At 66.5% G+C, this 56971-nt stretch carries 56 protein-coding genes and 2 tRNA genes (2 of these 58 running past the window's edge); 32 read left to right on the forward strand and 26 right to left on the reverse strand.

The window, feature by feature from the left end; translation table 11 throughout:
* Positions 1-687: the 3' portion of a dihydrolipoamide acetyltransferase family protein gene (locus OG874_RS41535; RefSeq protein ID WP_330252490.1), read on the forward strand. Its footprint begins 678 nt before the window's first position; 687 of the gene's 1365 nt are visible here — the last part of the coding sequence; the start codon falls outside the window, past its left edge; it ends in the stop codon at positions 685-687.
* 37 nt (positions 688-724) lie between these two features.
* Here the strand turns inward: OG874_RS41535 and OG874_RS41540 are convergent, their stop codons facing one another.
* Entirely contained in the window at positions 725-1945 is a 1221-nt protein-coding gene (locus OG874_RS41540) for a benzoate/H(+) symporter BenE family transporter (protein WP_330252491.1), read from the reverse strand.
* Positions 1946-2195: 250 nt separating this feature from the next.
* Here OG874_RS41540 and OG874_RS41545 point away from each other — a divergent pair, with 250 nt between their 5' ends.
* On the forward strand, positions 2196-3002 hold the full coding sequence (locus OG874_RS41545) for a sulfurtransferase (RefSeq protein ID WP_330257639.1): 807 nt from the start codon (positions 2196-2198) through the stop codon (positions 3000-3002).
* Between the two features lie 52 nt (positions 3003-3054).
* Here OG874_RS41545 and OG874_RS41550 read toward each other — a convergent pair whose 3' ends face one another.
* The 5 genes from OG874_RS41550 to OG874_RS41570 all read right to left on the reverse strand — a co-directional run bounded on the left by OG874_RS41550 (position 3055) and on the right by OG874_RS41570 (position 8544).
* Positions 3055-3822, reverse strand: coding sequence for a helical backbone metal receptor (locus tag OG874_RS41550; protein ID WP_330252492.1), 768 nt, complete (start codon positions 3820-3822; stop codon positions 3055-3057).
* Positions 3823-3904: 82 nt separating this feature from the next.
* A complete protein-coding gene (locus OG874_RS41555) occupies positions 3905-4672 on the reverse strand; it encodes an SWIM zinc finger family protein (protein ID WP_330252493.1) in 768 nt (255 codons plus the stop codon).
* Positions 4669-7641 (reverse strand): DEAD/DEAH box helicase, encoded by a 2973-nt coding sequence (locus OG874_RS41560; protein ID WP_330252494.1) that lies wholly within the window; start codon positions 7639-7641, stop codon positions 4669-4671. The genes OG874_RS41555 and OG874_RS41560 overlap by 4 nt, the downstream gene beginning before the upstream one ends.
* 55 nt (positions 7642-7696) lie before the next feature.
* Positions 7697-7867, reverse strand: a complete 171-nt coding sequence (locus tag OG874_RS41565; RefSeq protein WP_330252495.1) for a hypothetical protein — start codon at positions 7865-7867, stop codon at positions 7697-7699.
* Positions 7864-8544 carry a winged helix-turn-helix transcriptional regulator gene (locus OG874_RS41570; protein ID WP_330252496.1) on the reverse strand — a complete coding sequence of 227 codons (681 nt, stop codon included), beginning with the start codon at positions 8542-8544 and terminating at the stop codon, positions 7864-7866. The genes OG874_RS41565 and OG874_RS41570 overlap by 4 nt, the downstream gene beginning before the upstream one ends.
* Between OG874_RS41570 and OG874_RS41575 the strand changes: the two genes are divergently transcribed.
* Together OG874_RS41575 and OG874_RS41580 are read left to right on the forward strand one after the other, a co-directional pair.
* Complete coding sequence (locus OG874_RS41575) at positions 8444-8806, forward strand: hypothetical protein (protein WP_330252497.1); 363 nt, start codon at positions 8444-8446, stop codon at positions 8804-8806. The genes OG874_RS41570 and OG874_RS41575 overlap by 101 nt on opposite strands.
* A 47-nt stretch (positions 8807-8853) precedes the next feature.
* Positions 8854-9588 carry an HNH endonuclease family protein gene (locus OG874_RS41580; protein ID WP_442943218.1) on the forward strand — a complete coding sequence of 245 codons (735 nt, stop codon included), beginning with the start codon at positions 8854-8856 and terminating at the stop codon, positions 9586-9588.
* Positions 9589-9684: 96 nt separating this feature from the next.
* Here the strand turns inward: OG874_RS41580 and OG874_RS41585 are convergent, their stop codons facing one another.
* From OG874_RS41585 to OG874_RS41595, 3 genes are all read right to left on the reverse strand, one after another.
* Positions 9685-10092: a DUF3224 domain-containing protein gene (locus tag OG874_RS41585; protein WP_330252498.1), complete on the reverse strand. Its 408-nt coding sequence runs from the start codon at positions 10090-10092 to the stop codon at positions 9685-9687.
* Positions 10093-10159: 67 nt separating this feature from the next.
* The gene (locus tag OG874_RS41590; protein ID WP_330252499.1) at positions 10160-11224 is read right to left on the reverse strand and encodes an amidohydrolase family protein; all 1065 of its coding nucleotides are present in this window, start codon (positions 11222-11224) and stop codon (positions 10160-10162) included.
* Positions 11225-11297: 73 nt separating this feature from the next.
* The gene (locus tag OG874_RS41595) at positions 11298-11918 is read right to left on the reverse strand and encodes a TetR/AcrR family transcriptional regulator (protein WP_330252500.1); all 621 of its coding nucleotides are present in this window, start codon (positions 11916-11918) and stop codon (positions 11298-11300) included.
* A gap of 111 nt (positions 11919-12029) precedes the next feature.
* Here OG874_RS41595 and OG874_RS41600 point away from each other — a divergent pair, with 111 nt between their 5' ends.
* Positions 12030-12431 (forward strand): Dabb family protein, encoded by a 402-nt coding sequence (locus OG874_RS41600; protein ID WP_330252501.1) that lies wholly within the window; start codon positions 12030-12032, stop codon positions 12429-12431.
* A gap of 28 nt (positions 12432-12459) precedes the next feature.
* Here the strand turns inward: OG874_RS41600 and icmF are convergent, their stop codons facing one another.
* Positions 12460-15678: a fused isobutyryl-CoA mutase/GTPase IcmF gene (gene icmF / locus OG874_RS41605; RefSeq protein WP_330252502.1), complete on the reverse strand. Its 3219-nt coding sequence runs from the start codon at positions 15676-15678 to the stop codon at positions 12460-12462.
* A 256-nt stretch (positions 15679-15934) separates the two neighbouring features.
* Here icmF and OG874_RS41610 point away from each other — a divergent pair, with 256 nt between their 5' ends.
* The 11 genes from OG874_RS41610 (at position 15935) to OG874_RS41660 (ending at position 26963) form a co-directional block, all read left to right on the forward strand.
* Positions 15935-16900, forward strand: coding sequence for a hypothetical protein (locus OG874_RS41610; protein ID WP_330252503.1), 966 nt, complete (start codon positions 15935-15937; stop codon positions 16898-16900).
* Positions 16897-17961: a hypothetical protein gene (locus OG874_RS41615; protein ID WP_330252504.1), complete on the forward strand. Its 1065-nt coding sequence runs from the start codon at positions 16897-16899 to the stop codon at positions 17959-17961. Before OG874_RS41610 ends, OG874_RS41615 begins: the two co-directional genes overlap by 4 nt.
* Positions 17958-18158: a hypothetical protein gene (locus OG874_RS41620; protein WP_330252505.1), complete on the forward strand. Its 201-nt coding sequence runs from the start codon at positions 17958-17960 to the stop codon at positions 18156-18158. The genes OG874_RS41615 and OG874_RS41620 overlap by 4 nt, the downstream gene beginning before the upstream one ends.
* Positions 18158-19006, forward strand: coding sequence for a hypothetical protein (locus tag OG874_RS41625; RefSeq protein ID WP_330252506.1), 849 nt, complete (start codon positions 18158-18160; stop codon positions 19004-19006). Before OG874_RS41620 ends, OG874_RS41625 begins: the two co-directional genes overlap by 1 nt.
* A gap of 247 nt (positions 19007-19253) precedes the next feature.
* Complete coding sequence (locus tag OG874_RS41630) at positions 19254-20234, forward strand: hypothetical protein (protein ID WP_330252507.1); 981 nt, start codon at positions 19254-19256, stop codon at positions 20232-20234.
* Positions 20235-20283: 49 nt separating this feature from the next.
* Positions 20284-21264 carry a DUF2157 domain-containing protein gene (locus OG874_RS41635; protein WP_330252508.1) on the forward strand — a complete coding sequence of 327 codons (981 nt, stop codon included), beginning with the start codon at positions 20284-20286 and terminating at the stop codon, positions 21262-21264.
* Positions 21265-21571: 307 nt separating this feature from the next.
* A complete protein-coding gene (locus OG874_RS41640) occupies positions 21572-23071 on the forward strand; it encodes a CoA-acylating methylmalonate-semialdehyde dehydrogenase (RefSeq protein WP_330252509.1) in 1500 nt (499 codons plus the stop codon).
* 28 nt (positions 23072-23099) lie between these two features.
* Positions 23100-24239 carry an acyl-CoA dehydrogenase family protein gene (locus OG874_RS41645; RefSeq protein WP_330252510.1) on the forward strand — a complete coding sequence of 380 codons (1140 nt, stop codon included), beginning with the start codon at positions 23100-23102 and terminating at the stop codon, positions 24237-24239.
* Positions 24236-25294, forward strand: coding sequence for an enoyl-CoA hydratase/isomerase family protein (locus tag OG874_RS41650; RefSeq protein WP_330252511.1), 1059 nt, complete (start codon positions 24236-24238; stop codon positions 25292-25294). Before OG874_RS41645 ends, OG874_RS41650 begins: the two co-directional genes overlap by 4 nt.
* Entirely contained in the window at positions 25291-26190 is a 900-nt protein-coding gene (gene mmsB / locus OG874_RS41655) for a 3-hydroxyisobutyrate dehydrogenase (RefSeq protein ID WP_330252512.1), read from the forward strand. The genes OG874_RS41650 and mmsB overlap by 4 nt, the downstream gene beginning before the upstream one ends.
* Complete coding sequence (locus OG874_RS41660) at positions 26187-26963, forward strand: enoyl-CoA hydratase (RefSeq protein WP_330252513.1); 777 nt, start codon at positions 26187-26189, stop codon at positions 26961-26963. Before mmsB ends, OG874_RS41660 begins: the two co-directional genes overlap by 4 nt.
* A 265-nt stretch (positions 26964-27228) precedes the next feature.
* On the opposite strand, the gene OG874_RS41665 is transcribed toward OG874_RS41660, so the two are convergent.
* The 3 genes from OG874_RS41665 to OG874_RS41675 form a co-directional block, all read right to left on the reverse strand.
* Positions 27229-28047, reverse strand: a complete 819-nt coding sequence (locus OG874_RS41665) for a DUF6159 family protein (protein ID WP_330252514.1) — start codon at positions 28045-28047, stop codon at positions 27229-27231.
* Positions 28048-28132: 85 nt separating this feature from the next.
* Complete coding sequence (locus tag OG874_RS41670; protein WP_330252515.1) at positions 28133-29203, reverse strand: Hsp70 family protein; 1071 nt, start codon at positions 29201-29203, stop codon at positions 28133-28135.
* A 120-nt stretch (positions 29204-29323) separates the two neighbouring features.
* On the reverse strand, positions 29324-29872 hold the full coding sequence (locus OG874_RS41675; protein WP_442943477.1) for a MarR family winged helix-turn-helix transcriptional regulator: 549 nt from the start codon (positions 29870-29872) through the stop codon (positions 29324-29326).
* 221 nt (positions 29873-30093) lie between these two features.
* On the opposite strand from OG874_RS41675, the gene OG874_RS41680 reads away from it, so the two are divergent.
* Positions 30094-30168 (forward strand) — tRNA-Cys (locus OG874_RS41680).
* Between the two features lie 72 nt (positions 30169-30240).
* Here the strand turns inward: OG874_RS41680 and OG874_RS41685 are convergent.
* From OG874_RS41685 to OG874_RS41725, 9 genes are all read right to left on the reverse strand, one after another.
* A complete protein-coding gene (locus OG874_RS41685; protein ID WP_330252517.1) occupies positions 30241-31293 on the reverse strand; it encodes an ABC transporter ATP-binding protein in 1053 nt (350 codons plus the stop codon).
* The gene (locus OG874_RS41690; protein WP_330252518.1) at positions 31290-32843 is read right to left on the reverse strand and encodes an ABC transporter permease; all 1554 of its coding nucleotides are present in this window, start codon (positions 32841-32843) and stop codon (positions 31290-31292) included. Before OG874_RS41690 ends, OG874_RS41685 begins: the two co-directional genes overlap by 4 nt.
* Before the next feature lie 2 nt (positions 32844-32845).
* A complete protein-coding gene (locus OG874_RS41695; protein ID WP_330252519.1) occupies positions 32846-33865 on the reverse strand; it encodes an iron ABC transporter substrate-binding protein in 1020 nt (339 codons plus the stop codon).
* A 126-nt stretch (positions 33866-33991) separates the two neighbouring features.
* A complete protein-coding gene (locus OG874_RS41700; protein WP_330252520.1) occupies positions 33992-35398 on the reverse strand; it encodes a metallophosphoesterase in 1407 nt (468 codons plus the stop codon).
* Between the two features lie 14 nt (positions 35399-35412).
* On the reverse strand, positions 35413-36132 hold the full coding sequence (locus OG874_RS41705; protein ID WP_330252521.1) for an Rv0361 family membrane protein: 720 nt from the start codon (positions 36130-36132) through the stop codon (positions 35413-35415).
* A gap of 149 nt (positions 36133-36281) precedes the next feature.
* Positions 36282-36566 carry a hypothetical protein gene (locus OG874_RS41710; RefSeq protein WP_330252522.1) on the reverse strand — a complete coding sequence of 95 codons (285 nt, stop codon included), beginning with the start codon at positions 36564-36566 and terminating at the stop codon, positions 36282-36284.
* Between the two features lie 238 nt (positions 36567-36804).
* Positions 36805-37047, reverse strand: a complete 243-nt coding sequence (locus OG874_RS41715) for a hypothetical protein (RefSeq protein ID WP_330252523.1) — start codon at positions 37045-37047, stop codon at positions 36805-36807.
* A gap of 259 nt (positions 37048-37306) precedes the next feature.
* On the reverse strand, positions 37307-37645 hold the full coding sequence (locus OG874_RS41720; RefSeq protein WP_330252524.1) for a hypothetical protein: 339 nt from the start codon (positions 37643-37645) through the stop codon (positions 37307-37309).
* Positions 37642-37932: a hypothetical protein gene (locus tag OG874_RS41725; RefSeq protein ID WP_330252525.1), complete on the reverse strand. Its 291-nt coding sequence runs from the start codon at positions 37930-37932 to the stop codon at positions 37642-37644. Before OG874_RS41725 ends, OG874_RS41720 begins: the two co-directional genes overlap by 4 nt.
* Positions 37933-38145: 213 nt before the next feature.
* Between OG874_RS41725 and OG874_RS41730 the strand changes: the two genes are divergently transcribed.
* From OG874_RS41730 to OG874_RS41740, 3 genes are read left to right on the forward strand one after another with little or no spacing between them, the layout of a single operon-like run.
* The gene (locus OG874_RS41730) at positions 38146-38484 is read left to right on the forward strand and encodes a hypothetical protein (RefSeq protein ID WP_330252526.1); all 339 of its coding nucleotides are present in this window, start codon (positions 38146-38148) and stop codon (positions 38482-38484) included.
* A complete protein-coding gene (locus OG874_RS41735; protein WP_330252527.1) occupies positions 38456-38983 on the forward strand; it encodes a DUF6879 family protein in 528 nt (175 codons plus the stop codon). Before OG874_RS41730 ends, OG874_RS41735 begins: the two co-directional genes overlap by 29 nt.
* Positions 38929-39825, forward strand: coding sequence for a helix-turn-helix domain-containing protein (locus OG874_RS41740; RefSeq protein ID WP_330252528.1), 897 nt, complete (start codon positions 38929-38931; stop codon positions 39823-39825). The genes OG874_RS41735 and OG874_RS41740 overlap by 55 nt, the downstream gene beginning before the upstream one ends.
* Before the next feature lie 136 nt (positions 39826-39961).
* Here the strand turns inward: OG874_RS41740 and OG874_RS41745 are convergent, their stop codons facing one another.
* The 4 genes from OG874_RS41745 to OG874_RS41760 form a co-directional block, all read right to left on the reverse strand.
* Positions 39962-40504 carry a DUF4352 domain-containing protein gene (locus OG874_RS41745; protein ID WP_330252529.1) on the reverse strand — a complete coding sequence of 181 codons (543 nt, stop codon included), beginning with the start codon at positions 40502-40504 and terminating at the stop codon, positions 39962-39964.
* A gap of 670 nt (positions 40505-41174) precedes the next feature.
* Positions 41175-41247: transfer RNA gene (locus OG874_RS41750), tRNA-Arg, on the reverse strand.
* Between the two features lie 120 nt (positions 41248-41367).
* Positions 41368-42096, reverse strand: coding sequence for a DUF305 domain-containing protein (locus OG874_RS41755; RefSeq protein WP_330252530.1), 729 nt, complete (start codon positions 42094-42096; stop codon positions 41368-41370).
* Entirely contained in the window at positions 42097-43002 is a 906-nt protein-coding gene (locus OG874_RS41760; RefSeq protein ID WP_330252531.1) for a DUF3105 domain-containing protein, read from the reverse strand.
* Positions 43003-43114: 112 nt separating this feature from the next.
* Here OG874_RS41760 and argS point away from each other — a divergent pair, with 112 nt between their 5' ends.
* The 12 genes from argS to OG874_RS41820 form a co-directional block, all read left to right on the forward strand.
* Positions 43115-44773, forward strand: a complete 1659-nt coding sequence (argS, locus tag OG874_RS41765; RefSeq protein ID WP_330252532.1) for an arginine--tRNA ligase — start codon at positions 43115-43117, stop codon at positions 44771-44773.
* 223 nt (positions 44774-44996) lie between these two features.
* Entirely contained in the window at positions 44997-46415 is a 1419-nt protein-coding gene (lysA, locus tag OG874_RS41770) for a diaminopimelate decarboxylase (protein ID WP_330252533.1), read from the forward strand.
* On the forward strand, positions 46412-47821 hold the full coding sequence (locus OG874_RS41775) for a homoserine dehydrogenase (RefSeq protein ID WP_330252534.1): 1410 nt from the start codon (positions 46412-46414) through the stop codon (positions 47819-47821). Before lysA ends, OG874_RS41775 begins: the two co-directional genes overlap by 4 nt.
* Before the next feature lie 71 nt (positions 47822-47892).
* Entirely contained in the window at positions 47893-48954 is a 1062-nt protein-coding gene (gene thrC, locus OG874_RS41780) for a threonine synthase (RefSeq protein ID WP_330257641.1), read from the forward strand.
* Between the two features lie 103 nt (positions 48955-49057).
* Complete coding sequence (thrB, locus tag OG874_RS41785) at positions 49058-50017, forward strand: homoserine kinase (protein ID WP_330252535.1); 960 nt, start codon at positions 49058-49060, stop codon at positions 50015-50017.
* 337 nt (positions 50018-50354) lie between these two features.
* Positions 50355-52430 (forward strand): transcription termination factor Rho, encoded by a 2076-nt coding sequence (gene rho, locus OG874_RS41790; RefSeq protein ID WP_330252536.1) that lies wholly within the window; start codon positions 50355-50357, stop codon positions 52428-52430.
* 82 nt (positions 52431-52512) lie between these two features.
* The gene (locus OG874_RS41795; RefSeq protein WP_330252537.1) at positions 52513-52635 is read left to right on the forward strand and encodes a hypothetical protein; all 123 of its coding nucleotides are present in this window, start codon (positions 52513-52515) and stop codon (positions 52633-52635) included.
* 429 nt (positions 52636-53064) lie between these two features.
* On the forward strand, positions 53065-53301 hold the full coding sequence (rpmE, locus tag OG874_RS41800; RefSeq protein ID WP_330252538.1) for a 50S ribosomal protein L31: 237 nt from the start codon (positions 53065-53067) through the stop codon (positions 53299-53301).
* Positions 53302-53384: 83 nt separating this feature from the next.
* The gene (gene prfA / locus OG874_RS41805) at positions 53385-54455 is read left to right on the forward strand and encodes a peptide chain release factor 1 (RefSeq protein ID WP_330252539.1); all 1071 of its coding nucleotides are present in this window, start codon (positions 53385-53387) and stop codon (positions 54453-54455) included.
* Between the two features lie 25 nt (positions 54456-54480).
* Positions 54481-55359 (forward strand): peptide chain release factor N(5)-glutamine methyltransferase, encoded by an 879-nt coding sequence (gene prmC, locus OG874_RS41810; RefSeq protein WP_330252540.1) that lies wholly within the window; start codon positions 54481-54483, stop codon positions 55357-55359.
* Between the two features lie 104 nt (positions 55360-55463).
* A complete protein-coding gene (locus OG874_RS41815) occupies positions 55464-56129 on the forward strand; it encodes an L-threonylcarbamoyladenylate synthase (protein ID WP_330252541.1) in 666 nt (221 codons plus the stop codon).
* A gap of 40 nt (positions 56130-56169) precedes the next feature.
* On the forward strand, positions 56170-56971 hold the 5' portion of the coding sequence (locus tag OG874_RS41820) for a glycosyltransferase family 4 protein (protein ID WP_330252542.1). Its footprint extends 341 nt past the window's final position; only the first 802 of its 1143 coding nucleotides appear in the window; its start codon is at positions 56170-56172; its stop codon lies beyond the right edge, outside the window.

Raw genomic sequence — 56971 nt, forward strand, 5'->3', positions numbered from 1 at the left:
ACCCCGATCAGCGGGATCCGCAAACGCACCGCGGCGGCCATGGTGGTGAGCGCCCGCACCATCCCGCAGGCCAGCACCTTCGTCACCATCGACTACACCGCGTCGATGGAACTGCTCGATCACCTGCGCACCACCAAATCCTTCGAGGGACTGACGCTCACGCCGCTTGCGCTGGTCGCCAAGTCCGTGCTCGCCGCCCTCACGGAGTATCCGGGCATGAACGCGTTCTGGGACGACGCGCACCAGGAGATCGTCACCAAGCACTATGTGAACCTCGGCATCGCCGTGGCCACCGAGCGCGGGCTGATGGTGCCCAATCTGAAGGAAGCACAGGCATTGAGCCTGCGCGACCTGTGCCGGGAGATCGGCTGGGTGGCCGAGACCGCACGTTCGGGTCGCGCCACGCCGACGGATCTGCGCGGCGGAACCTTCACCATCACCAATGTCGGCGTCTTCGGTGTCGATACCGGGGTTCCGCTGGTCAATCCGGGTGAGGCGGCGATCCTGTGCCTCGGCTCGATTCGCAAGCGGCCGTGGGTGTTCCGCGATGAGCTGGCGGTTCGGTGGGTGACCACGCTCGGCATCAGCTTCGACCACCGCATGATCGATGGTGAACGCGCCGCGCGCTTCCTCGCGACCGTCGCGGGGCTACTCGAGGATCCGCTGACTCTGCTGAGCCGGATGTAACAAGGCGAGCGCCGACGTGAGCTGGTCGCGCCGCGCGTCAGTCTTGCCGGTGGGCAAGAACTTTGCGCACGACCAAGCCGGCGACCAAGGCCCAGAAGGCGGCTCCGATACCGAGGAAACCGACACCGGAGGCCGCGATCAGGAAGGTGACCACGCCCGCCTCGCGGTGCTGTTCGGATTTCAGCGCACTGGCCAGTGCGGCGGCGAGGGTGGCCAGGAGGGCAAGGCCCGCAACGGTTTCCAGGGTGCCCCTGGGTGCGGTGGCGATCAACGTGACGAGCGCGGCCGAACCGAGCGCGAGGATCAGGTAGGTCCCGCCCGCGGTAAACGCCGCGATCCAGCGGCGCTTCGGATCCGGATGTGCGGCGGGGGCGGCCGAGAGCGCCGCGGAGATCGCGGCCAGGTTGATGGCGTGCCCGCCCGCGGGTGCGCCGAGGATGGTGCCGATGCCGGTCACGGTCATCGAAGCGCGCCACGGCACGTGGTAGTCGAAGGACTTCATGACGGCGGTGCCCGGGATGTTCTGCGATGCCATGGTGACGATGTAGAGCGGGACGGCGACCCCGATCATCGCCTGCCAACTCCAGTGCGGCACTGTCAGTTCGAGTGCGGGCGTCATCGCGGCGAAGTCGAGATGCTTGTGCTGCACCGCGATACTGATGCCCGCTCCGATCGCGGCGGTGGCGAAGGCCGCGATAACCGCCCAGCGTTTGGCGAATCGCTGCAGCACCAGCCACACCACGATCACCGGCACCACCACCGCCGGACTGGCCGGTACGGCCTGCACCGGCGCGAGACACAGCGGCAGCAGCACGCCGGCGAGCATGGCCTGCGCGATCTCCACCGGAATCGCGGCGACCAGATTGCCGAGCCGCTGCCACAGTCCGGTGATCACGATCAGCACGCCGGTGATCGCGAACGCGCCGACCGCGGCGGGCCAGCCACCGGCGATCGCGCCGGTGCTGGCGAGCAGCGCCGCGCCCGGCGTCGACCAGGCCAGTGTGATCGGCAACCGGTAGCGATAACTCAGCAGCATCATGCCGATGGCTTGCGTCACGCACAGCGCCAACAATCCGGACGCCGCTTGCGCCGAGGTGGCTCCGACCGCCGTCAAACCGCTCAGTACCACGGCGAACGCACTGGTGAACCCGACCAGTGCGGTGACAGCGCCGGCGCCGAGCGGCTGTGCGAGCCCCACCTCCGGTGTGACCGGTGGCGCGGACGGAGTTTCGGCGGGTGCCGGAGAAAGCCTGGACATTTCTGGAATCCTCCCCGGTGATCAGTCCAGTTGTCACAGCCAGTGGCCGGAAACTGGACTGAATTCCGCCGCATCCGGCTAGTGTGATCGCCTAACCGCGTCGGAGGTGCCACCGTCGTGAGTACAACTCACCGAGTGCGTCCGAAACCGATGCGGCACATGACGCAGGACCTGTACGCGGGCATAGTGGCTCTTACTAGTATGGCGTGAGTACTCGGAGAGGCGGAACAGAGCGTTGTTGAGCGCGGTACTGATCTCGGCGGATGAACTTCGGGAAGCATTGGCGGACAAGCGGGTTCGTCTACTCGATGTGCGTTGGGCACTCGGTGATCCGGACGGCCCGCAGCACTATCTGGACGGGCACATCCCCGGCGCGGTCTTCGTCGACTTGGAGACCGAACTGGCCGCACCACCGTCCCCCGCACGCGGGCGGCATCCGCTGCCCGACCCCACGCAGCTGGAGAAGTGCGCGCGCAGCTGGGGCGTGTGCAACGGCGACCCGGTGGTCGTCTACGACGCGACCGGCGGCATGGCGGCGGCCCGGGCCTGGTGGCTGCTGCGCTGGGCCGGGATCGCGGATGTGCGGATCCTGGACGGCGGCCTGCCCGCGTGGACCGGTGCGGGCCTCGAGATCGCCGCCGGTGCGGAACCCGATCCCGAATTCGGTGATGTCGAGTTGAATCCGGGCCAGCTGCCCGTCATCGATGCCGACGCGGCCGCCAAATGGTCCGGCGTACTGCTCGATGCGCGGGCGGGCGAACGCTACCGCGGCGAGGTGGAGCCGGTCGACCCGCGTGCGGGTCACATTCCGGGCGCGGTGAGCGCGCCGACGGCGGAGAACCTCGATGCCGACGGACGGTTCCGCGGCGCGGACGCCCTCCGAGAGCGTTTCGCGGCACTCGGTCCCGGCCCCGTCGCGGTCTACTGCGGCTCCGGCGTAACCGCCGCCCACCAGGTCGCCGCACTCGCCGCCGTGGGCATCGAAGCAGCCCTCTACCCCGGCTCCTGGTCCCAATGGTCCAACGACCCGAAGCGCCCGGTCGCCACCGGCGTGTGACCGCTCGGCGAGTGACGCATGGCTGCGGCAAACGCGTGTGCCACTCGCTTGATCAGGCGACGAACGCCTGGGAGATCTGGTGGGTCAAGGTGTCCCGGGCGGTGGTCAGGGATGGGCCGTACCAGGTGAGGCTGCGGCCTTCGACCAAGGCGACCGGAAGGCCGGGGAAGGCGTCGGGACCGTCGGATCTGGTGAATACGTAGGGTTCGTCGGGTAACAGCACCAGTTCGATATCGCGGGTCAGTTCGTCCTCGGAGACGTGTGGGTAGCGCTCGGCGCGGTCGGCGTGCACGAGCCGCAGGCCGAGGCGTGCTGCCAAGTCACCGGTGAAGGTGTCGTGGCCGACCACCATCCACGGATTGCGCCAGATCGGGATGACCGCGTTCCGTGTCGGTGCGGGAGGCGGTGCGGCCCAGGATGATTCGGCTTCGGTGAGCCAATTCGGGACCGTCCCGCCGAGGGCTTCGGTGAACAATCGGCGCAGCGAGCTGAAGCTTTCGTTCAGCGTCTCGATTCTGGTGACCCACACCGGAATTCCCGCCTCCCGCAAACGCTCGACATCGATGCGGCGGTTCTCCTCCTGATTGCACAACACCAGATCGGGTGCCAGCTCGATGATCCGGCGCCCGTTCGGATTCTTCGTCCCGCGGACGCGCTCGACCTCCAGATCGACCGGGTGGGTACACCAATCCGTCGCCGCGATGAGGACTTCGGGTCGGCTCACCGCGACGGCCTCGGTCAGGGAGGGGACCAGCGACACCACTCGCCGAACCGGGTGACCGATGGTGACGGCCGCGCCCAGATCGTCGAGGGTTGTCATGACAGGACCCGATGGCAGAGGTCGCGCAACTGTCCGGGCGGCACAGTTGGGAGCATATTGCCCGCGCCGCAGCGCACCGCGGTCACCGGTCCAGCGCGTCGTAGATCGCCCGGAGATCGCGTAGCCCGGCCGCGGCCATCGGTTCGTCCTCGGCGATCATCCGCAGCGCGCGGCGCAGCAGCACCGGATCGAGATCGTCGATGGCGGGACGGAATTCGACCTTCGGCAGGTCGGGCAGTTGAGCGTGGTCGCCGTAGGGATCGTCGGACACGGTTGGGCTCGGGTCGCGTTCGATGCCGACGATGAGGGTGTCCAGGTCGAGGCCGCGCAGCGTGAGGATCTCCCGGGGACGCTCGTCGAGACGTTCGGCGAGCAGGTAGCAGACCGCCGCCACATGTTTGCACGGCCATCCCGGATCCGGGCAGGTGCAGGAGAAGTCGAGATCGGCGGCCGTGGTGGGCAGCAGATGTTCGCCCAGGCTCGTCGGCAATGCGCCGGAGGCGATATCGGCCAGCACTCCGGGCGCGGTCCGGATGGTCTCGATGAGCAGTTCCAGTTCCTCGTCGCGCAGCGGGCGGATGGCGAATATCGCGGTGAACGGGCGCGGCTGGCTCCCCTGTACTTCCGCGGTGACCGCGCCCGGTTCGATCCGATAACTCACCACCTGCCCGGCCCTGGCGTAGGTGCGGCCGCGGGCGAGTCGACCCGGTTCGGCCATCTGCTCGACCGCCTCGATCAGGGCCTTACCCCACCAGGTGCGCCCGAATCCGCCACGGCGGCTGCGTGCTTCGACGCCGCCCGACACCGGGCGGCGCTTGCCGTACTTGCTGTAGTCGTTGAAGGGGCTCAATCGCCGACCGCCTCGGCACCGAGGGCGAACAGTTGGTGCAGCTCATCCGTACTCAATTCGGTGATCCAGTTCTCGCCGGCGCCGATTGCCAGATCGGCGAGTTGGCGCTTACCGCTGATCATTTCGTCGATCTTCTCCTCGATGGTGTCGACGCAGATCAGCTTGCGCACTTGTACATTGCGGTGCTGACCGATCCGAAAGGCGCGGTCGGTGGCCTGATTCTCGACCGCCGGATTCCACCAGCGGTCCAGGTGCACGACATGATTGGCCGCAGTGAGATTCAGTCCGGTGCCACCGGCCTTGAGCGACAACAACATCAACGGCGGGCCGTCCGGCGTCTGGAACCGCTCGACCATGGTGTCGCGCTGTTTCTTCGGCACCCCGCCGTGCAGGAACGGGATCGCGGTGCCGAACCGCTCGGCCATGAACGGCGCGATGAGTTCGCCGAATTCACGGAACTGAGTGAACAGCAAGGCCTTCTCACCATCGGCCAGCACCGCGTCGAGGACGTCCTCGACCAGCGCGAGCTTGCCGGAGCGGTGGCTACCGCGGTGCAGCACGCCGGAACCGTCGCCGAGGAAGTGCGCGGGATGGTTGCAGACCTGCTTGAGCCGGGTCAGCGCGCCGAGGACCGCGCCCTTGCGCGCCATCCCCTTCGCGTCCTTCAGTTTGGCCATCATGTCGTCGACCACCGCCTGGTACAGCGCCGCCTGCTCCACGGTCAGGTTCGCGCGCACCGTCATCTCCAACTTCTCCGGCAGATCACTGATGACGGCGGGATCGGTCTTCACCCGACGCAGCACGAACGGCTGGGTGACGGCGCGCAGCCTGCTGATCGCGTTCTCGTCCCGATCGCGCTCGATCGGCACGGCGAAGCGGGCACGGAAGGTCTGTGCGCTACCGAGTACCTTCGGCATGGCGAAATCCAGAATCGAGCGCAACTCCTCCAACCGGTTCTCCACCGGAGTTCCGGTGAGCGCCAGCCGATGTCGCGCGGGCAGCGCCCGTGCCGCCTTCGCCTGCCTGGTCCCCGCGTTCTTGATGTGCTGGGCCTCGTCCAGCACCACGCGATCCCACTGCTGCCGCGCCAATTCGACTGCGTCCCTTGCCAAGAGCGAGTATGTGGTGATCACCAGATCCGCGTCGGCGACGGCTTCATCGAGCTCGTCGCCGACTCGCCGCCCCGCGCCGTGGTGCACCAGGACGCGCAGATCCGGCGCGAACCGCTCGGCCTCACGCTGCCAGTTACCGACTACCGACATCGGGCATACCAGCAGTGTCGGTGCCGGAGCACCGTCGTTCGGTTGGATGCCGCCTTCGTCATGTCCGGCTTTGGCGCTGCGCACCTCGCTGAGCGAAACGACTTCCGCGCCAACGTGTTGCTCGGCGTTCCCAGCTGGCGCGGTGACCACCTGTCGATCGGCGCGGGTGGCGTCTTCGTTCCGCGAACGAGTGTTCTCGCGCTCATGCACCAGCAGCGCCAGCACCTGCACGGTCTTACCCAGACCCATATCGTCGGCCAGGATTCCGCCGACGCCGTAGCGGCTCATGGTGGCCAGCCAGGACAGGCCACGCTCCTGGTACGGCCGCAGCTGTGCTTTGAGACCGACCGGCGGGGTCACGGGTTCGGGTTCCCGAGTCTGATCCAGCAGGTCTGCGGCCCAACCGGTTGCGGTGACCTCGGTGATCGGGACCTTCTCGACATGCCCGCTGACGAGTTCGCCGACCAGGTCTGCGAAGGTGAGTTCGGTATCGTCGAGATGGGCGGCGACATAGCGCGCGGCGGCGGCCAGCACCTTGTGGTCGGCCTGCACCCATTCGCCGCGCAGCTGCACCAGATCCGATTTCGAGCGGACCAACCGGGCCATCTCGGCCTTGGTCAGCACGGTGTCGCCGAGCGCGAGTTCCCAACGGTAAGAGACGAGTCCCTGCATGCCGACGGTGCTCTCGGCGGCGGGGACCGCGCTGTCCACGCGCAACCGCATGGTCGGGGCGGAAATGTTCCAGGCGCGCGGCAGGAGGAGCCGGACGCCCGCCGCCTGCAACGCGTGTGCGCCGTGCTCGACGAGATCGGCGACCACCTCCGTCGGCAGTAGCAGGTCCATCGATTGTGGGTCGCTGGGCAGGTCGCGCAGTCGCGGATAGGCCCGCGTCGCCTCGCCCAGCTTCTCGATCGCCGTTCGGACCAGTACCGGATCACCAAGTAGCGGAACAGGATTCGGCGCCTCGCCAGCAGCGCGCAGGCAGACCTGCAGCCGCCACAGTGCCACTACATCGTCGGTGTCCGGCTCCTCGTCGAGCTCACCGAGACCGATATCGCCCTCGGGCTCCAACAGGCGCAGCACCAATTCCGGCTCGTCCCCGGTCAAACTCGCGCGCCAACGCTCGAGCACCTCGGCCAGCTGATGGCTCCCACCATCCAGGGCAACATCCCCGATCAGCGCGGCCACCAACGGATGCACCGACGCGGGCGGATCCAACAGCTGCCTCGCGATCGGATCGGCCAGCTCGGTGACCATATCCTCGAGTACCATCCCCGGCTTTCCCGCGACGCGCAGCGCGGGCGGCATCGCCACCACTAATTCCGCGAGCCACGCACGCTGTCGCTCCCCACCGACCAACCGCCACCGCACCCACCACTGCCCGTCATCCCTGCGCAGCTCAGGGACCACCCGCCCCGCCCGCACCCACCGCTCGACCCCCCGCGCGACGTGCCCGAGAAACCGCAGATCCCCAGCGACCGCCTCCATCGGCAGCCGCTGCCGCAGCGCGACCGCGGCCGCCGCCGGTGCCATCGCATGCGCCCGAACCTGCTCGACCGTCCCATCCGCCCCGTTGACCAGCACCTGCGCCCGATGCCGGAACTTCGACGCCGCCAACACCCCACCCAACGGATCCGGTAGCCCGACCACCGGGGCCTCCTGCCACAGCAGCAACCCCGATCCCGGCGACCACAGACCGTGCAGCATCACCCCATCCAATCAGGTACCTCCGACAACGATCGGCCGGCAGCCCACCCGGTTTCTACACGGCTGCGCCCGGACCCGGCAGTGGGTCGACGTCGGTTGCGTGCATCGGCTGGCCGCAGTGGGTACAGCGCAGGTCCACATTGCTGATCTCACCGCAGGCGTGATGGCGGTAGAGCACGGGTGGGCCTACCTCGCCCGTGCGCCACTTGTCACCCCAACCCTTCATGACCATGAGCAGGTCGACCAGTTCAGCGCCTTTTTCGTCAGGATGTACTCGTACCGCGGCCGCTGGTCATAGGCCTTTCGCTCGAGTATCCCGTGCTCGGCGAGGTGATTCAATCGCTCGGTCAGTACCTTGCGGCCCCCTGTGGGACTGTCTTCGTCTGCCGGGCGGCGTCCAGTGCGGCCTGCTCTCCTCGTCGGAGGCAACGGCCGCCCGGAGCCCCTCCCTGGCGAGGTGCCTGATGAGGCGACCGCGCAGGAGGGCTGCGCCTTGTCTCGACCCAGGGACCTGCCCGGCGAAGTCGAGCGGATCTCGACCGACCGCGCGTCGCGGATATGAACATCTGATGGGATCCCATAAAGTGGCTGGTCATAGATGGTTTCCAGCGTGCCGATAGGGTGCCGGGACGGGCAGGTACAGGCTGGATACAGCGGTACGGGATGGACACGAAAAAGTCTCTGACGTGGATGAGATGGACGGATCGCTACCACTTGGACCAAATTCGGAACATACTGGAATATCCGCTGGTCATCGCATGAGAACCGAGCTTTGGTGTCAACGGAAGCGGAGGGCACACCGATGACGATTCTGCTCCAGGTACTCGAGCAGAGCTTCACACCGAACACGCCGTGGGAACGGCGCAAATTCACCTTCGTCAATGCCTCGAAGATCGTCGGCATGCGACTCGACGGGCAGTCCGGCGTGTGGCTGGATCTGTCCCGACCTGGTGAATCACAGCGCCTGGCCCGAACACTGGACCCGCGTGAAGCGGTCACGTTCCTGCTCACCACCTTCGCGAAGATCGCCGAGTGCGAGGAACGCGGCGGCTCGTGGCTGATCGGGCACGACGGCGCGCACACCGAGTCCATCTCGGCCACCAGGTTCCCGCCGCGGACGAGTGAAGTCGCCAACGACGATCTGCTGGCTCGTGCCTGGTTGTGAGGCCTGACCTGCGCCATTGAGGACAGTGCGCCAGCCGTGCGCGGCGAATGTCGGTCCATGCGGGTACAGCTGGCACCGTGCGTGCCGACATTCGACGATGGTTGCCTGCTCTGCTCACGGTGGCGCTGTTCGCGCTGCCGGCTTGCGCCGACCGCGGGACCGAGCAGGCCGCGCCGGACAGTCCGACCCGGATTCAACTCGAACAATTGCTCGCCTCGGTGCGGGTAATTGCCGCGCGCCCGCATCCGGGCGGTTACGAGCGCGGCTGCAAGGAGGGGCAGGGCTGCGTATTCGGGCCGTCCTGGACCGATGACCACGACGGGCCCGGTGGGCACGACGGCTGCGATACCCGCAACAACGTGCTGAGCAAACAGCTGACCGAAGTGAGCTTCCGGCCCGGCACCCATGACTGTGTGGTCACCGCGGGCACATTGAACGACCCGTACACCGGCAGGCAGCTCACCTTCCGCAAGGCCGATGCCCGCGATATCCAGATCGACCACGTCTATCCGCTGGCCGCGGCCTGGGATATGGGTGCGGCGCGCTGGCCGCTCGAACGGCGGGTCCGGTTCGCCAACGATATCGACGTGAATCTGCTGGCCACCGATGCGAATGCCAATCAGTCCAAGGGTGACAGCACGCCTTCGGAATGGCTGCCGCCCGCATACGCGAACCATTGCTTCTACGCGGGCAAATACCTCACCGTCGCGGTCGAGTACGACCTGCCGGTAACCGCCGCGGACAACGCCGCCCTGAACGAAATCGCCCGCACCTGCTCATAATCACTGCGGACCTCGAACAGGCCCGATCCGATCACCGTCCGAGCCTGCTGATTTCGTGCGAAGGATGTTCCGAGGCACCCGAATCGGCGCGACCGCTCAGTCGAGTTCGTAATCGAACCAGATGTGGTGCGCGCCGTTGGCGTCGACGGTGAGACCGCCAGTGCCGGTGATGCCGGTCAGCTCACCGACCCCGCTGGTCGGGACGATGGTGAAGAACTCGGCGGTGCGGTCGGCACCGGAGGTTGTCGCCGAATGGGCGAAGTTGAAGCTGCCCGCGCGACCGTGCAACGCGCCCTCGAAGGACTCCATGGCGACATAGGTCCCCGTGCCCGTCGCCTGGTCGAAGGCGGCGGTGAACAGGGTTGCGGAGCGTCCGGTGATCTCTCCGGCGAATTCCTTCTCGATGGTGGCGATGCCGACCGGCAGTGCGGTGCGGATGGCCGGATCGGGCACGACGTCGGTGGGGACGAAGGATGCGACGGAAAAGGTGCCGGTTGCTTTCATGCGGCAGATGCTAGCGACCGGCACCGACAAGCTACGCCGCCGTCGCGAACCGGTAATCCGTATTTCTTCAGCGTTCGAGCTGGTAGGTCCGCAATGCGTTGGTGCGGAATATCTTCTCCAGTTCGGACTGGCCGCCGCCGTACTCGGTAATCGCGGTGGCAATGACCTCCGCACTGTCGGCGATACTCGTAATCGGTTTGTCCACCGGGAAATTGGAGCCCCACAGCAGTCGGTCGGCACCGAAGACATCCAAGGCGTGATCGACGAGTGGGCGAATTCGTTCCAGCAGCACCGGAACCGGCGTCGGGGTGCCGCGCGGTGGTACCGGGTGGCCGAGGACCGGCATCATCAAACCGCTGACTTTCGCGACCACATTCGGATTTTCGGCGAGTGCGGTGAGATCGTCGCGCCAGCGGACGAACAGTTCCCGGCGCAGGCTCGAATTGGTTCCGGTGTGCTTGCCGACCGGGCCGAAAATACCCGCGGGCGTGGCGAGATGGTCGAGCACGATGGGCACTTCGGGGTAACGCTCGGCAAGCGCCGTCACATCGGGCAGGGCGTGCGAGTACACCCACGCCTCGAACGACAGCCCGCGCTCGGCCAGCGCCGCGAAGCCGTTCAGGAATTCCTTTGTGGCGAGCGCGCCCTCATGATCGGTGTAAGGCCGGACAGCCGAATCGGGGTGATGCGCGACATGTGCGCGGATACCGTGCAGCAGCGGTGAAGCGGCCATATGGGCGTCGAGCAGCACTGGGAAATCGGGCGCCGCCGGATCGGCATTCCCGATGATCGCGCCGAGCTCGGGGTTGTCGCCGCCGAACGGCAGCCGGGCCACCCACGCCGTCTCGTCGGCCTTGTCTTTCCCGGTCCACCCGACCTCGATATGCACGATCGACTCGACCGGCACATCGCCCGCATCCGCACGGTAGTCGCTGGGCAGATACGGCCGCACATAAGCCGTGGGGTCACCGACGAATTCCCGATCCCGGCGTGGTGTCACCCGCTTGGCCAGATCGATCGGAATGGGCAACATCCGGAGCAATTTCGCCGAGCCGCTGAATTCGCGCGGTGTGCCGAACGGATCCCACTGATGAATATGCGAGTCGATGATCCGGATATCCGAGAGATCCATGTCCGCCGTCCCGATCGCGCCGATGCCTTTAACGCCGCGATTGTCACACGCGAGTGTCCGGCCGCGTTCGGAATCAGCGGGAACCGTAAGCGGATAGGAAGGTGCGCACTGCCGCGTCGGCGATATCGCGTTGTTCGGCGGCGTCGACCTCGCGGGTGCCGAGCCTGGAGCGCGCTTCCAGCGGCGCGGTGAGCAGTGCGAGCAGTTGTTCGGCCGCCTGCGCCGGATCGCTGGTGTGCAGGCGACCCGAAAGGGCAAGTCGCGCAAGCCGATCGGCCAACGCCTCGGCGATTCGCCCCGAGGTGCGCGCCAGCACGGTGTCGGCCAGCTCGGGGAAGGCGGCCAGTTGTGCGTAGGTCAGCGCGCGCAGTGCGCGGGCACGCTCGCTCGCGCATTCCTCGAGTAGCGCCTGTGCCGTCTCGGTGAGGGTGGCGGCGAGGTCGTCGCCGGGTTCGCGGAGCCGGTCGACGATCGCCAGGGTCTCGGCGGATACGGCATCGGCGGCGGCGAGCACCGCGTGCTCGAAGAGGGTCCGCTTATCGTTGAGGTGGTTGTAGACAGTGGGCTTGGCGACGCCCGCCTCGTCCGCGATCTCCTGGACGCAGGCCTTGTCGTAGCCGCGCCGCGCGAAGACGGTGAACGCGACATCCAGGATCGCTTGCCGCTTATCGATGCGTCCACGCGCTGCCGTCACCCCCGCATGTTAGCGCCAGTACGGCTTCGAATGAACTCATGGGTTCACTATTGCGGATCTACCAGTCAGTTATCTAGATTGAACTCGCTGGTTCAAACGAGGAGGAATCCCATGATCGTTCATCTGCTGCGCTTCGCCTTCCGCGAGGAGACCACCGAGGAACAGAAGGCCGAGGTGCTCGCACTCATGAAGCGCACGGCATCGGTCGAATCGGTCTCATTCGCGACTGTCGGCCAGAATCTCGGTGACGCCAGCGAGGGGCTGACGCACGCCTACTGCGTCGGTATCGAAGACCTGGCGGCGATGGAGCGCTATATGCACGATCCGGTGCACCTGGCCGGTGATCCGCATATCGTTCCGCATTTCGCGAAGGTCGTGATCGGACCCGACGTATCGGACGATCCGGATCCCGAACTGCGCACGAAGATCATGGCGCTGAACGAGGCGAAGCTGGCGAAGTACCCGGACTGGGCGCGGCAGATGGCGACCATCCCCGACGTGCGAATCTTCTGACGGCCGAGTCGGATTCGCGCCGCGGCGGCTACACGTTGCGGCGGTATTGGCCGCCGACGGTGAAGAACGTGTCGGTGATCTGTTGCAGCGTGCAGACGCGGGCGGCGTCCATCAGAACCTCGAAAATGTTGTCGTCGGTGCGGGCCACCGCGTCGAGGCGGGCGAGAGCGGCGTGCGCTTCGTCTCGGTGTTGATTCTGGAATTCGCGCACGCGCGTCAACTGCGACTGCTTCTCCGCCTCGGTGCCGCGCGCAAGTTCGATGACGCGCTGCGGTTCGCCATGCGGGTTGCGGAAGGTGTTGACGCCGATGAGCGGCAGCGAGCCATCGTGTTTGCGGTGCTCGTACCGCATGGATTCGTCCTGGATCTTGCCGCGCTGGTAGCCGGTCTCCATCGCACCGAGGACGCCGCCGCGCTCGCTGATGCGGTCGAATTCGGCGAGTACGGCCTCCTCGACGAGATCGGTGAGTTCATCGATGAGAAAGCTGCCCTGGAGCGGATTTTCGTTCATCGCGATGCCCCACTCGCGATTGATGATGAGCTGGATGGCCAGCGCGCGGCGCACCGATTCCTCGGTGGGGGTGGTCACCGCCTCGTCGTAGGCATTGGTGTGCAGGCTGTTGCAGTTGTCGTAGATGGCGATGAGTGCCTGCAGGGTGGTGCGAATGTCGTTGAAGCTCATCTCCTGTGCGTGCAGTGAACGGCCCGAGGTCTGCACGTGGTACTTCAGCTTCTGCGAACGTTCGTTGGCGCCGTAGCGATCTCGCATGGCGACCGACCAAATCCGCCGGGCGACCCGGCCGATCACCGAATATTCCGGATCCATGCCATTGGAGAAGAAAAACGACAGGTTGGGCGCGAAGTCATCGATATTCATACCGCGCGCGAGATATGCCTCCACATAGGTGAATCCGTTGGCGAGGGTGAAGGCAAGCTGGCTGATCGGATTCGCACCGGCCTCGGCGATGTGATAACCGGAGATCGAGACCGAATAGAAGTTGCGAACACCACGGCGCACGAACCATTCCTGAATGTCGGCCATCATGCGCAGGCTGAATTCGGTGGAGAAGATGCAGGTGTTCTGGCCCTGATCCTCCTTGAGGATGTCGGCCTGCACGGTGCCGCGCACCGTCGCCAGGGTGCGCGCGGTGATGTCCGCGTCCTCGTCGGCGGTGGGCTCGCGGCCCTCGGCTTCCGAAAAGCGTTCCAGCGCTTGGTCGATGGCGGTATTGAGGAAGTACGCCAGGATGGTCGGGGCCGGGCCGTTGATCGTCATCGACACCGAGGTGGTCGGCGCGGTCAGCTCGAAGCCGTCGTAGAGCGCCTTCATATCGTCGAGCGAGGCGATCGAGACGCCGGAGGTGCCGACCTTGCCGTAGATGTCGGGGCGTTCGGCGGGGTCGTGGCCGTAGAGCGTCACCGAGTCGAAGGCGGTGGACAGCCTGGTCGCCTCGGCATGTTCGCTGAGCACCTTGAATCGCCGATTGGTGCGGAACGGATCGCCCTCGCCCGCGAACATCCGCGCGGGATCCTCGTTATCGCGCTTGAACGGGAAGACGCCCGCGGTGAACGGGAATCGGCCGGGCAGATTCTCCGAACGCAGGAACCGCAGCAGCTCACCGTGATCGGTGAACCTGGGCAGTGCGACGCGCGGAATGGTATTGCCGGACAACGTTTCCCGACGCAGCGGCGTGCGGATCTCGCGATCACGGACCCGCACCACCTGCTCCTCGCCGCGATAGGATTCGGCGAGTTCGGGCCAGTCCGCGAGCAGTGCGGCATTGCCGGGATGCAATGCGGTGCGGGCCTTTTCGGCCAGTTCGGCCACCGCCGTGTCATCGGGCAGTTCGGCCGCCACCTGCTCGATCCGCTGCGAACGCTGTGCCGCGGCGACTTGGGTGGCCGTCTCGGCATGGTAATCGCGGACCGTATCGGCGATCTCGGCGAGATAGCGCACCCGCGCGGGCGGAATGATCTGGGCGAACCGAGTGGAGGCGCGGGTCTGCACCTGAGGGAGTACGCCGGGCTCCAGGTGCAGACCGCGCGCGGCGAGCAATCCGGTGAGGTGCTGGTACAGCGCCGTCACGCCGTCATCGTTGAAAGTGGCTGCGCTGGTACCGAATACCGGCATCTCCTCGGGCGATTTGGTGAACTCCTCGCGATTGCGAATCAGCTGGCGCGAGACATCGCGCAGGGCGTCCTCGGCACCGCGGCGCTCGAACTTGTTGATCGCCACCACATCCGCGAAGTCCAGCATGTCGATCTTTTCCAGCTGGGAGGCCGCGCCGAATTCCGGTGTCATCACATACATCGACACGTCCACGTGCTCGGTGACCGCGGCATCGCCCTGGCCGATGCCCGGGGTCTCCAGGATCACCAGGTCGTATCCCGCTGCCTTACAGGCGGTCACGATGCCATCGATATTCTGCGGTAGCTCGCGCCCGCCCCGGGTGGCCAGTGAGCGGAAGAAGATGTGATCGCCGTCGAGGGCGTTCATCCGGATGCGGTCGCCGAGCAGTGCGCCGCCGCCGCGTCGACGGGTCGGATCCACCGCCAGAATCGCGACCCGCAGCTTGTCCTGCTGATCCGAACGCAGTCGGCGCACCAATTCGTCGGTGAGCGAAGACTTTCCGGAGCCGCCGGTGCCGGTGATACCGAGCACCGGCACGGTGCGCGCGGCAGCGGCCGCCGCCAGGGTCTGCCGGTCGGACTCCGGCAGTGTGTCCTGCTGGAGGCAGGTAATCGCGCGGGCGAGCGCGGCCCGCTCACCGGCGAGGACCGCGTCCAATACCGGTGGCTCCGTGGCGAGGTCGACATCGCAGGCACGGATCAGCTGATTGATCATGCCGGGCAGACCGAGTCGCTGGCCGTCCTCGGGGGAGAAGATGGTGACGCCGGATTCGGCCAGGCGTGCGATCTCCTCGGCGACGATCACGCCGCCGCCGCCACCGAAGATCCGAACATGTTCCGCTCCGGCCTTTTTCAGCGCATCGGCGAGATATTCGAAGTACTCGACATGCCCGCCCTGATACGAACTCACCGCAACGCCTTGGGCGTCCTCGGTGAGCACCGCGTCCACAACCTCGCTGACCGCGCGGTTGTGCCCTAGATGAATCACCTCGGCCCCCTGCGCCTGCAGGATCCGGCGCATGATGTTGATCGCCGCGTCGTGCCCGTCGAACAGGGCGGCCGAGGTCACGAAGCGGACGGGATGGGCGGGCGTATGAAGCGCGGTGCTATCGGCCACGGGGTCCTCCGGGGAATCCTGTTGACGCCCGATACTAGGACGTCAAACCAATCCTACGGTGATGGCAGTCACAGCGCCAGGTGAGTGCGCCGCGAGCTCGACAGGGTCGGCTGCCGGTGGCCGAATGATTGCCAGGGATTTCGCTCACCGTGACCGCAACTCGCGACATTCCCCCGGACTCTTGTTCCGATGGAGACAGCTGCCGGATAGCCGCCATTTGCGCTGGCAGGACCTCATCTCAATCGAAGGACGATCCATGGGAACGAACTCGTATCGGCTGCTCGCCGTGTTCGCCGCCCTCGGCCTGTCGGCGATTGTCACACCGACCGCATCCGCCGAGCCCGCGCCGTTGAACGGTCTGTTCGCACTGGCACCGGGCGTGTGCTCGAACGGCGCGGTGACCGGGAGCTTCTTCCGGATGATCCTGCCGACCGGCGACGCGGGCGGGCCATATCTGCAGAACAGCGATTCGCGCTGCAGCGACCAGACGGTGACGCCGCTGTCCGCGGGCAGCGACGGCGGTCTACTGAGCGGCACCTACCAACCGCAACCCGCGGCCGCCTTCGACGCCGCGGGCAATGCGCAGTCGGGACGGGTCACCACACCGGTCCGCTTCTACGGCGTCGACTTCGCCACCGCCACCAATCCCACCGATCCGCAGACCGGCGGTGCGACGGGACTGCCGGAACTTTTTGCCGACGGCGGACAGTTGTCTGGCGATTTGAGCAGTCTCGGGGTGACCTGGAACAACCAGGTTTTCAATCAGGGTTCGCCCAAGCCGGGCGGCGGGCTGTCGGGCAAGACCAGCCCGATCAGCGGGAGCATCGATGGCGCGGGCAACTTCGTCATCGAGTGGACGAGCCAGATCGTGGGCGGCCCGTTCAACAACTTCACCGGGCTGTGGCATCTGGCGGGCCAGTACCGCGGTGGTGCGGTGCCGCAGGCCGCTCCGGCTGCTGCGCCGTTGGCGCCCAGCGCTCCGTCGCCTGCCGCGCCCGCTGATGCTCCGGTCGCGGCTGCTGCCCCGTCGGTCGCCGAATCCGTGCCCGTCGCATTGGCGCAACCCGTGCACACCGACGCCGTGCTCGCGACCAAGACGGTCGAAGTCCCACGCGCGCACCACACTCCGGTGTGGGTGGTGCCCGCGCTGCTCGTGCTCGCCATCGCGGCGGCCGGGGTGTTGTTCAACGCGGACCGCATAGCGGGCCGGAACCGGCAATGACCGCCGTCTCACCCGACAGCGTGTCGCAAACGTCTGGTCTGCCCGCCTATTCGGAATTCGTGTCGAATCCCGACGCCGCGCCCCCGCCGCCGGGTCGGCGATGGCCGTTCGTGGTGATCATCGTGATCGGCGCGCTGCTGCTGCTCGCGCCCATCGTGACGGGGATGTTCCCGCGAGCGGTCAAGGGGGAGGCCATGATCGACTCGTTCGCGCCGTACGTGACGCAGTCGAGCATCGACGGTTATCGATCCGATCTGCAAGTACTCGAGGATGCCAGGACCAACCTGCTGGCGCTGCGGGCAGTAGGTCAGCCGCCCGGGAACTACGAACGCGTCGATCAGTTCGTTCGCGACTACCCGGGCATCCGATCCGATATGTCCACGATGATCGACGCGATCGATGCCAACCGGAGCAATTACGAAAAGCTTGCCGCCACAACACCATTCGGATCTCTGCCTTGGCTGCTCGCGCTGCCGGGAGTGCTCCTGATCGGTGCGGGTGTGCTCGGCTTTCGACGGGCGCAGGCCGGACAGCGAACCGTGCTGTGGCAGTCGGTGGCGGCGTTGGCCGCTCTCGGGTTGATCGCGGTTCCGGTTATCGGCGGGCTGTTTCCGGCCGCGCCCGCGGCACAGCCGTTGATCGAGGGCTTCCGGCCGATTCTCACCCACGATGAGGTGCGAAAGGTCCAGGGCTACTTCGTCACTCTCGTCGCGGCAGACGGTGAGTTGAACAGTCGATACACCGGCGCGGTCCGTGCCGCCCACCCGGATGCCGACCTGACCGGCATCACCGCGCTCGAATCCCGTTGGCAGCCGATGACATCCCGATTCGCCGCATTGATCGGTGCGATGAACGACAACGTCGTGAACTTCGACGCGGTTGTCGCGCTGAACGATTCGACGAAACCATTCGGCTTCACCGCATTCCGGGGTCTCGGCTGGTCTTACATCGTTCCCGGTGTCTTGGTGCTGGCCGTTGTCGCCGCCGGGATTCGCGGCTCCGGACAACGGGACGGGGATGCCGCCCACCGCACGAAACCGATTGGTGGTGAGTCGAAATGAACTCGCGTACTGGCCGAAAGTGGTTTGCCGAGTGCGTCGACCGGGTCTCGAAATGGTGCGAGACGAGCGTCGGAGCGTGGGCCGCTGCCGAAGCGCCCGCCGTCGCGACCGGGATGCGCGATGCCGTCATCGTCGCCACAGTCACCGAGTTCGGTTCGCCGAGTCGGCCGAACGTATTCGGAGGTGACTGGCTGTGATGGCGCGCGCATCAATCCTCGCGGCCGCATGCGCCGCGCTGACCCTCGTATTGCCCGGATGTTCCGACGGCGGCGATGCTCCGAAGGCGTCCGCGCCGGAGCAGCTGGTCGGATTGCTGCGGTTCACACCGGGTTCGGTGGCCGGAGACACCGTCGCGGGTACCTGGTTCCGGATGGTGCAGCCTGGGGGGACGCCCGAGCGCGGTCCGTATATGCCCAATGGTGATTCCCCGGCGCAGGGCGGTGCGACCACGTTGCTCGAGCCGGGAACCGCGGGCGGACTGCGCACCGGCGGATATCAGAGCGAGCCCAAACCCGGTTTTGCTCAGGGACATTCACTATCCGCCTCGATCACCAAGCCGACAAAGTTCTTCGCGGTCGAATTCGGCATCTCCACTAATCCGGTCGATCCGCAGACCCAGCGCGAAGTCACACCGCCGACCGTGGTGAACGACGGCGGGAAGCTGACCGGGGATCTGGCCTCCTGGGCCGCATCCTGGAACGACCAGGAGTTCAACCAGGGTGCACCGAAGCCGCCGGAGAAGCAGGGCGCGCAGGTGGCGGGCGCGGAGCAGGTGCAGAAGGTCTGGGACTGGGTCGGCCAGCAGTGGTTCGACCGGCCGAAATCCGATGCGGCCCAGGGGCCGTCCGCGACCGGGACCTACGACCCGGCCTCTCGAAAGTTCACCCTGCAGTGGACCAGCCTGATCGTCGGCGGGCCGTTCAACGGTTTCACCGGTGTCTGGCATCTGGAGGGGGTATTCGAACCCGACGCCGCGGCACCCGCCCCAGCCGCACCGGTTTCGCCTCCGGCCACGACACCAACTTCACCCGCCCCGCTGACTTGACTGCCCCGCTGACTTGACTGCCCCGCTGACTTGACTGCCCCGCCGACTTGACCAAATCGCTGACGTGACTGACCCGCTGACTTAACCAAATCGCCGACTTGACCGCAGCACTCACTTGACCGCACCGGTAACTCGACCGAATCGCCAATTTGACCGCACCGCTGACTTGACCGCAGCGCCGACCTAGCCGCAGCGCCGAATTCGCCTGCGGCGCCGCCACATCAGATACGAACAGGAGTACGGTCCGATGACTCGCACTACGACACGACCAGGGCTCGCCGGTGCCATCCGAGCGGTCGCCGCGCTGACCGTAATCGGCAGCGCTGTCGCGGTGACCGCGTTGACGGTCCGCCAGGATGATGAGGTCGCGAGGGTCGTGGTCGAGCAGGAACAGCCGACTGCGGGACAGTCCACCGCGACGCCGACGTCCACTGCGACACCGACATCCGCCGCCGCATCGACACCGGTCGCACCGCCGACGCCTGGAGCTGCCGCGCCACCCGCGGGCGCTGCCGCCGGTGCCCCCGCCGCTTCGGTCCCGCTGGGTGCGGCAGGCGTCCCAGCCGCCGTCGCGATCGGTCCGGCCACCAGTGCAACCACCCCCGGCACAACCGGCCCCGCGACCTCGGTCCCGCTCGGCGGCGCACCCGGAGCTGATCCCGCGAGTTCGGTCCCACTCGGCGGTACCCCCGGAACCGGCCCGGCAACGTCAATTCCCCTCGGCGCCAGCCCATTCGCCACCCCCGCGGTCAACACCCAATCGGCCTGCCCACTCGGCTGGCCCGCCCCGAAGCAACAGGGCGGCCTCGCCTCACTCATCGGCCTCGCCCCCTTGGCCGGCCCGTTCTCCTCCGAGGCCTTCGCCCTCGGCTCGGTCTACCAGCCGATCCTGCAACTGGTCGGCCCTGTCCTCGCCGAGATCGCGCCCGTGATCACCCAGTACCAGCCACTCATCGATCCGCTGATCACCCAGGTGCAGGCTGTGGAAGCCGTTGTACTGCAAGCGATCCTGCCCTACTACGGCCCCTACCGTGATCAGCTCATCGCCGCCGAGGGCGACCTGGCAAAGGCTCTCACCCCGATACTGACCAACGTCTACAACAGCGAGATCGCCTCCTGCTTCGTCGCCTGGCAGGGCCAGATCATCGATCAGGCCAAGGGCGGCCCGATCAGGGTCGCGTCCCTGGCCCATCCCGGCACCATCGTCGAACTCGGTCCGGAGTCTTGAATCGGCAAGGAGTATTAACGGCTGCCGGTGTACCGGCCATACTCGATGTATGGGGAGACAAGTTCGGTCGGGGGCGGCGCTACAGCGGCTGGTCGACCAAGGTGTATTGACCGACGCTCAGCGCGATGCGGTCACGACGGCATTAGCAGCGGAGCAGGAGAAGCCCCAGTCGCCGGGCAAACTGCTCGCCGAGATCGCCGCGTATATCGGCGCGGGTGCGATGCTCGGCGCCCTCGCCCTATTACTCACCTCTTCCTGGGACGACCTGCAGCGGACCGGCCGCATTGTCATCTTCGCGCTGGTATCCGTCGGCCTCGCCGTCGGCGCGATCGCGCTCGCCGGTGGCATCTCCGGATTGTTCAGCCGCACTCCGGTCTCACACACGTCCCGCTCGCGGCTCGCCACGGTGCTGTTCGCGCTCGCTTCCATATCGGTTGCCGTATCGGTGGGCTCGGCTCTCGATAGCAATCCGGACCGTGCGTTGGTCTGCGCCTGCATAGCGGGTCTGGTGGTGGCCCTTCTCGGCTATCTGGCCCTGCCGTCGGTGATCGGCATCTTCGCTGCGGCTTGGTACAGCGTCGGCCTGGTCTTGGTAGTGCTCGACGAGGTGTTCGACGTCGAGGAAGTCTGGGTCGGCCTCGGCCTGCTCGCCCTCGGCGCGATCTGGTTCGCGCTCACCAGGTTCGGCGTATTCGTCGAAAACTGGGCGGGATATATCGTGGCGATCCTCATCTCGGTGACGGGCGCGGTGACTGTCGACAGCAGCCCGGAGCAGCAGGGATTCGTGCTCACCGCGCTGGTGGCCGTCGTTTGTTTCGTGCTGTATGCCACGCAACGCTCGGCAGTGCTCGTGATCGGCGGCAGCGCGACGGTCGCGCTCGCCGTGGCTATGGGGGTCGGCCGACTGTTCGATGGCGAAGCCGGCGTCCTGGTCGCGATCGTGATAGTCGGCGCGGTAGTGCTCGCCGTGGGCACGCGATTGCTCACCCGATCGCCGTCGCGTGACACACAGCGTCCCGGCCAGAGCTAGGCCACGGCTCGCTCCATGTTGATGTAGGCGCGGTCGCGAAGCTTCCGTACGGCGCAACAACCGGATTCTCGCCAACGCGCTGGCCATCGATCCGCATGAGACGTTGCCGGTCGCCGCCGCTGCGGACCGAGGCTGACCTGCGCGAATTCGCGCTGCGCCGGATCGTGCCGTCGGTGGTGCGGGCGTAGGCGCTGGCTCGTGGGATGAATCACAGTCTGTCCGCGCGCCTGTATTTGTTTGGACGTCCAACTATAGGATGACCGCAGATCGCGTTTCGCGCGGCGTCGACTAGGAGAACAGGACTGGCATGGTTCGCGAACTGACTCATTTCATCGGCGGGCAGCAGGTCGCCGGGGCCTCGGGCAACTTCGGCGATATCTTCGATCCGAATACCGGCCAGGTGCAGGCGCGGGTGCCGTTGGCGAGTAAGGCCGAGGTCGACGCCGTGATCGCGAACGCGGCCGAGGCGCAGCAGGTGTGGGCCGCGTTCAACCCGCAGAAGCGGGCGCGGGTGCTGATGAAGTTCCTGACCCTGGTGCAGGACGAGATGGATTCCCTCGCGGCACTGCTGTCCGCGGAGCACGGCAAGACCATCGCGGACGCCAGGGGCGATATCCAGCGCGGTATCGAGGTCATCGAATTCGCGGCGGGCATCCCGCATCTGCTCAAGGGTGAGTACACCGAGAGCGCGGGCACCGGCATCGACGTCTACTCGATGCGGCAGCCGCTCGGCGTCGTCGCGGGCATCACCCCGTTCAACTTCCCGGCCATGATCCCGCTGTGGAAGGCCGGTCCGGCGCTGGCGTGCGGAAATGCCTTCGTGCTCAAGCCATCCGAGCGCGACCCCTCGGTACCGCTGCGGCTGGCCGAGCTGTTCCTCGAGGCGGGTCTGCCCGCGGGCGTATTCAATGTCGTCAACGGCGATAAGGAAGCGGTCGACGCGATCCTGCACTCGCCGACCGTCAAGGCCGTCGGCTTCGTCGGCTCCACCCCGATCGCGCAGTACATCTACGAGACCGCGACCGCGAACGGCAAACGCGCGCAGTGCTTCGGCGGTGCGAAGAACCACGCGATCGTCATGCCCGACGCCGATCTCGACGATGTCGCCGATCAGCTCATCGGCGCGGGCTACGGCTCGGCCGGCGAGCGCTGCATGGCCATCTCGGTCGCCGTGCCGGTCGGGCAGGAGACCGCCGATCGCCTGCGCGAGAAGCTGATCGAGCGAATCGCCAAGCTGAACGTCGGACGCTCCGACGACGCGGGTGCCGATTTCGGCCCGCTGGTCACCAAGGACGCGCTCGGCCGGGTCGAGAACTATGTGCAGATCGGTGTCGACGAGGGCGCCGAACTGGTGATCGATGGCCGCGGTCTGGCGGTCGACGGCGGCGAAGGCGGTTACTTCACCGGCGCAACGCTTTTCGACAACGTCACCAAGGAAATGCGGATCTACCAGGAAGAGATCTTCGGCCCCGTGCTGACGATCGTGCGTGCCAAGGATTACGACGAGGCGCTGGCCCTGCCCAACGACCACGAATACGGCAACGGTGTCGCGATCTTCACCCGCGACGGTGACACCGCTCGCGATTTCGCCGCCCGCGTGCAGGTCGGCATGGTCGGCATCAACGTGCCGATCCCGGTGCCGATCGCGTACCACACCTTCGGCGGTTGGAAGCGCTCCGGCTTCGGCGACCTGAACCAGCACGGCCCGGACTCGATCAAGTTCTACACCAAGACCAAGACGGTCACCCAGCGCTGGCCCGCCGGCCTGAAGGACAGCAACCACTTCGTCATCCCGACGATGGACTGATCAGCTCACCGACGGGAGGTTGACGACAGTGTTCGTACTCGATGACGACGAGCGCGCCATCACCGAGATGGCACGCGACTTCGCCGACGAATATCTCGCCCCGAACGCCCTCGACTGGGATGAGCAGAAGCACTTTCCAGTGGATGTGCTGCGCAAGGCGGGTTCACTCGGCATGGGCGGCATCTACATCCGTGAGGATGTCGGCGGCTCCGGGCTGCGCAGGCTCGATGCCGTGCGCATCTTCGAGCAGCTGGCCACCGGCTGTCCCGCCATCGCGGCGTATATCTCCATCCACAACATGGTTTCGTGGATGATCGACAGCTATGGCAACGACGAGCAGCGCAACCACTGGCTGCCCCGGCTGACCTCGATGGAGTGGCTGGGCAGCTATGCGCTCACCGAGCCGGGCGCCGGATCGGATGCGGCGGCCCTGAGCACCAAGGCCGTTCGCGACGGTGCGGACTACTTGCTCACCGGGGTCAAACAATTCATCTCCGGCGCGGGCAGTACGGACGTGTACGTCATCATGGCGCGCACCGGCGATACCGGCGCGAGTGGTATCTCGGCGTTCATCGTCCCGGCCGACACTGCGGGAATCTCCTTCGGCGCCAATGAAAAGAAGATGGGCTGGAATGCGCAGCCCACTCGTCAGGTGATCCTGGACAACGCCAGGGTGCCCGCCGCCAATATGCTCGGTGTCGAAGGCAATGGCTTCCGGATCGCGATGAACGGGCTCAACGGCGGTCGGCTGAATATCGCCGCCTGCTCGCTCGGCGGCGGGCAGTCCGCACTGGACAAGTCGGTGGCATATCTGGCCGAGCGCAAGGCCTTCGGCGGACGACTGCTCGACAATCCGGCACTGCAATTCCAGCTCGCGGATATGCGCACCTCGCTGGAGGCGGCGCGCACCCTGCTGTGGCGGGCCGCGGCGGCGCTGGATGCCGACGCCGACGACAAGGTCGAATTGTGCGCCATGGCAAAGCGATTCACTACCGACGCCGGATTCGAGGTCGCGAACAAGGCGCTGCAGTTGCACGGCGGCTACGGCTACCTGGCCGAATACGGCGTGGAGAAGATCGTCCGCGATCTACGGGTGCACCAGATTCTGGAGGGCACCAACGAAATCATGCGGGTGGTCGTTGCCCGCTCGGTGGTAGGAGCAGCATGACGGAATCCGAAGTTCTCATCGATAAGCGGGACGGACTCGGTCTGATCACGCTGAACCGGCCCAAGGCCATCAATGCGCTGAATCATCCAATGGCCCTTGCCATTACCGCCGCGCTGCAGGTGTGGGCCGACGACGACGAGGTCCGTACCGTCGTCGTCACCGGCGCGGGGGAGCGCGGGCTCTGCGCGGGCGGCGATATCGTCGCCATCCACAACGACGCGAAAAGCGGTACTGTCAGCGCTGATTCGGCGACCGGCCGGTTCTGGCGCGACGAATACGTCCTCAACGCCCTGATCGGCCGTTACCCGAAGCCCTACGTCGTGATCATGGACGGCATCGTGATGGGCGGCGGTGTCGGGCTTTCCGGCCACGGCAGCCACCGCATCGTCACCGAGCGTTCCAAGATCGGCATGCCCGAGGTCGGCATCGGCTTCATCCCGGATGTCGGCGGCACCTACCTGCTCGCCCGCACCCCGGGCGAAATCGGCACACACGTCGCGCTGACCACCGCGCGGATGACCGCCGGTGACGCCATCGCCGCGGACTTCGCCGATTACTACGTGGCCTCGGAACACATTCCGGCACTGCTGGAAACGCTGCGCACCGAGACTGCCGAGATCGCGATCGCCAAATTCGCCGCGGACGCACCGGAATCCGAGTTGGTGGCGCAGCAGGACTGGATCGATGCCTGCTACAGCGCGGACACCGTCGAAGAAATCGTCGACCGGCTGCGGTCACACGGTTCGCCGGAGGCGGCCAAGGCCGCCGGTGACATCCTCACCAAATCGCCTGTGGCACTAAAAGTGACGCTCCGTTCGCTGCGCGCTGCCCGTACCGCGCCGAGCCTGGAAGCCGTGCTGAACCAGGAGTACCGCGTCTCGATCGCCTCGCTGGCCTCGCACGATCTGGTCGAGGGCATCCGCGCCCAGGTGATCGACAAGGACCGCAACCCACAGTGGTCGCCCGCGACACTCGCCGAGGTCACCACCGAGCAAGTCGACGCGTATTTCGCCGAATTGGGCGATAAGGAACTGGGTTTGGAGGCAGACAAGTGAGTAAGAAGATCGGTTTCCTCGGCCTCGGTCACATGGGCGGACCGATGGCCGCGAACCTGGTCGAGGCGGGCTACGACGTCCTCGCCTTCGACCCGGTCCCTACCGCACAGGAACAGGCGGCGAAAGACGGTGCCACCGTGGTGGATTCCGCCGCGAAGGCCGCCGCCGACCGTGATGTCGTGATCACCATGCTGCCCAACGGCAAATTGGTCCTCGACGTCTATGCCGACCTGCTCCCGGCCGCCGCTCCGGGCACGCTGTTCATCGACTGCTCCACCATCGACGTCGCCGACGCCAAGGCCGCCGCCGAGCTGGCCCTCGGCGCCGGCCACCGCGCACTGGACGCCCCGGTCTCCGGCGGTGTCGCCGGTGCGGCGGCGGGCACGCTGACCTTCATGGTCGGCGGCGGCGAGGCCGACTTCGCCGACGCGCTCGACGTACTCGAGGTCATGGGCGGCAAGGTCGTGCACTGTGGCGGCTCCGGTGTTGGCCAAGCCGCCAAGATCTGCAACAACATGCTGCTCGGCATCTCGATGGTCGGCCTGTCCGAGGCCCTGGTGCTCGGTGAGAAGCTGGGCCTGAGCCACCAGTCGTTCTTCGACGTGGTCTCCACCGCCTCGGGGCAGAGCTGGGCGCTGACCAGCTACTGTCCGGTCCCCGGCCCGGTCCCGACCAGCCCCGCCAACAACGACTATCAGCCCGGATTTGCCACCGCACTGATGACCAAGGACCTGGGCCTGGCCGCGAACGCCCTGCGCGACAATGGCATCGACGGGCAGCTCGGACTGCTCGCCGCCGAGATCTACGCCCGGTTCAACCAGGCGCAGGCCGGTAAGGACTTCTCGGCTATCGTCACCGACATACGTAACCGTTCCGACCGAGAAGGTGCCGAGTGACAGACTTTGAGACGATTCTGCTCGAGCGCAAGGGCCGAGTCGGCTGGATCACGCTGAACCGCCCGAAGGCGCTGAACGCGCTGAATGGGCAGGTCCTCGACGACGTCATCGCCGCGCTCGACGAACTCGAGCACGACGAGGCGATCGGGGCCATCGTCATCACCGGTTCGGACCGGGCCTTCGCGGCGGGCGCCGATATCAAGGAGATGCAGCCCAAGTCGTACATGGATATGTTCATGAACGACTACTTCGCCCGCTGGGACCGGCTGGCGCAGTTCCGCAAGCCCACCATCGCCGCCGTCGCCGGTTACGCGCTGGGTGGCGGCTGCGAACTGGCCATGATCTGCGACATCCTGCTCGCCGCCGATAACGCCAAGTTCGGTCAGCCCGAGATCAAGCTCGGCGTCATCCCCGGTATCGGCGGTTCGCAGCGCCTTACTCGCGCGATCGGCAAGGCCAAGGCCATGGATCTGGTGCTGACCGGCCGCAATATGGATGCCGATGAGGCCGAGCGCGCCGGACTCGTCTCGCGCATCGTCCCCGCGGCCGAACTGCTCGACACCGCACTCGAGGTCGCCGAGACCATCGCCTCGATGTCGTTGCCGGTCACCATGATCGCGAAGGAGGCGGTGAACCGTTCCTTCGAGACCACCCTGGCCGAGGGCCTGCGCTTCGAGCGCCGGGTGTTCCACTCGCTGTTCGCGATCGAGGATCAGAAGGAAGGTATGAGCGCCTTCGTGGAGAAGCGTCCGGCGAAGTTCAGCAACCGCTGATTCGCGCACGACTGTATTAACCCACCCCGCCGACTCCGTCGGCTGCCGTCCCCGAGATCTACCCACCCCGCCGACTCCGTCGGCTGCCGTCCCCGAGATCTACCCGCCCCGCCGACTCCGTCGGCTGCCGTCCCCGAGATCAACCCGCCCCGCCGACTCCGTCGGCTGCCGTCCCCGAGATCAACCCACCCCGCCGACTCCGTCGGCTACCGTCCCCGAGTGCCCGGCCGAGTGGATCTCGGCCGGGCACAGTTGTTTTCGGCTGCTATCGGCGGCGACGGAACGACTGCGACAGATCCGCCGTCGCGAAGGCGACCGGGACGTTGCCATCAGCGCTGAAGCGGTACAGCGCCGTCTGGTAGATGCCGGATACGGCCGATACCACCACCGCACTCGCGATGATCCAGGCAATGCCGAGTGCGATAACCGCAAGCGCGGCACCGGCACTCGCGCCGAACAGGACGAAGCCCGCGACGATCACCAGCACGCCGGGCAGTGCGAGCAGCACGCCGAACAGTCCGAGACCGGCATTGCCGACCAGGTTCTCGCCCCAGGTCCGCTTCAGCGCGGCCGACGAATCTTTCACCGCCGCAACGACAGTGCGATCCTCCAGCACGATCTTCGGCAGTACGAGGAAGGTGATCACCTGCCAGGCGGTTCCGGCGATGGCGGCCAGAATAGTGCCGAGGAACGGGACCCGGTCCTGCAGATAGCGCACCGCCTGCGACACCGTCGCCGATATCGCCGCCCACAGCAGGATCTGCGGCCACCGTGCACCGGCCGCACGCAGGCCACCGGCGACACTGGGATCCCCACCCTGCAATGCGATATTCGCCTGCGAGATCAACGCCGCGTTGAAGAAGATCGTGACGAAGGCCGAGACCAGGTACATCAGTCCGAACAGGACGTAGGTGGTGTTCGACGATTTGTCCCAGATACCACTGGCGATGATCGGGACGACGAACGAAATGGTGACAACAACACTCGCCGCACCCGAGAGAACCGGGAATACCGCTAATTCCTTGCGCGATTTCAATACTGCTGCCGAAGTCTTGAACATCTGCCACGAATTCGCGAATGCCATCGGTGAACTCCCCTGAAGATCAGTTGATCGGATGTGTTCACCGTAGAGAGCTCGCCACAAGATCGGCTTATGGACTTCTTAACGCTCAATTGAGCGGGGTCGGCGGAATGCCGGCCACTTCAACCGGCGTCGGCGCGTTTCCGCCATCGGGGGTCTGTGCCGCGCTGCGGTCCATGGTGAGTATCCCCGCGATGGTCGCGCCGAGCGCGACCGTAACCGCGACGGCGGCAATAAGTTTTCGACGGCCGACGGTGGTCGGTACGAGTGCGCCGGTCGTCAGTGCGCCGCTGCGCAGCCGCGCCATTCGCACATCGCCGGACGGGCGTTCCGCGGCGACCAACACCGCACCGCGCGCCGAGACGTACTCCGGCTCCGAGTCGTAGACGACCGGCAGTTCGATCATCTCGGCCAGCTCTTCGCGGATGTTCGGATTGCGCGTGCAGCCGCCGACCAGCACCAGTGCCTCCGGCTGGATGCCGGTCTGTTCGATCAGCTGGCGCACGAACGATGCCGAATGATGGATGCCCGCGGCGCACAATTCGGCGAGGTCACTGCGGGTGATCACGGCGCGTCCGCCGGAACTGGCGTCCATGGCGGTGATCACCCGGGCGCTGCTGAGCTCCTCGCGGTGCCGACGGCTGGTCAATTTATCGGTGAGCACACCGCCGCGGGCCAGCTGCCAGCGCAGCAGTGCGTCGTAGCCGTCGCCGCCGAGTACTGTGCTGCGTTTGCTGGAAAGGATGGTGTCGGTGCGGCAGTCGGCGTGGGTGATGGTCAGGCCGGAGCTGCCGAGGTCGTAGAGGATCACCGAGCCGCTGGTGGGCAGTCGGCCGGTGAACCGCAGGTAGCGCAGCTGGGCCAGCGGTTCGTCGATGATGGTGAGCCTGGTCCGGCCCGCGGTGGCCCGGATGGCGTCGGCGTGCAGCGGGCAGCGACAGGTCACCGCGGTTCCGGTGATCAGCTCGTCGCGCCGGTCGGCGGCCGCGCGCATCTGGCGGATCGCCTCGAAGACCGGTTCCTCGACCCCACCACCCGCCCGACGCGGCACCTGGCATCGATCGATCGGGGGAAGATGCGGCTGATCGGAATGCGTCAGCATCGCGCGGGCACCACCAGCGCCCGCCGATACCCCCAAGACCAGCACCATGGACTCCATGGTGGACTCTTTCGAGTCCGCTGCCAAGACGGCGGGGCGGGGAATTCGCTAGTTGGATGCCAGACCGTTACCGGGGATTCGTTGGTGCGGTGTAATAGACCGACCGGTTGGCGCGGTTCGTCAGTGTTCGTGTGCCGACCAGTGCGCGGATTCCGCGCCGGTATCGAAGTCGCCAGCGGCGTGCCGGAATTCCGCGAGCAACTGCAGCAGAGTGTGCAGCCGATCCGGCGGCAAACCCGGCAGCGCAAAGACTTTCGCGTTGAGTTCCTCGGTCGCCTTGGCGACCAATTCCTTTCCGGCAGTGGTGATTTCGATGAGCGTGGCGCGCCGGTCGCTGGGGTGCGGCACGCGCTCGACGAGCTTCGCGGCCTCGAGTCGGTCGACGGTATTCGTCACGCTGGTCGGGTGCACCTGCAGGCGCGCGCTGGCCTTCGCCATCGGCAGTGCACCTGTCTTGCTGAAAGCCAGCAACATGAGAAGCTCATATCGGGAGAAAGTCAGACCGGTTGGTTTCAAGGCCTCGTCCACCCGAGCCATCACGATTTGCTGGGCCCGCACCAGCGAGGTCACCGCTGCCATCCCGTCGGCGACATCGCCCCAGCCGTGGCCGACCCATTGGCGGTGGGCCTCCTCGATCGGATCCGTCGGAAGTGGTCGTGGCCGTGACATGGTTTCGATCATTGCATGCTCCCCCGCCTCCCCGGACCTTCAGCCGACTGGTGAGTGCAACGAAGGTTGCAGTGCGGACCGGCGGTTGAGTGCCTGGCTGAGGTTTGGGCGTACCCGGTGAGTTACCTGTCCTTGCGAAATCAGTTGTTGCTTACCTGTTCAGATCACTGTGAGTGCAACCGTGGGCAATTCGATGAGGCGACGGCAATATTCATGGCGAGGCGGGCGTGGCTGAGTGGTTGAGGCAACGGTCTGCAAAGCCGTTTACGCGGGTTCAATTCCCGCCGCTCGCTCCAAGGAAATGGGTGCGCCTGCATGGGTGCCCGGCTCGGTGATACGCCACCGCCGAGCCGGGTGTCCCATGGTTTTCAGGCCGCCGCTTCATAGGCCACGGCGGTGCCGATCACATCCAGGTGGACGCGCTGGCCCGCGGTCGGCGCGGAAACACTGGCCCGGCGCACCCGTACCGGGTCGGCATCCCCGTCCAGTGCGATGGTCAGCATGACGTCCGCGCCGCGGAACTCCACGTCGCGCACGATGCCGCTGCTCGGTTCGCTATCCGAAACAACCTGCGCCACAAGCTGTTCCGGCCGGATCATAATGGTCGTCTGGCCGGACGGCGCGGCCTTCTGCACCGGGATCCGCCCGAGCGCGCACTTGGCCACCTCGCCGTCGACCACCGCGTCGAGCAATACGCAGTCCCCCAGGAACTTCGCGGTGAACAGGTCGGTGGGTGCGGCATAGACCTGCTCCGGAGCGCCGACCTGGGTGAAAACGCCCTCGCGCATGACCGCGACCTGCTCGGCGAAGCAGAGCGCCTCCTCTTGGTCGTGGGTGACCAGGATGCTGGTCATACCCGCGGCGCGCAGCGTCTCGGCGACGGCCTGGCGGGTGGTGGCGCGCAGTCCGGCATCGAGGGCGCTGAAAGGCTCATCGAGCAGCATGACGTCGGGCTTGCGCGCGAGTGCCCGAGCGAGGGCCACGCGCTGCTGCTGGCCACCGGAGAGCTGATGGGGGCGGCGATCGGCATAGGACGGATCGAGCGAGACCATCTCCAGCAGTTCACGCACCCGATTCGCGCCGCGCCGCAGCCCACCGAAGCCGCCGCGCAGGCCGTAGGCGATGTTCTGGCCGACCGTCAGATGCGGGAACAGCGCGCCGTCCTGCGCGACGTAACCGACATTGCGCCGCTGCGGCGGCACCGAGAATCGATCCCGGGTCACCGTTTGCGCGCCGATGGCGACCGAACCCGCATCCGGACACTCGAATCCGGCGATGACCCGAAGCAGCGTCGTCTTCCCGCACCCCGACGAGCCGACCACCGCGGTCGAACCACCGTCGGGCACTTCCAGACTGATCCCGCCGAGCACTCGATGCTGGCCGAAGGTCTTCGAAACATCCGCCACGACAAGCTGACTCATAACCCGGCCGCCTTCCTGGATTGGGTGAACAGCAGATATGTCACCGGAATCGCGGCGACGATCATGATCAGTGCGTAGGGGGCGGCCGCGGCGTAATCCAATTCGCCCGACAGCGACCAGAATCGCATCGCCAGCGTGCGAGTTCCGCTGGGCGCCAACAGCAATGTCGCGGTCAATTCGGTCGCGACGGCCACGAAGACGAGCGCGCCGGCCGCCGCCGCGGCGGGCGCGGTCAGCCGCAGTGTGACGCGAAAGAAGGTGACCGGACCGGACTTTCCGAGCGAGCGCGACACTTCCTCCAGTCCGATCGGCACCTGCGCCAGCCCGGCGCGCACGCTCACCAAAGCCCGTGGCAGGAACATCAGCACATAGGCCGCGACGACCATGGTCACCGTTTGATACAGCGGCGGCGCCCACCGAATGGTGACGGTCACCATGGCCAGTGCGATCACGATGCCCGGCAGAGCGCTGGTGATGTAGTTGGCGCCCTCCACGATTCGGGCGAACGCCGAGGTGGCGCGGACCGCGATCCAGGCCACCGGAAATGCGCACAGCGTGGTGAGCACCGCGGCCAGCGCCGCGAGTCCGATGGTCTGCCCGAGCGCCGTGCCGATCTCGGTGAGATCCCAAACCTTCGCGCCACCGATGCGCAGCCACCGCACGATGGTCCACATCGGCACCCCGATCGAACCGACCACGACCGCGGCCAAGGCGATCAGGACCGGAACAACGCTGGGCCCCAAGGCGACTCGGGCCGCCGCGCGTGGTGCACCGCTGCCGATCCTGGCGTAGCGCGCTTTACCGCGCGCTCCTGCCTCGACCGCGAGCAGCACCAGGCAGCACAGCACCAATACACCGGCCAGCATGCTGCCCGCCGGTCCGGCGAAACTGGATTGGTACTGCTCGAAGATCGCGGTGGTGAAGGTGTCGAACCGGATCATTACGAATGCTCCGTACTCGGCGAGCAGATGCAGTGCGATCAGCAGCCCACCACCGAGGATGGCCAACCGCAACTGCGGCAATACGATTCGGGCGAAGACCGCGACCGGACCGGAGCCGAGCGCGCGCGCCGACTCCTCCACCGCCGGATCGAGGCGACGTAGCGTGGCCGCAGCCGGCAGGTACACCAGCGGGAAATACGACATCGTGGAGATCACCACGCCGGCCGACAGCCCGTGCATGGTCGGGAAGACACTGACCCAGCCGTAGCTGTTCACGAACGCGGGCACGGCGAGCGGAGCCGCGAAAACCGGCCCCCACCACGCCGCGCCCGGTACATTCGTCCGCTCGACCACCCAGGCCAGCCCGACGCCGAGCACCACGCAGATGGGCACGGTGACCACCACGAGTCCGGTCGTATTGCGCAGCAGGTCACCGACTCTGGGGCGGAATACCAGGTGTGCGGCCTCATGCAGGCCGGTCGAGAAGATGGTGGACACGATGTAGCCGAGCGGCACGAACGTCGCCGCCACCAACAGCAGGGCGACGGTCGTGACGAGGGGCCCGGGTCTTCCGACCCGGGGTGCGACGACAGCGGTCCGAAGGGCCATGACTAGAGCAGACCCGCCTCGGTCATCAGCGCCGTCACCTTCTTGGCGTCGAGCTTGCTCGGGTCGACGGCCGGTGCCTGCAGCGAGGCCAGCGGCGGCAGCGCCGGATTGGCCGCGATACCACTGGCGACCGGGTACTCCATCGAGTCGCCGTCGCGCAGGATCTCCTGTCCGGTCTTGCCGGTGATGAACGCCAGGAACTTCTGCGCCGACTCCTGCTTCTTACTCGATTTCAGCACGCCGCCACCGGAAACCGAGACGAAGGCGCCGGGATCCTGGTTCTTGAAGTAGTGCAGCGCGGTGTTGTTGCTGCTCTCCTTGGTGTTGGCCTGGTCGCGGTACCAGTAGTAGTGGTAGATCACGCCGCCGTCGGGCTGGCCGGAGTTGACCGCCTTCATGGTGGCGACATTGTTCGGGAACGCGGTGGCGTTGTCCTTCATGCCCTTGAGCCAGGCCTTGGTCGCATCCTCACCCTTCAGGGCGAGCAGACCCGCGACGATGGCCTGGAAGTCGGCGCCCGAAACGCCGGCACCCCAGCGGCCCTTCCACTGCGGCTGCGCCAGATCCAGCAGCGAGGCGGGCAGCTGGTCGGCCGCGACCTTGTCCTTGTTGTAGACGAAAACCGTTGAGCGGGCGGCGATTCCGGTCCACTTGCCGGTAGACGGGCGGAACTGCGCCGGCACCTGGTCCAGGGTCTGCTTGTCCAGGTCGGCGAAGAGTCCGGCGTTCTCCACCAGCGCCATGGCGGGGGAGTTCTCGGTGAGGAAGACATCGGCCGGAGAGGCGGCGCCCTCGGCGACCAGCTGGTTGCCCAGGTCGGTGTCGCCGCCCTGCCGCAACGTGACCTTGATGCCGGTCTCCTTGGTGAACGCGTCCACCCATTCCTTGGTGAGAGATTCGTGCTGCGCGTTGTAGACGGTGATCTCGTTCTTGTCGTCCGAGGAATTCGAGCAGGCCGCCACGCCGAGCGCTGCTACGGCGACGGCTAAAGCCGCGGAAATCGATTTCCATCTGATCGGCATGTTCGAGTCCTTCCGACGCGTGCAAGGTTTCACTTCATATGATGAGGCTTACCTAAGCAAGATACCGCGTTCGACGTGCGCGGATGATATCGGTATAGCCGCGGCCGGCGCGATCTTCCGCAGCGGTCAGGACAATCCCGAGAAGTCCCGCAGCACAACGTGATTGCGGTCGGCGAAGGTGCCAAGGGTGTAATCCGGCAACAGTCCGAAGTATTCGCCGCGGGTGGTCGCGCTCCATTGGCAGGCGGCCGCGGTGCGGGTTTTGTAGAAGTTGATCATGTACCCGCCCTCGTACAGGCGCAGCAGGCTGTAGCCGCCCGGATACTCCTTGACTGCGGCCACCTCCAGGAACTCGACCGCGCAGGTGGTGTCGGGACGGGTGCGGCGGTTGCGGTGGGTATGGCCGCTGTGCTGCAGGAATACGCCAGGGGCACGTTCGTAGAGCGTCTGGAGTTCGAGGCTGTCGGGGCGGTTGAGGACGAAACCCGGTCCGGCGGTATTGGTCAGCCCGGACTCGATGGTCACGGGGTGGTGGCCGAATACCAGCGTCGGGCGGTCCGGATCGTCGCGCAGTAGTTCGGCCAGCCGGTCGAATTGCGGGCGCTCGATACTGCCGCCCGAACCGTCGAGTTCACTGGTGTCCAGACCGAGTAAACGCAGGCCACGCGTCTCGTGCTCGATCAGCTGCTGACGTGGATGGAATTCCGCGGCCCAACAGTCGTAGTGATCCGCGGGCGCGGGCGCGCAGCCCTGATAGTCCGATCCGACGTGCGGGCGGTCGTGATTGCCGCGCACGGCGAGGTAGTCGCGGCCCTGTGTACCCCACGCGTCGAGGTGTGCGCGGACTCCGCGCGATTCCTCGGGTTTCGCCTCGGCGGTGAGATCGCCCGCGATCAGCAGTGTGCCGGCGCCGCGGTCAGGGCGGCGCAGATCATCGAGCAGTGCGGCCAGCATCACCTCCGGATACGGCGGCAGCCCCGGCTCCTGCCGAAAGCCCGGCGGCACGTTGTCGACGATGAGTCCGCTCACCCGCTCGCCGTAGTGCACGTCGTTGGCGAGGGCGAGGGTGCGCAGCGGGCGGCCCGGCGGTGGTGTCAGGGTGGTGAACTCGCCGGTGGATTCCGGACTTCCAGGTGCCAGGGTGGTCAATGAGAGGGCGGGCGCGGCCCTCGCGCCGTTCGACCAGGCCTCGAAGCGGTAGGCGCGGCCCGGTTCGAGACCATCGATCTGCGCATAGTGGAACGGGGTGCGCTCGTCCTCGGCGTAGGCCGTCGCCGGAGCCAGTGGCGAGTCCGCTGGGCCCAGGCGCACTTCGGCGTCGGTATCGACCGGCAGCAGTCGCCCGGCTGGATCGGGGGCCACCGTCGTCCAGGTGAGGATCACCGATCGATCGGTGACGGTGACGACTTCCAGATCGGTTGCCAAGAGTGGATTCGGTTGGGCCCGAACCGAAATCGGGTCGGCAACGGCGGTGAGTGCGGCCAGCCCGACTGCGCTGAGGAAGGTCCGGCGCGACGATCCGCAGCAGCTCATCCGACGAGATTACGTCAGTTCTTACCCGACTCCGCCGAGCAGACCTTCCACTTACCGTCTTCCTTTTTCAGGTGCTCGGTGGTGCCGGTGTCGGTATCGGGCACCTCGCCCGGAATCGTCAGCGTGAGTTTGCCGGTGATCTTGGCGGTGGCCCGGTCGCCGGTGATGACGATGTTGTCGATCTTGTCGATGCTGACGTCGATCTTGGCGGTATCGAAATCCTTCTTCTGCTCTTCGGTCAATGTGTCGAACTCCGCGCGATCGGCCGTGCACGCCTTGGCTGCCGCGGCGGCGAAACCATCCGACCCGAGTGTGTCGTAGAAGTCGTGGATCGCCACCTGGATCTTCTTCTCGTCCGAGGCCAGCGGCGTTTTACCCTGCACGGTCAGCAGCACGCCCGCGGCCACCGCACCGGCGATGACGAGCACCAGCACCAGCAGTCCGATGATCAGTCCCGTCCGGCGCTTCTTCGGCGGTCCCTGGTAACCCGGCGGGGGATAGCCGCCCGGACCGCCCGGCGGTGGGTAACCTTGGCCGCCTTGCGGAGGTGGATAGCCCTGGCCGCCTTGCGGCGGTGGGTATCCCGGCCCGCCCTGCGGCGGATATCCGTACGGTTGCTGTGGTTGACCGTACGGTTGCTGAGGTTGTCCGTACGGTTGCTGCGGTTGTCCGTAGCCCTGCCCCGGCTGCTGCGGATCTCCGAATGGCGGCTGCCCGCCCGGCGGATATGTCATCGTCCCGTCCTCCCGCTCACACCCCGGTCTGACTGGAAGATTACGGCAACTCGGGCTAGGTGAACCGAACATCGGCCGACAGTCGCGCGCCCCGGTGCACAACGCGAACGGCCCCGTATCCACTGGACACGGGGCCGTCGGGGCGACGGTTACTGGGCGGGCGGCTGGCACTGCGGCGGCGGACCCTGCTGGTCACCCGGGGGCGGACCCTGGTGATCGCCAGGAGGCGGACCCTGCTGGTCACCGGGCGGCGGTCCCTGGTGATCGCCGGGAGGCGGACCCTGGTGGTCACCGGGCGGCGGCGGACACTGCTGCCCCGACGCGGGTGCCTGCGGCGGCTGATCCGCACTCGCGACGCCCGCACCGACACCCAGCAGCCCGAGCGCCACCGCACCGGCCGCAGCGGTCGTCACCAGCTTCGACTTGAAACCCATCAACGGTTCCTCCTGTTCTCGGATCTCGATCCGAAACCATCGGCCGGCAACTACCGCCCGACCCGAGAATCGTTGCGGCCCAACATGGGCTTCCGATTGGCGCAACATAAGCGCCAGCTGTGTGCGTACCCGCTGCGCCGGATCCGTACCCGACGCCGCAGAATCCGCGACCCCCGATCGGGATCAGCAGTTGTCCTCGAGTGTGCTTTCGGTTGACAACCGGCGCGTCGCCCACGTGTCATGGCCATTGATTGAGCCGAGAGCAAGACAGCTTCGGGCTTCCGTCCGGATTCGCCTCTGATTCCGGCCAGTTGGCGGAGTCGCTGCCTTTGCACGCGCTGTTGTCGTTGTTGGGGTCGACGTGCCCGAACAGGCACGGTCCGTTGACCGGTGTCGGTGCCGCGTCGGCTGGCGGGGTGATCGCACCGAACAGCGATGCGGTGATCGCGCACGCCGCGAGGGCGGCTCTGATGATCTTCACTTGTTTCCTCCATCAGGGATTCCAAGAAGACGGCCCGGCCCTCACGCACGAGGGTCGGGCCGCCTTTTGGTGTTCAGAGCTACTACTTGTGGCTCGGCGGCAGTTATCGCCCCCACGGCCGAATTACGTCGTCGCCTCGGTCTTCGCGCGGGTCTTGATTCCAGTTGTCGTGGTTGTTGCCATCCGGTCCTGGGTCCTCCACTCGTGCCACCATCTTGTTGGTCACCTCCCTTCGAGCGTCGTTGCTTTCCAGCGGGGGTTATGCACCGTCCACGTCGACAAACCGAAACGGAGCGTGTGGCGCGTAGGTCTCTGCGGGGCTGACCGTGTTCAGCTCGCACTGCTGCACAAGTCGTTTCGGCACTTGGCCGCCGAAGTGTTCGAGACTCGGCGCGATCACCGCGTCGACATCGAGGGCTTGGACCACGTTGACCAGCCGCCCCTCTGGGTCGACGGTCTCGGCACCGAACGTCACGGTCTTGGCGAGGTCGTAGCCGAGACGTTTTGCGCGGCTGCGGATTTGAATCTCATCCCAGTCTTGGGAGACACCTGAGATGTCCTTGCGCAGGTAACCGATCGCGGTGGGTGTTGCCCTCACTGTCCTGCCCCGTTCATGCTCACGATGGCAGCGCCGTCGCACGGCAGGAATTCGCGGTACGGCCGCGCGTTGATCACCGATCGCCCGCGATCGGTGATCCGCCAGCCAACCGGGACTGTGCGGGAACCGTGGGCGAGACCGGAGTCGGCGAGCCCTTGCAGCGCTGCCCGCGTGGCAGCCTCGGCGCGACCCGCGTGGCCGCACAGTTCGCGCACGGTCAGCGCTTGCGCGGGTTCCAGAATCGCCAGTGCGGCCAACACTTTGGCCTGTGGCTCAGTGAGCGCCATCTCGCACCCTCCGTCGTCGATGGTGAGGCAGCCCGCGACCGGGACTGGGCCCGGCCACGGGCGCCACCTCGGACGGTACGAATCCGGCCACCACCAGGGCCATGAGTTTGCAAAAATTTGGAAGAATTCGCGATTTGCCAATCGGTTTCTTGCACAGGGCGGATGATCGGAAGGTGCGGAAACACCGCGCGATTCACAACTAAGGGGGCCGACATGCGGCTGACATTCCTTGGCAAGGGCGGGTCCGGAGATCGCGACTGCCCGACCCTGTACGCCACCGACCAGGACAGTTTTCTTGTCCAGGGATGGCAAACCGACCAGGCTGGCACTATCGAAATCCCTCACCTGCTACCAGGATTCGCCGATCCGGATACGTTCATCGGTGCGACGATGACCGATACCGGCCGCGGTACCTTCCGCCTGTCGGGCCGCCCCGTCACCGACGACGAAACACTCGGTCGGCTCACACTGGCCGTCGACGAGACCGCGATCGAGGTGCCGAAGCTAGAGAGGACGTTCTACGGTGCTGCTAGTCCACGGACCCGCCACTGATGACCTGTTCCGCAAGTGTCGGCGCGAGGCATTTCACCTCGAGGTGCGCGACTCCTACGCGGTGGCGTCGGAATCGGAAGGCCTGAGACGGTTCCTCGCGGGCGAGCCCGACTCGACCGACTACGGCCAACGGCCGTGGGCGCAATTCATGCGGGAGACGGTCGGGCGCGGTGTCACAGTGCGTAGGGTGCGTGTCGTGACCGTCCCGCACTCCGACTATCAACGGTGGTTGCTGTCGATCACGGTGAGCAACGTCGCCGCCGGCGAAGACATCCGATATGTCCCGCGGCACCATGCCGGGGACGTTCCGCCCGATGACTGGTGGCTGTTCGACGACGAGCTCGTCGCGTTCAATCTCGTCGACCAGGACGGGCGGCCCGCGGGGATGGCCGTTACTTCTGACCTGGAGATCGTCGACCAGTGCCGGGGTGTACGAGACCGGTTATGGGCGCTGGCAACGCCGTACGCCGACTACCTCAACTCCGTCGACACCAGGTGACGAACGCCGCTCGAGATGCTCGGGAGGCTCTCGGCCAACGCTTGCGCGAGATTCGGCGTAGGGCAGGGCTTTCCGGGCGTCAGCTCGCCGCGCTGGCAGACTGGCACGAATCGAAGATATCCAAACTCGAATACGGCAAGCTGCGCGCCTCTGACGCCGACGTCCGCGCCTACTGCGCCCATGCTGGTGCCGAGGATGAACTCGCGGACCTGCTCGCCACCCTGCACAACATCGACGCCGCCTACATGGAAATGCGACGCCTGCTCAGCACTGGGACCGGGCGCAGCCAAGATAAACTGGTCAAGCTGGCCGAGAAGACCCGGCTGACGCGTACCTATCAGAACGTCCTGATCCCAGGAATTTTGCAGACTCCCGAGTATGCGCGAGCGATCCTCGAGCGGTCTATCACGCGGCACCGACTCCCGGACGATATCGACGCAGGCATCGCCAAGCGCATGGAGCGTCAGCAATTCCTTTACCACGGCGACCGCCGGTTTCACGTCCTGTTAGCCGAGCAGGCGCTACTGACCACCGTCGGCAACGATTCGGTGATGATCGGCCAGCTCGACCGCCTGCTCGTCGCCGCCGGCCTCCCGCGTGTCACCCTCGGCATCGTCCCGGCCGCCGCTGAGATTCCTCAGCAGACAACCAATTTCGTGATGTTCGACGACCGCATGACCACCGTGGAAACCATCACGGCCGAGCTGACCATCACCCAGCCACGCGAGATCGCGACCTACGGGCGAACGTTCGACATGCTCGCCGAATTGTCCGTCACCGGTGACATTGCCCGCGCGTTGATCCTGGCCGCAGTCGATCGCAGACGAACGGCGTCTCAGTAGCGCGGCACTCATCAGGGCCGCGCTGGAGCGCTGCGTCTGACTCGAGCAAGCGAAAGCCCGATCCGGAAGGGACCGGATCGGGCTCTCATACTTTATCGATGTCAGGTCGGTTGTTGCCGCAATAACCTCAGCGCGGTTACTTCAGAGCTACTCGGACACCGCCAGAAAACGCCGAATCGTGGAACTCGATGGCAGCGGGAACGGCTCCCTGAGGGACGTCGAAGGCGATGATCACCGCGAGCTTGTTACCGGGGTTGATGTCTGCGGAAAGTTGAGTGTTCAGATTGATCTCAGCCTCGACATCGTTGGTGAACTCGCGGCCCTGATCGTCGATCAGTTGCTGGTTACCGCCGAAATAGCTGCGAGGCTTGTCGCCGATGTTGCTGACCGTGACATGGATCAAGATGTATTCGCCCTGAGCTTCTTTCCGCAGGAATTGGTTGTCGCCCACAGCGTTCACCGGCGGATCGACTCGAGTCACGACGAATGCGAATTTGCCATCGCGAACCTCCGAACCTGGCGCGGCTACCGATGATGTGCCGGGAGCCTTGGTCGGTGCAGCCGCAGCCGGTGCTGGCTGACCCGGTGCCGTCACGCTCGAAGTGCCCGCGTCGGTTTTCGGGGAGTCTTTGGCCGATAGGCCGACGATTCCGAAGCACCCGCCGCAGAGCAGGATCACAGCACCGATGAGAATCCATGGCCATACGGGTGCCTTCTTGCGTGGCGGCTGCGGAGGTCGATATCCGTATTGGGGTGGTGGCGGCCCGTACTGGGGTTGCCCATGGGGTGGCTGACCCTGGTTTGGCTGCTGGGGTGGATAGGGCTGGCTCGGTCCGGTCATGTTGTCCCCCTTGCGGGTTGAGTTCGCGAGAGTGGGTGATCCCCCGCGATGACAGCCCGATTGCGGGCTGTTGGCTGGACATACACGTGCGGTCGAGTGCTGTTACGAGGCCCGTGGCGAGTCGATATCGACTCGCCGGGATTTGGATTTCAGGCGCCATGTCTCGTGAGCCGTGCAGTCGCGCGAGGAGACTCGGCGCAGAGCCATGGGGAGCCTCCTGTAGCTGTGGGCGCAGCTCGGACCGATCTCGTATCGTCATATGCGGCTGCGTGATGCTCGTCACTCGTGCGGGACGACTATGCATCTTCGGAAGGTTCCGATGGCGGGGTCGCGCTGTGGCTCGGGCACGCGGATGCCGTCGTGACGGCGGGGATTGCACGCACTCCCAAGAGGATGCTGCGGTTGCAGCGGCGAAGACTTCGGGACAGGTTGTGTCATCGATGCCGGTCGAGCCGTGGAACGGAAAAGGCCCTGACCGGGAACATGCCGGTCAGGGCCTTTTCAGATGTGCCCTCGGCAGGATTCGAACCTGCGGCCTTCTGCTCCGGAGGCAGACGCTCTATCCCCTGAGCTACGAGGGCGGGATAGATCTCGAACGGTGTGGCCGTTCGGGCGGGGCCAAGCGTATCGCATCGAGTGGCGTGTGCCAAAAAGTGTGTCGGGCCGGGGGGTTTCGCTTCCGCCCAGCCCGACACACCAGGTCAGTTCAGCGGTAGCGGTGTCGCGTTGCGGGCGGTGAGCATGGTGGTCATCAGTTGGGCTTCGCCGCGCTGAGTGGTCTCCATGGTCGCGGCCAGGGTGCGCACGGCGGTGGTTTCGGCGTGCTGGGCGGCGTACTGGATCATCGTGAGTCCGCCCTGGTGGTGGCGCAGCATCAACTGCAGGAACATCGTGTCCAGAGCAGTGCCGGTGGCCTGGCGCAGCGCGGTCATCTCGGCGGTGGTCGCCATGCCGGGCATGGTGGCCGACGGACCGGACATGGTGTGGCCGGAGGTGGCGCCCGCGCCGGAGTGCTCGTGGCCGGACTGTTCGGTCATCCAGCCCATGTAGCCGTCGATATTCTGATTCGGCTTGCCCCACAGCTGCAGCCAGCCCTGCATGCGACCGATCTGGTTCTGCTGCGAGGTCAGGATGTCGTAGGCCAGCCGTCGCACATCGTTGTCGGTGGAGCCGATCAGCGCGACGCCCGCCATCTCCACGGCCTGCGCGTGATGGGCGGACATGTCCTGGCTGAATCCGACGTCGACCGCGCTCGGATCGGGTTCGGTGCCGCTGTTCAGCGGCAGCCGGGCCAGTACCCCGATGGCGAAACCGATCAGCAGGATGCCGATCGCGCCGAGCACGAACAACGGTGTGCGCTGCCTGCGGGCCTGGGCGCCGAAACCCGTTTCGCTGTGCACATTCGGCTCGATCTCGGTGTCGGCGGGCATCTACTGGCCTTCCGCGGGTTGCGTCGGGACTCCAGGAATGCTGGGCACACCGGGGATATCGGGCATCCCGGGAACGCCGCCGGGCATCCCGCCGCCGCTGAGCTCGGTCTGATCCTGCTGCAGCCCCTTACCGTCCATCGGCACCGCATTGGGTCCGGGCGGTGTCGGGTCGTACGGCAACGGGTTCTCGGCGTCGAAGGTCGGGTTCGAGCAGCTCGCGCCGACCTCGGGGTAGACGCCGTACGAGTTCTCCCGCAACGCGGTGATGAACTGGTTGATCCGCTTGTCGTCGGCGCTGTCCAGCTTCAACTGGTGGCCCCACGATTGCAGCGACACCGCCGACTGCAGGCCGGGGAACGGCGACATCAGCGTGTAGCCCTTCCCGACGACCTTCTGCTTCAGCGTGTCGATACCGGCCGCGTCGACCTTGTCGGGGTTGTAGGTGATCCACACCGCACCGTGCTCCAGCGAGTGCACTGCGTTCTCCACCCGAATCGGCTTGCTGTAGACGATGCCCATGCAGTTCGCCCACGCCTGGTCGTGCGGTCCGCCGAACGGCGGCGTCTGGTCGTAGGCCACCCGCTGCGTACCCGAGACGTGCAGGCCGGCCGGATACTCCTTCTTGGTGACCCCGGGGATCTGATCCGACGGGTCCTTCTTCTGCGCGGTCGGCGTGTACTTCTCGAGCTCGGCCTTGTCCCGGTATTTCGGGACCAGACTGAACGCGAGGGCCCCGATCAGCGCGACGATCACCACGGCGGCGCCGATGACCAGCCACGGAATCTGGCGTTTCTTCAACGGGCCCTTGCCCATCGGAACCTTGCCGCCGTCTTTTTTGCGGGACGGCGAGACCTTCCCTGCGGCCCGGACGGCCTTGGCCGATTTGGCGCTCGTGCTGCTCGGCATAGCTCGCTGTGCTCTTTCCACGTGTAGATCCATGGCGCTGGGTGGTTGCGGAGGGCTCCGCCGAGGTGCCCACTCGAGGCGTTCACCTGCCCAGACCATAGGATAGAGACTCGTGACTCCAGCTGACCTTGCAGATCTCCTTCGCGCGACCGCGGCGAAGGTGCTTGTCGAACGTGGACTGGACCCAGCGGTCCTGCCCGACGAGGTCAACGTGGAGCGCCCCCGTAATCCGGAACATGGCGACTATGCCACGAATGTGGCCATGCAGGTAGGTAAGAAGGCCGGAACGAATCCGCGCGAGTTGGCGACCTGGCTCGCCGAGGCGCTCGCCACCGCCGATGCCGTCGACACCGCCGAGGTCGCCGGTCCCGGTTTCCTGAACATCCGCCTCGCCGCCTCCGCGCAGGGCGCGATTCTGCAGCAGGTGTTGACCGCGGGTGCGAGCTACGGCACCTCGGACACCCTGAAGGGCACCCGGATCAACCTGGAATTCGTCTCGGCCAATCCGACCGGTCCGGTGCATCTGGGCGGTACCCGCTGGGCCTCCGTCGGTGACGCACTCGGCCGAATTCTGGCCGCCCAGGGCGCCGAGGTGACCCGCGAGTACTACTTCAACGATCACGGCGCGCAGATCGACCGTTTCGCCAAGTCGCTGGTCGCCGCCGCCACCGGCGCGCCGACCCCGGAGAACGGTTACGCGGGCGAGTACATCGGCGAGATCGCCGCCAAGATCGTCGCTACCCATCCGCAAGCGCCGACGCTGCCGGAACAGGAGCAGTTGGAGCTGTTCCGCGCCGAGGGCGTCGAGTTGATGTTCGCCCACATCAAGGAGTCGCTGCACGAGTTCGGCACCGACTTCGACGTGTACTTCAATGAGAGTTCGCTGTTCGAGTCCGGCGCGGTCGAGCAGGCCGTCGCCAAACTCAAGGACTCCGGCGATCTCTACGAGAAGGACGGGGCCTGGTGGATCGCCAGCTCCGAATACGGCGACGATCAGGACCGCGTGGTCCTCAAGAGCGACGGCAATGCCGCCTACATCGCCGGTGATATCGCCTACTTCCAGAACAAGCGCTCGCGCGGCTTCGATCTGTGCATCTATATGCTCGGCGCCGACCATCACGGCTACATCGGCCGGTTGAAGGCCGCCGCGGCCGCGTTCGGCGACGATCCGGCCACCGTCGAGGTGCTCATCGGCCAGATGGTGAATCTCGTCAAAGACGGTGTCGCCGTGCGGATGAGTAAGCGCGCAGGCACCGTGGTGACCCTCGACGATCTGGTCGAGGCGATCGGCATCGATGCCTCGCGGTACTCGCTGGTGCGCAGTTCGGTGAACTCGAGCATCGATATCGACCTGAACCTGTGGACCAGTCAGAGCAACGAAAACCCGGTCTACTACGTGCAATACGCGCACGCGCGCACCGCGTCCATCGCGCGCAACGCCGCCGAATTCGAATACGACACGGTGACACCGGATTTCGGTCTGCTCACCGCCGACGAAGAGGGCGAACTCATCCGCACCATCGGCGAGTACCCGCGTGCACTCGCCAGCGCCGCGAGCCTGCGCGAACCGCACCGGGTGGCCAGGTATCTGGAGGAATTGGCCGGTGCCTACCACCGGTTCCAGACCAACAAGAACCTGCGCGTACTGCCGCTCGGCGACGAACCCGTCACCCCGACCAATGCCGCCAGGCTCGCCCTGGCCAATGCCACCCGTCAGGTGCTGAGCAACGGCCTCGCGCTGCTCGGCGTTAGTGCACCGGAGCGCATGTGATCGAGCGAAGCGAGACAATGGGCACAGCGCCTGGGGCGGTCGCGATGGAGCCGAGCGTTGGCGAGGTGGAGTCGATCGAGCGAAGCGAGACAATGGGCACAGCGCCTGGGGCGGTCGCGACGGAGCCGAGCGTTGGCGAGGTGGAGTCGATCGAGCGAAGCGAGACAATGGGCACAGCGCCTGGGGCGGTCGCGACGGAGCCGAGCGCTAGCGAGGTGGAGTCGTGAGTGCCCACCCGGCCGGTCCCCGGCATGCTGAAATCCCGCACGCGCCCAGCCTCGCCGAGCGTCCGAGCGATCCCGAGCAGATGATCGATCTGCCCGCGAATGTATGGCCGCGCAACGCTTCTCGCGACGCCGACGGCGTCGTGCGGTTGGCTGGTGTGCCGGTACCCGAACTCGCCGCCCAATACGGCACCCCGCTATTCGTGGTCGACGAGGACGACTTCCGTTCGCGCTGTAGGGATATGGTCGCCGCGTTCGGTCCGGACGCGCGAGTGCATTACGCCTCCAAGGCATTCCTGTGCGGTGAGATCGCCCGCTGGATCCGCGATGAGGGCCTGTCCCTCGATGTGTGCTCCGGCGGCGAACTGGCCGTCGCACTGCACGCGGGCTTCCCGGCGAACCGAATCGCGTTGCACGGCAACAATAAATCGGCCGTCGAGCTGGCCTCGGCGGTGGAGGCGGGTGTCGGTCACGTGGTGGTCGACTCGCTGATCGAAATCGAGCGGCTCGAGGCCATCGCGGGCCGCGCCGGTGTGGTGCAGGATGTGCTCGTCCGCGTCACCGTCGGTGTGGAAGCCCATACCCACGAATACATTTCGACCGCGCATGAGGATCAGAAGTTCGGCTTCTCGATCGCCGGCGGCGACGCCATGGAGGCGCTGGCCCGGGTCTTCGAGGCCGATAATCTTCGACTTGTCGGTCTGCACAGCCACATCGGTTCGCAGATCTTCGAAATCGATGGTTTCGAGATCGCCGCGCGCCGGATGCTCGGTCTGCTGCGCGAGGCCATCGACAAGTTCGGCATCGAGCGCACCGCACAGATCGCTACCCTGGATCTCGGTGGCGGACTTGGTATTTCGTACCTGCCCAATGACGATCCGCCGCCGTTGGACGAATTCGCCGCGAGCCTGCGCAAGCTGGTCGCCACCGAGGCGAGCCGCGCCGGACTGCCGGAGCCGAAGATCGCGGTCGAGCCCGGCCGCGCCATCGCTGGTCCGGGCACCGTCACCCTCTACGAGGTCGGCACCATCAAGGATGTCTCGCTCGACGGCGGACTACGCAGGCGCTATGTCAGCGTGGACGGCGGCATGAGCGACAACATCCGCCCGGCGCTGTATCAGGCCGACTACGACTGCCGCTTGGTTTCGCGCTCCTCCGACGCCGCGCCGGTGGTCGCCCGGGTCGTCGGAAAGCATTGCGAGAGTGGGGATATCGTCATCCGCGACACGTGGATTCCTGCCGATGTCAGGCCCGGCGACCTGGTCGCCGTCGCCGCGACCGGCGCGTACTGCTATTCGATGTCCAGCCGGTACAACCAGCTGACTCGTCCGGCTGTCGTTGCGGTGCGCGATGGTGTGCCGCGGCTCATTCTGCGCCGAGAAACGGTTGCGGACCTGCTCAGCTTGGAGGTGGAATGAATTCCGTATCGCGTAGCGATTCGATCAGGGGTGGTGGCCAGGTGGCGGGTGGGCCGGATGCAGCGAAGTTCGGTGTATGGGGAACCGATCGTCCGATCGGAGTCGCGGTCCTCGGCATGGGCAATGTCGGCACCGAGGTGGTCCGCATTCTGCGCGACCACGCCGAAGACCTGCGGGCCCGCGTCGGTGCGCCACTGGTGCTGCGCGGTGTCGCGGTGCGCAACCTCGAGATCGATCGCGGTCTCCCGACCGAGCTGCTGACTACCGATGCGGACGCGCTGGTCGCCCGCGACGATGTCGACCTGGTGGTCGAGGTCATCGGCGGCATCGATCCCGCCCGCCGCCTCATCCTGGCCGCGCTGAACACCGGCAAATCCGTGGTGACCGCCAATAAGGCCCTGCTGGCCGACTACACCGGCGAACTCGCCGCCGCCGCCGAGCGCAACCGCGCCGACCTGTACTTCGAGGCCGCCGTCGCCGGTGCCATCCCGGTGGTGCGCCCGCTGATCCAGTCGCTGTCCGGTGACCGGGTGAACCGGGTAGTCGGCATCGTCAACGGCACCACCAATTTCATCCTCTCCGCGATGGACGAGACCGGCGCGGACTACGAGGTGACCCTGAAGGAAGCCACCCGGCTCGGCTACGCCGAATCCGATCCGACCGCCGACGTGGAGGGCTACGACGCCGCCGCGAAGGCCGCGATCCTGGCCTCGCTCGCCTTCCACACCCGGGTGACCGCGGCCGATGTGTACCGCGAAGGCATCTCCAAGATCACTTCCGAGGATCTGCAGACCGCGTCCGCGCTGGACTGCACGGTCAAGCTGCTCGCCATCTGCGAGCGGGTCGCCGCCGGCCCCGGCGAACCGGGTCCGGACGAGGGCGGCAAGGAGCGCGTCTCGGTGCGCGTCTACCCGGCCCTGATCCCGCGCAAGCACCCGTTGGCCGCCGTCACCGGCGCGTTCAACGCTGTGGTCGTGGAGGCCGAGAACGCCGGTCGGCTGATGTTCTACGGTCAGGGCGCCGGCGGCGCTCCGACGGCCTCGGCGGTGCTCGGCGATCTGGTGATGGCCGCGCGCAACAAGTTCTACGGTGGCCGGGCTCCGGGTGAGTCGGTTTATGCTGAGCTACCGATCGCGCCGATCGGCGATACGCCCACGCGTTACCACGTGAACCTGCAGGTCGCGGACCGACCAGGTGTGCTGGCCAAGGTGGCGGGCGAATTCGCCAAGCATGAGGTGAGCATCTCCACCGTCCGTCAGGAAGGGCACGGCGAGGGTGCGCGCCTGGTCGTCGTCACCCACCATGCTGCGGAGTCGGCGCTCGCGGACACCGTCGCCGCCCTGGCGGAGATGGCGTCCGTCACATCCGTGACCAGCGTTTTAAGATTGGAAGGCACCAAAGAATGAGTATGTCGAGGGGACGGCAGACGGCGGAGCCGGCGGGGTGGGTAAGCACTGGCGTCGCGCCGCAGGCAGGAGTGCACTCGCCGTGGCCCGGCCTGATCGCCGCCTATCGCGATCGGCTGGCGGGCGCCGCCGACTGGGATCCGGTCACCCTGTACGAGGGCGGCACCCCGCTGGTGCCCGCGCCACATCTGTCCGAGCTCACCGGCTGTGATGTCTATCTCAAGGTCGAGGGTCTGAACCCGACCGGTTCCTTCAAGGACCGCGGCATGACGATGGCCATCACCGACGCGAAGTACCGCGGGCAGAAGGCTGTGCTGTGCGCGTCCACCGGCAACACCTCGGCATCGGCTGCCGCCTATGCGACCCGCGCCGGTATGAGCTGTGCCGTGCTGATCCCGCAGGGCAAGATCGCCATGGGCAAGCTGGCCCAAGCCGTCATGCTCGGCGCGAAGATCATCCAGGTGGACGGCAATTTCGACGACTGCCTGGAGCTGGCCCGCAAGGTCACCGCGGAATTCCCGACCGTCGGTCTGGTGAATTCGGTGAATCCGGCCCGCATCGAGGGCCAGAAGACCGCGTCGTTCGAGATCTGCGATGTGCTCGGCAAGGCCCCCGACGTGCACGCGCTTCCGGTGGGCAACGCGGGCAACATCACCGCGTACTGGCGCGGTTACCGCGAGTACTTCGCCGATGGCATCACCACCGGACTGCCGCGCATGCTCGGCGTGCAGGCCGCCGGTGCCGCGCCGCTGGTCAACGGTGCTCCGGTCAAGGAGCCCGAGACCATCGCGACTGCCATCCGGATCGGCGCGCCCGCGTCCTGGAACGGTGCGATGGAGGCCAAGCAACAGTCCGGTGGCGCCTTCCGCGCCGCTACCGACGAGGAGATCCTGGCGGCGTACCGACTGGTCGCCGCGAGCGAGGGCGTCTTCGTCGAGCCCGCGTCGGCGGCCAGTATCGCCGGTCTGCTCGCCGCGCGCACCGAGGGCTGGCTGGATTCCGGGCTGACCGTCGTGTGCACGGTGACCGGCAACGGTCTGAAGGATCCGGATAACGCGCTCGCGGGAATGCCGCAGGTGCAGGCGATTCCGGTCGACCCGATCGCGGTGGCCCACGCACTCGAGCTGGCCTGAGTTGAATTCGCGCGAAAGCCAATTGCATGAGCGAGCCCAGCGAGCGAATCATGTCGCAGCGCCGTCTGGGCATGACGGAGCTGAGCGCCAGCGAGGCGCAGTCATGACCAGGACGCTGCCCGCCGGTCTGTCGGTGACCGCGCGAGTGCCCGCGTCCAGCGCCAACCTCGGCCCCGGATTCGATTCGCTCGGTATGGCTTTGGGCATCTATGACGAGATCGAGGTGCGCACTACCGATTCCGGCCTTACCATCCGAGTGGAGGGTGAGGGCGCCGACGATGTGCCATGGGGCCCTTCACATCTCGTCGTGCGCGCGATCGAGCGCGGTCTGGAGGCGGCGGGCGTCTGGGCCGATGGTCTCGATGTGGTGTGCCGCAACGTGATTCCGCATTCACGCGGTCTGGGTTCGTCGGCCTCCGCGGTCGTCGGCGGCCTTGCCGCAGGCTGCGGTCTGGCCGCGAAACTGGATCCGGGATCGGCCACCGACAGCGACCAATTGGTGCAGCTGGCTTCGGAATTCGAAGGCCACCCGGACAATGCGGCGGCCAGCGTGCTCGGCGGAATCGTCGTGTCCTGGACCGAGACCGCCGCGGATGCCGTCACCGATGATGGTGCGGCGGCGCCCGATCACGGCCGCGTCTACCGCGCCGTGCGCCTCGATCCGCATCCGACGCTGCGTCCGGTGGTGCTCATACCGGAAGAGCGCTCGTCCACCGCACACACCCGTGGGCTGTTGCCCGAGGTCGTGCCGCACGGCGATGCCGCGTTCAACCTCAGCCGGGCCGCACTCGCGGTCGTGGCGTTGACGCAACGTCCCGACTTACTACTGCCCGCAACGGCAGATCGACTGCACCAGACGCAGCGCGCGCCGGCGCTGCCGCTGACCACCAAGTGGATCGCCCGGCTGCGTGCGGCCGGAATCGCGGCCACGGTCTCCGGTGCGGGACCGACCGTACTGGCCTTGGGTACCAGCGAATTCCCCGCCGAGCTGCGTGAACTCGCGGCCATCGACGGCCTGCGGGTGGTCGAGCCGGGACTCGCGGAAGGTGTCCGGGTCGACTGACGGCGAGTCCGCCTTGCCGAGGTTCACGGTTGCCAGCTATCCTGAGCACGTCCGTACATCGTGCGCATCAGACGCCGGTGCTTCATCAGGGCAATCGCTCCAGCAGGCTCGAGCCTCCAGGCCATGGGGGTGCTGCGTAGCTGCGCAACTGGAATGATCTCTCCCACCTTTCAGGAACTGGTGGCGAAGCCGCCGGTCCCGGCGGGGCAGGTGATACGGCAAAAGCGCCGGTCCGGACTTATGTTCGGCCCTCGCATCCGTGTCCGGTACAACGTCCGGACAGCGGGAAGAACCCTCGAAACAGCACACGGCACATCGAGGGAAGGAAAGGATTTCCGTGACAGATACGGACCTGCTCGCGACACCCGGGGTGGTTTCCAACCCCGAGGGGGACCGCGAAAGTGAATCCGGACAGATTTCGAAGATGAGCGAACAAACCGACGTCGCACGATCGGGGCTGACTGGAATGTTGTTGCCGCAGTTGCGCGCGCTCGCGGGGGAGCTCGGTATCCGAGGCACCTCCGGAATGCGCAAAGGCGATTTGATCGCCGCCATCAAGGAAAATCAGGCCGGAAAGTCGGCGAAGGCGGAAAAGTCCGCGCGTGGCGAGGTGAAGTCCGATGCGGACGCCGCCAAGGCGGCGCCGGTAAAGGCGGAGCAGGGCACCCTCGACGTGACGCCCGTCGCTGCCGCCCCGGTCGAGGCCGCCCCGGCGAAGGAGGCCCCGGTAAAGCAGGCTGTGGCGCAAGCCCCCGTCGCCGAATCCGCTCCGTCGAAGGCCGCAGAGCCCAAGGCCGACCAGGCGCAGGCCGAGTCCGCGCCGTCCGAGACCACCGAGGATGCCGGCCGCGAGGCCGGTCAGCGCGGTCGCGGCAGGCAGCGCCGCGGTCGTGACCAGGCGCGCGCCGGCGGCGAGGCCCCCGCGGGCGAGACCCGTGGCGAGGAGTCGAAGCCGGAGCAGGACCAGGGCGAACGCCGCCGCGAACGCAACCAGGGCGGTGAGCGTAACCAAGGCGAACGCAACCAGAACGGCAGCGGCGGCGGCAACGCCAATGGCGGCCGTGGCGGCGAGAGCAGTGGCCGTGGCGGCGAGACCGGTGGCCGTGGCGGCGAGAGCGGTGGCCGTGGCGATGCCAACCGTGGCGGTGACGAGGACGAGGGCGGTCGCGGACGGCGGGGACGTCGCTTCCGGGAACGTCGTCGTGGTCGCGACCGCGAGGGCGGCACCGGTGGCGGTGAGGCGCGCGAGCTCGAGATCCGCGAGGACGACGTCTTGCAGCCGGTCGCGGGCATCCTCGACGTGCTGGACAACTACGCCTTCGTGCGCACCTCGGGTTACCTGGCCGGGCCGAACGACGTCTACGTCTCGATGAACCTGGTCCGCAAGAACGGCCTGCGCCGCGGTGACGCGATCACCGGTGCGGTGCGCGCTCCGCGCGACGGTGAGCAGAGCAACCAGCGCCAAAAGTTCGATCCGCTGGTGCGCCTGGACACGGTCAACGGCGGTGAGGTCGAGGCGGCCAGGCGTCGTCCGGAGTTCAGCAAGCTCACCCCGCTGTACCCGAATCAGCGGCTGCGGCTGGAGACCCAGCCGAACAAGCTGACCACCCGCGTCATCGACCTGATCATGCCGATCGGTAAGGGCCAGCGCGCCCTCATCGTCTCCCCGCCCAAGGCGGGTAAGACCACGATCATGCAGGACATCGCGAACGCCATCGCCATCAACAACCCCGAGGTCTACCTCATGGTCGTGCTGGTCGACGAGCGTCCGGAAGAGGTCACCGATATGCAGCGCTCGGTGAAGGGCGAGGTCATCGCCTCGACCTTCGACCGTCCGCCGTCAGATCACACCTCGGTCGCCGAACTCGCCATCGAGCGCGCCAAGCGCCTGGTGGAGATGGGCAAAGACGTTGTGGTGCTGCTCGACTCGATCACCCGATTGGGCCGTGCGTACAACAACTCCTCGCCCGCCTCGGGCCGCATCCTCTCCGGTGGTGTCGATTCGACCGCGCTGTACCCGCCCAAGCGGTTCCTCGGCGCGGCGCGCAATATCGAGAACGGCGGCTCGCTCACCATCATCGCGACCGCCATGGTCGAGACCGGTTCCACCGGCGACACGGTGATCTTCGAGGAGTTCAAGGGCACCGGCAACGCCGAGCTCAAGCTGGACCGCAAGATCGCGGAACGGCGCGTGTTCCCGGCCGTGGACGTCAACCCGTCCGGCACCCGTAAGGACGAACTACTGCTCAACCCCGACGAGGCCGCGGTGCTGCACAAACTGCGCCGCGTACTGTCCGGCCTGGACTCGCACCAGGCGATCGATCTGCTGATCGACCGTCTGAAGAAGTCCAAGAACAACCTCGAGTTCCTGATGCAGGTCAGCAAGACCGCACCGGGTGCGCTCGACGAGTAGGTCGACCAGCAGTTTCACTGTCGAAGGGGCTCCGCGTAAGCGGGGCCCTTTCGGCGTTCGGGGGCTGAAGAAGGCCAGGCCGATGCCTGCCGCGCCCGCGATCATGAAGGCCAGGATGATCGCCGTCGTGGCGGCCGGACTACCGGTGCTCGCGGCGGAATCGGCCGGATCGAACTGTGCGGCAGTGGGTTTCGCGTACGCGTAGGGGTCCGGGCGATCCGGAGCGGCGAACCAGCCGACCGCGACAGTGAGAATCAACGAAACGAAGACCGCCAGAGCAACGCGGCTGTTCATAGGGTTCTCCTTTCTGTCTCGGCACGCCGATGTGCATCAGGCCTCACACTTTATGAACAGTGGTGTTCGTATCCACGAGTAGCGGACTACCCGAATTAAGGGTTCCGTAAGAACACGATCGACGCGTGCCAGTAGTTCAATTGGCAATGAGACTTGGGGGACTACCTAGGGGCGGGAACAAACCGGGGGCCGGGGGTGTTTTGGGAGCGTAACCGCTGTTCTGGCATACTGAACGGTCGTTGCGTCTGCTCTGCTGAGCAGACCTCCCGCCTAGTCGGCTCCGGTTCACGTCCTCGCGATCTGCGCGGGCGACCCGGCGGCCAATATCGAGAGGACACCCATGAAGGCAGGAATCCATCCGGCGTATGTCGAGACCACGGTCGTCTGTGGTTGCGGCAACACCTTCCAGACTCGCAGCACCAAGGAGTCGGGACACATCACCGTCGAAGTTTGCTCGCAGTGCCACCCGTTCTACACCGGCAAGCAGAAGATTCTCGACACCGGTGGTCGCGTGGCCCGCTTCGAGGCTCGCTACGGCAAGCGCGCGGGCAAGAAGGCCGACGCCGAAAGCAAGTAGCTTCCCCGCCGACGCCCGGTCCTGCTCAGCAGGCCGGGCGTCGGCGCTTTTGTGTGGCCAGTACGGGTAAGAGAGGAAGCACGGTGACGCAACCGTCCGCGATCGATGACATTCTGGCCGAGCACGCGGGCCTGGAGACGCAGCTCGCCGATCCGGCGCTGCACAGTGATCCGGGCGCCGCGCGTCGGGTCGGCAAGCGGTTCGCCGAGCTTGCCCCGGTCATGGCCACCTACACCAAGCTGAAGTCCGCGCGTGAGGATCTCGCCGCCGCACAAGAACTCGCGGCCGACGACTCGTCCTTCGCGGCCGAGGTGCCCGACCTGGAACAACAGGTGGTCGAGCTGGAGCAGACCCTCGCGGATCTGCTCGCCCCGCGCGATCCGCACGACGGCGACGACGTGGTGCTCGAGGTGAAATCCGGTGAGGGCGGCGAGGAATCGGCGCTGTTCGCCTCGGATCTGGCCCGCATGTACGTCCGCTACGCCGAGCGGCACGGGTGGAAGGTCGAGATTCTCGACGCGAACATCTCCGACCTGGGCGGATACAAGGACGCGACCATTTCGATCAAGAGCCGCGACGCCGCGCGCGACGGCGTCTGGTCGCGCTTCAAATTCGAGGGCGGCGTGCACCGCGTCCAGCGCGTTCCGGTGACCGAATCGCAGGGTCGTATCCACACCTCGGCGGCCGGTGTGCTGATCTACCCGGAGCCCGATGAGGTCGAAGAGGTGCAGATCGACGAAACCGATCTGCGCATCGACGTCTATCGCTCCTCCGGCAAGGGCGGCCAGGGCGTCAACACCACCGACTCCGCGGTCCGCATCACCCACCTACCCTCGGGCATCGTCGTGACCTGCCAGAACGAACGTTCCCAGCTGCAGAACAAGGCCCGTGCCATGCAGGTGCTCGCGGCTCGGCTGCAGGCGCTCGCCGAGGAACACGCCGATCAGGAGGCTGCGGCGGGCCGGGCCAGCCAGATTCGCACTGTCGACCGCTCCGAGCGGATCCGCACCTACAACTTCCCGGAGAACCGGATCACCGACCACCGCATCGGCTTCAAGGCGCACAACCTGGACGCCGTGCTCGACGGTGATATGGACGCATTGCTCGACGCACTCGGCAAAGCGGATCGCGAAGCCAGAATGGCCGCGGAGTAAGCACGGTTCGGGCAGAGTCGAGGTCATGTCCCAGACCCGGGTGGCATTGCGCCCAGCCATCAACCAGGCCGTCGAAACCCTGCGGGCGGCGGGGGTGCACAGTCCGCAGACCGACGCCGAGCATTTGGCCGCCCATCTGCTCGGTGTCGATCGGACCCGGCTGGCATTGACGCCGCTCGTCGCGCCCCAGATGCTCGACGAGTACCGAGCCCTGGTGGCCCGGCGCGCGCAACGAATTCCCTTGCAGCACCTGACCGGTACCTCCGCGATGGGCGAGATCGACCTGGTTGTGGGCCCCGGCGTCTTCGTGCCGCGCCCGGAGACCGAACTGCTGTTCGCCTGGGCGCTGGCCCAATTGGAGGCGCTGCCGCACGACCACACGCCGGTCGTCGTCGACCTGTGCACCGGTTCCGGCGCACTCGCACTGGCCATCGCCCAGGCCCGTCCGGACGCGGACGTGCACGCGGTCGAGATCGATCCCGCGGCCCTGCAATGGGCTCGCCGCAATGCCGACCTGCGCATTGCCGAGGGCGATACCCCGATCACCCTCTACGCCGACGATGTCACCGACCCGAATCTGCTCACTGAGCTGAACGGCAAGGTCGACCTCATCGTCGCCAACCCCCCGTACATCCCCGAAGACGCGCGACTGGATCCCGAAGTCGCCGATCACGACCCCCATCTGGCGCTGTTCGGCGGCCCCGACGGCCTGGACGTCATCCGGCAGATGATCCCCACCATCACCCGCCTGCTGCGCCCCGGCGGTGCCGCCGCTATCGAACACGACGACACCAACGGCTCGGATCTCGCCGCCTTGCTGGCGAAACCGGGTGACTTCACCGAGATCGTCGAACATCCCGACCTCGCAGGCAAGCCCCGTTTCGTCGCCGCCACCCGCACCTGACCGACTCGCCTCGGCCACATCGGTAGGCATGCGAGCCGGTGTGCGCGAGTTACCGGCCCCCCGGGATGGTGGTCCCGAGACCATCGCGTGACAGGATGGGGGCCGTGAGTACCGTCTACGACTGCGCGGATCCCGATTCGCGCGCCGCCGGACTGACCGCGGCCACCAGCGCCCTGAAATCCGGACGCCTGGTCGTGCTGCCTACCGACACGCTGTACGGCCTCGCCGCCGACGCGTTCGACTCCGCTGCGGTAACCGATCTGCTCGCCGCCAAGCGGCGCGGTCGGGATATGCCGGTGCCGGTGCTGGTCGGCTCGTGGCACACCATCGATGGCCTGGTCTTCTCGGTGCGCCCGCAGGCCCGCGAGCTGATCCGGGCGTTCTGGCCCGGTGGGCTGAGTCTTGTTGTGCAGCAAGCGCCTTCGCTCGCGTGGGACCTCGGTGACACGCGTGGCACGGTGATGCTGCGGATGCCGCTGCACCCGGTCGCGCTGGAACTGCTGCGCGAGGTCGGCCCGCTGGCGGTCTCCAGCGCCAACGTCTCCGGGCAGCCGCCCGCCACGACGGCCGCTGACGCGCGTGCTCAGCTCGGCGATCTGGCCGGGGTCTACCTCGACGGCGGCGCCGCCGAACATGCCGTCGCCTCCACCATCGTCGATCTCACCGCGGATCAGCCGCGGGTGCTGCGCGAGGGCGCGGTATCGGTCGGCGATATCGCCGATGTGCTCGGAATGTCACCGGAGGCGCTGACCAGCGCCGTGACGCGGTGATCTCGGGACGCAGTGATCGTATGGCGGATCAGATAATCGGATGATCGGTTCGGGCGCGGTAGTTCCGTTGCGCGAGCTGCTGCTCGTGCTCCTCATCTCGGCCACGGTGACCTTTTTGGCCACCGGCGGAATTCGGGTGCTGGCCATCGCATTCGGCGCTGTCGCGGTGCCACGCGAACGTGATGTGCACGTCAAGCCGATTCCGCGGATGGGCGGGGTCGGCATGTACACCGGGGTGGTCGCGGCTGTGCTGTTCGCGCACCAATTGCCCGCGTTGCGCCGGGGTTTCGATTACGCACCGGATATTCCGGCGGTGCTGGTCGCGGCCACGCTCATCGTGCTCGTCGGCATTGTCGACGATCGCTGGGGCCTGGACGCGCTGACCAAATTCGCCGGTCAGGTGACCGCCGCGGGTGTGATGGCGGTGATGGGCCTGAGCTGGTACGTCATCTACAACCCGTTCAGCGACACCACGGTGGTGCTGGACGCGCTGCAGGGCGGGCTGGTCACGGTCGGCATCACGGTGACCCTGGTCAACGCGATGAATTTCGTCGACGGACTCGACGGGCTCGCGGCCGGGCTCGGTCTGATCTGCGCGGGCGCGGTCTTCGTTTTCACCGTCGGCCTGCTCTACAACCAGGGCGGTTCGGTCGATACATATCCGCCCGCGCTGCTCGCCGCCGCGCTCGCGGGCGCGTGTCTGGGATTTCTGCCACACAACTTTTCGCCCGCCCGGATATTCATGGGCGATTCCGGTTCGATGTTGATCGGGCTCATGCTGGCCGCGGTTTCGACGGGCGCTTCGGGCCGGATCAATTTGGCGGGTTACGGACCTCGCGACA

It is taken from the genome of Nocardia sp. NBC_00565, assembly GCF_036345915.1.
Taxonomy (GTDB): Bacteria; Actinomycetota; Actinomycetes; order Mycobacteriales; family Mycobacteriaceae; genus Nocardia.

Bases quoted from the DNA above. Each gene is read 5' to 3' on its own strand.
- OG874_RS41730 (WP_330252526.1), top strand. From the start codon at position 38,146: ATGCGGCTGACATTCCTTGGCAAGGGCGGGTCCGGAGATCGCGACTGC.
- OG874_RS41725 (WP_330252525.1), bottom strand. From the start codon at position 37,932: ATGGCGCTCACTGAGCCACAGGCCAAAGTGTTGGCCGCACTGGCGATT.
- OG874_RS41560 (WP_330252494.1), bottom strand. From the start codon at position 7,641: ATGCTGCACGGTCTGTGGTCGCCGGGATCGGGGTTGCTGCTGTGGCAG.
- OG874_RS41540 (WP_330252491.1), bottom strand. From the start codon at position 1,945: ATGTCCAGGCTTTCTCCGGCACCCGCCGAAACTCCGTCCGCGCCACCG.
- OG874_RS41700 (WP_330252520.1), bottom strand. From the start codon at position 35,398: ATGAGCTGCTGCGGATCGTCGCGCCGGACCTTCCTCAGCGCAGTCGGG.
- OG874_RS41760 (WP_330252531.1), bottom strand. From the start codon at position 43,002: ATGCCGAGCAGCACGAGCGCCAAATCGGCCAAGGCCGTCCGGGCCGCA.
- OG874_RS41775 (WP_330252534.1), top strand. From the start codon at position 46,412: ATGAATTCCGTATCGCGTAGCGATTCGATCAGGGGTGGTGGCCAGGTG.
- OG874_RS41615 (WP_330252504.1), top strand. From the start codon at position 16,897: ATGACCGCCGTCTCACCCGACAGCGTGTCGCAAACGTCTGGTCTGCCC.
- OG874_RS41665 (WP_330252514.1), bottom strand. From the start codon at position 28,047: ATGGCATTCGCGAATTCGTGGCAGATGTTCAAGACTTCGGCAGCAGTA.
- OG874_RS41575 (WP_330252497.1), top strand. From the start codon at position 8,444: ATGACGATTCTGCTCCAGGTACTCGAGCAGAGCTTCACACCGAACACG.
- OG874_RS41695 (WP_330252519.1), bottom strand. From the start codon at position 33,865: ATGCCGATCAGATGGAAATCGATTTCCGCGGCTTTAGCCGTCGCCGTA.
- OG874_RS41640 (WP_330252509.1), top strand. From the start codon at position 21,572: ATGGTTCGCGAACTGACTCATTTCATCGGCGGGCAGCAGGTCGCCGGG.
- OG874_RS41670 (WP_330252515.1), bottom strand. From the start codon at position 29,203: ATGGAGTCCATGGTGCTGGTCTTGGGGGTATCGGCGGGCGCTGGTGGT.
- OG874_RS41625 (WP_330252506.1), top strand. From the start codon at position 18,158: ATGGCGCGCGCATCAATCCTCGCGGCCGCATGCGCCGCGCTGACCCTC.
- OG874_RS41650 (WP_330252511.1), top strand. From the start codon at position 24,236: ATGACGGAATCCGAAGTTCTCATCGATAAGCGGGACGGACTCGGTCTG.
- OG874_RS41550 (WP_330252492.1), bottom strand. From the start codon at position 3,822: ATGACAACCCTCGACGATCTGGGCGCGGCCGTCACCATCGGTCACCCG.
- rpmE (WP_330252538.1), top strand. From the start codon at position 53,065: ATGAAGGCAGGAATCCATCCGGCGTATGTCGAGACCACGGTCGTCTGT.
- OG874_RS41635 (WP_330252508.1), top strand. From the start codon at position 20,284: ATGGGGAGACAAGTTCGGTCGGGGGCGGCGCTACAGCGGCTGGTCGAC.
- OG874_RS41580 (WP_442943218.1), top strand. From the start codon at position 8,854: ATGTCGGTCCATGCGGGTACAGCTGGCACCGTGCGTGCCGACATTCGA.
- OG874_RS41585 (WP_330252498.1), bottom strand. From the start codon at position 10,092: ATGAAAGCAACCGGCACCTTTTCCGTCGCATCCTTCGTCCCCACCGAC.
- OG874_RS41570 (WP_330252496.1), bottom strand. From the start codon at position 8,544: ATGCCGACGATCTTCGAGGCATTGACGAAGGTGAATTTGCGCCGTTCC.
- OG874_RS41675 (WP_442943477.1), bottom strand. From the start codon at position 29,872: ATGTCACGGCCACGACCACTTCCGACGGATCCGATCGAGGAGGCCCAC.
- OG874_RS41620 (WP_330252505.1), top strand. From the start codon at position 17,958: ATGAACTCGCGTACTGGCCGAAAGTGGTTTGCCGAGTGCGTCGACCGG.
- OG874_RS41710 (WP_330252522.1), bottom strand. From the start codon at position 36,566: ATGGGTTTCAAGTCGAAGCTGGTGACGACCGCTGCGGCCGGTGCGGTG.
- thrB (WP_330252535.1), top strand. From the start codon at position 49,058: ATGACCAGGACGCTGCCCGCCGGTCTGTCGGTGACCGCGCGAGTGCCC.
- prmC (WP_330252540.1), top strand. From the start codon at position 54,481: ATGTCCCAGACCCGGGTGGCATTGCGCCCAGCCATCAACCAGGCCGTC.
- OG874_RS41610 (WP_330252503.1), top strand. From the start codon at position 15,935: ATGGGAACGAACTCGTATCGGCTGCTCGCCGTGTTCGCCGCCCTCGGC.
- OG874_RS41590 (WP_330252499.1), bottom strand. From the start codon at position 11,224: ATGGATCTCTCGGATATCCGGATCATCGACTCGCATATTCATCAGTGG.
- OG874_RS41740 (WP_330252528.1), top strand. From the start codon at position 38,929: ATGGGCGCTGGCAACGCCGTACGCCGACTACCTCAACTCCGTCGACAC.
- OG874_RS41690 (WP_330252518.1), bottom strand. From the start codon at position 32,843: ATGGCCCTTCGGACCGCTGTCGTCGCACCCCGGGTCGGAAGACCCGGG.
- OG874_RS41600 (WP_330252501.1), top strand. From the start codon at position 12,030: ATGATCGTTCATCTGCTGCGCTTCGCCTTCCGCGAGGAGACCACCGAG.
- OG874_RS41705 (WP_330252521.1), bottom strand. From the start codon at position 36,132: ATGACATATCCGCCGGGCGGGCAGCCGCCATTCGGAGATCCGCAGCAG.
- OG874_RS41630 (WP_330252507.1), top strand. From the start codon at position 19,254: ATGACTCGCACTACGACACGACCAGGGCTCGCCGGTGCCATCCGAGCG.
- OG874_RS41685 (WP_330252517.1), bottom strand. From the start codon at position 31,293: ATGAGTCAGCTTGTCGTGGCGGATGTTTCGAAGACCTTCGGCCAGCAT.
- OG874_RS41795 (WP_330252537.1), top strand. From the start codon at position 52,513: ATGCCTGCCGCGCCCGCGATCATGAAGGCCAGGATGATCGCCGTCGTG.
- OG874_RS41755 (WP_330252530.1), bottom strand. From the start codon at position 42,096: ATGCCCGCCGACACCGAGATCGAGCCGAATGTGCACAGCGAAACGGGT.
- OG874_RS41565 (WP_330252495.1), bottom strand. From the start codon at position 7,867: ATGAAGGGTTGGGGTGACAAGTGGCGCACGGGCGAGGTAGGCCCACCC.